This is a genomic window from Paraburkholderia sp. GAS33, assembly GCF_050436645.1.
GTDB lineage: Bacteria > Pseudomonadota > Gammaproteobacteria > Burkholderiales > Burkholderiaceae > Paraburkholderia > Paraburkholderia phenazinium_B.
In genome coordinates this window covers 1-55,913 of the sequence record NZ_JBNDMP010000010.1, presented here as the reverse complement: position 1 = coordinate 55,913, position 55,913 = coordinate 1, and the positions used below count along the sequence as shown (strand labels likewise).

The window sequence follows — 55,913 nt, the reverse complement described above, 5'->3', positions numbered from 1 at the left end:
TCGATCGGTCCGGTGACCGGGTAAGCGGCGACCGGCGTGCCGCAGGCGAGCGCTTCGAGCAGCACGAGGCCGAACGTATCGGTGCGGCTCGGGAACACGAACACGTCAGCCGCGGCGTACACCTTGGCGAGTTCCGCCTGGGTCAGCACGCCCAGGTAGTTCACCGTCGGATAGCGCGACTTCAGTTCGGCGAGCGCCGGGCCTTCGCCGGCCACCCACTTCGAACCCGGCAGATCCAGCTTGAGAAACGCTTCGACGTTCTTCTCGACGGCTACGCGGCCGACGTACAGAAAGATCGGCCGTGCCGTATTCAGCACCTTCGAATCCATCTGATGAAAGATGTCCAGGTCGACGCCGCGCGTCCACAGCACTACGTTCGTGAAGCCGAATTTTTCGAGGTCGGTCTTGACGACCGGCGTCGGCGCCATCACGGCCAGCGACGCCTTGTGGAACCAGTGCAGGAACTTGTAGGTTGCGGCGAGCGGAATGCCGAAGCGGGCCTGCACGTATTCCGGAAAGCGCGTGTGATACGCCGTCGTGAAGGGCAGCTTATGCTTGATCGCGTAAGCTCGCGCAGCCATGCCGAGCGGGCCTTCGGTGGCGATGTGCAACGCGTCCGGAGCGAACCCGTCAATGCGTTCGTGGAGCTTGCGCTTCGGGAACAGCGACAGGCGGATTTCAGGGTACGTCGGACACGGGATCGTCTTGAATTCGAGCGGCGTCAACAGGTCGACACGGTGGCCAAGCGCGGTGAGTTCGCGGGTCGTGTTCTTCAGCGTGCGTACCACGCCGTTGACCTGCGGCTCCCATGCATCGGTGACGATCATGATCTTCATCGGTTTTGGCCCAGTAGAAGTTAAAAGTGATGACGCGGGGGACTGCTAATTGGCCACTAGGCGGTCGCGCGGGCCTTTTGCGGACGCACTTCCGGCGCACGCATCACGGTCCAGTAGATCACCTTGAGTTCACCTTCGAAGGTCTCGACGAGCGCCGACAGGCTTTCGACCCAGTCACCGTCGTTGCAATACAGCACGCCGTCGATATCGCGAATCTCCGCCTTGTGGATGTGTCCGCAGACCACGCCGTCGCAACCGCGGCGACGCGCTTCATCGGTCATCACACGTTCGAACGAGGAGATGAAATTCACCGCGTTCTTCACCTGATGCTTGAGGTACTGCGACAGCGACCAGTACTGGAAGCCGAGACGGCTGCGGATCCGGTTGAACCAGCGGTTCAGCACGAGGATCACCGTGTAGAGCGTGTCGCCGAGATAGGCGAGCCACTTCGCATGCTGGATCACGCCGTCGAACAGGTCGCCATGCACGATCCACAGGCGCTTGCCGGCGAGCGTGGTGTGAAACGCTTCGCCGCGCACGTGGATGTCGCCGAACGCGAGGTCGCAGAACTGGCGCGCGGCTTCGTCGTGATTACCGGGGATGTAGACGACCTGGGTGCCTTTACGGGCTTTACGGAGAATTTTCTGCACGACGTCGTTGTGCGCCTGCGGCCAGTACCAGCCTTTTTTCAACTGCCAGCCGTCGATGATGTCGCCGACCAGGTACAGGTACTCCGAGTCGTTGTGACGCAGAAAGTCGAGCAGATACGACGCCTGGCAACCACTCGAACCCAGATGGATATCGGACAGCCAGATCGTGCGGTAGCGGTGCGGCTCCTCATGGTCATCGTCCTGATGGCCAGGTTGCGGTTCCGAGGAGAGCGGTGGCAGTGGGATCGGCAGGCCGGCACCGAAGGAGGCAGAGTCCGGCCGGAAAGCGACGGGGTCGACGCTCGGGCCAGTCTGGCGGAACAAGGAAGTCGCGGACGTTTTGGGGTCCATGGCTCGCGCGTCGAGTTGCAGTGCCCGTATTGCGCCATCCGCGTGTGACTGTGCCGTGACAGTCACGAGAACTTCTTATTACGCGGAAGGCGTGGCGGCAACGACGATGCGTGTTCCGGCGAGCCGGTCGTGCAGAAACTGGCGGCTCGCGCCTAGGCGCCCGGTGGCGGCCCATAAGACGAACCAGACCGCAGCAATCATCAGCGTATGCGGCAGCGAAAGGCCGAGCAGGGGATGCAGCGCAAGCGGGGGCAGAAACCACAGCCAGGCCAGCAGATAGCGCAGGACGGCCCGTGGCGCGGACAGCGGCGAGCCGTTGGCGGCGACTACGCGCAGCCGCCAGGTTTTCATGGGTAGGGTTTGTCCGCTGTGGGTCCAAAACCACACAAAGTACAGACCGACCACGAAACCGATCCATGCGGCCATGATGTTGTGATGGGTCAGGCCGTTGCGTTGCTGCGTCAATGTGCTGAAAAGATATCCGGCGATGAACACCACACCGAACAGGATGACACCCTCATAGAGCATCGTCGCGAGCCGGCGGCGCACTGACGGCGTGGCCGGTAACGGAGCCGCGGGCGGTAGGGGCGTGGCAAGCGGATCGGACACGTTGGGCGCGGTGGGCACGTTCATATGTGGAAGGCAGGAGCCGAGGCCGGATCGGGCGCGCCGTGCTCAGGAGCCGCCGTTGTAAATCGACGGTGTTTCGCGTGGCATGATCGGCGCCGGAGTCGGCGCGGGCGCCGGCGGGACAAGGCTGCCGGAGGGCGGTAGCGCAGGCGCTACCGGCAGTGCGCCGCCGGTAGCCGACGCGCTGGCCGTGGCCACGACACCGCTCGCGGCCCGTTCGCGGCCGTTGACTAGGCGTTCGATGTCTTTTAGCTCACTTTTGCCGGTGGGCGGAGCGCTCACGACCGTTGGCCGCCGCTTGCGCTCGCTCGCCGCGAGCCGCTCTTTCTGCTCTTCAGGTAACTGCTGATACGCCTTCCAGGCTTTCTGGCGGGCTTCCCGTGGCAGTTCCTTCGAAACCTGATAGTTTTCCCGCGCGACGCGGCGCTGGTCCGGTGTCAGACGGACCCATTCGGTCATACGGTCGTGCAGGCCTTTTTGTTGTTCAGGCGTCAACTTCGAGTAACGTGAGGCGATCTTGATCCATTTTCGCTTACGTTCGACGCTGAAGGTATCCCACACGTCGGCAAACGGCGCCAGGGCGACGTGCTCGGCATCGGAGAGACGCGACCATGACAGCGGGCTGCTGTTGCTGGCCAGTCCCGGAATTTCAACGCCCAATGCCGGGGTAGCAGGCTTGGCGGGCGAACCGCCAGCAGCCGTCGGCGCCGCAACAGTCGAGGCGCTCGGGTAGAAGCGCGGATAAGTGGCGGCAAATGACACGAGGGCCGCAATGGCACACCCGAAAACAACGGCGAGGCCGCGCTTGTAACTCACCCGAAGAGTCTCCCGCTTAGTGCGCGCGCGACAGATACGCGTTGAAGCCGTGATCGAGGTATGCGTTGAGCGGCAGATCGTCACTCAGCATTGCGGCGTCAATATCGGCGAGTTCAGCGGTGCGTTGCTGGTCTTCCCAGTAGGCGATCGCCACGAGGCTGACCACGAGCGCCGCCAGCGGCCAGGCAAGCGCGAAGCGGCGCAGCGGCGAACGGCGGCGGTGCGGGGCTTCGGCCTGCGGCATGCCGGACAGCGCACCGGCAGCGCCGGCGAAGGCGGGCACGAACACGGGCGCGCTCACTGGCTCGGGCTTCTTGCGGGCGAGCGCGGCACGGCGCGCCACGGCGAGCCGGTCAACGGCGGCGGGGGAAATACTGGCGGCGTTTTCGTCGAGCGCGCGGCGTACTTGCCGCGCGAATTCGAGTTCTTTTGTATCGAGAGAGGAGCTCATAGCGTGATTCCTTTGGCCTTGAGCGCTTGTGCCAGCGTATGCGTGGCTCGCGAACAGTGTGTTTTTACACTGCCCTCGGAGCAGCCCATCGCAGCAGCAGTCTCGGCGACATCCATATCTTCCCAATAACGCATGAGAAACGCCTCCCGTTGACGTGCCGGTAATTTTTGGATCTCGTCGTCAATCAACTGTAAGACTTGTTCGCGCTCGAGCTTCTGTTCATTGCTCTCGGCGCCGACGGAGCCCTCTTGTGCTTCGAATGTCTCCAGCGGGTCGAATTCGTCATCCTCGGAGTTCCCGAGCGACGAGAACAGACTGACCCAAGTATTGCGCACTTTCTGCCGACGAAAAAAGTCGTGCATCGCATTCTGCAGAATACGCTGAAACAGCAGCGGAAGTTCAGCTGCTGGTCGGTCGCCGTATTTTTCGGCGAGCTTGATCATCGCGTCTTGCACGATGTCGAGCGAGGCGTCGTCGTCCCGCACGGCGTAGACCGTCTGCTTGAACGCGCGCCTTTCGACGCCCGCCAGAAAATCGGCGAGTTCCTTGTCTGATGCCATCCGTTGGGGGTCGGCGCAGCGAGCGTGCGCGTAATCGATCGAAATTGTCGTAAAACTGGCGGATGCTAACAAACTTTCGCCCCGCTGGGGAAAAACACGAAGCCCTATCGATGCCTGCGACAGCCTTTTGTCCTGTTTTGACCATCCTGGGACGGATGGCGCGGAAATATTTTCTTGACCATCTCGCCGTCAGCAGATATCTTCGACGGTTCGCAACATAAGTGACTTGTCTCATTTGAGGTGTGGCCCAAGAAGCTCACCTGTCAAAGTGGACGCGCCGCTTGAACCCGAGCCACAAGCCCGGCAGAGAGCACCCGATCAATTTTTTGCCGAAAATTCGAAAGGTGATTGTGATGAATATGCCCAGCGCGGAATTCTCCACGTCGGATACGACTCCCCATCGCGAAACTGACTCCTCGATTGGCGCCACCGTGCTCATGCGCGCATTGGCCGACGAAGACGTCGAGTTTGTCTGGGGCTATCCTGGCGGCTCGGTACTCTACATCTACGACGAGCTGTACAAGCAGGACAAATTCCAGCACATCCTCGTGCGCCACGAACAAGCCGCTGTCCATGCCGCAGACGCGTATTCGCGTTCCACGGGCAAGGTCGGCGTGTGTCTCGTGACCTCCGGCCCCGGCGTCACCAATGCGGTGACCGGCATCGCGACCGCCTACATGGATTCGATTCCTCTGGTGGTGATCAGCGGTCAGGTGCCTACAGCCGCCATCGGCCAGGATGCGTTCCAGGAGTGCGATACGGTCGGCATCACGCGTCCGTGCGTGAAGCACAACTTCCTCGTGAAGGACGTGCGCGATCTCGCCGCCGTCGTCAAGAAAGCGTTCTACATCGCCCGTACCGGCCGGCCTGGCCCGGTGCTGATCGACATTCCTAAAGACGTGTCGAAAGCGCCTTGCCAGTACGAACCGCTGAAGAGCGTGTCGCTGCGCTCGTATAACCCGGTGACGAAGGGCCACTCGGGCCAGATTCGCAAGGCCGTGTCCTTGCTGCTCGGCGCGAAGCGTCCGTATATCTACACCGGTGGCGGCATTATCCTGGCGGATGCGTCGCGTGAGCTGAACCAGTTCGCCGATCTGCTCGGCTACCCTGTCACCAACACGTTGATGGGTCTGGGCGGCTATCGCGCGAGCGACAGGAAATTCCTCGGCATGCTCGGCATGCACGGTACCTACGAAGCCAACATGGCCATGCAGAACTGCGACGTTCTGATCGCCATCGGTGCGCGCTTCGACGACCGTGTGATCGGCGACCCGGCGCATTTTTCGTCGGTGCCGCGCAAGATCATCCATATCGACATCGACCCTTCCTCTATCTCCAAGCGCGTCAAGGTCGACATTCCGATCGTGGGCGACGTCAAGGAAGTGCTGAAGGAACTGATCGAGCAGTTGCAGACGGCCGAGCATGGCCCGGACACCGCGGCGCTCGCCTCCTGGTGGAAGGACATCGAAGCCTGGCGCGCCAAAGACTGCCTGAAGTTCGATCGCAAGAGCGACATCATCAAGCCGCAGTACGTGGTGGAAAAGGCGTATGAACTCACCGACGGCAATGCCTTCGTGTGTTCGGACGTCGGCCAGCACCAGATGTGGGCGGCACAGTTTTATCGCTTCAACAAGCCGCGCCGCTGGATCAATTCCGGTGGTCTCGGCACGATGGGCTTCGGCCTGCCGGCTGCGATGGGTGTGAAGATGGCGCATCCGGACGACGACGTGCTCTGCATCACGGGCGAAGGCTCGATCCAGATGTGCATCCAGGAACTCTCGACCTGCAAGCAGTACGAAACGCCGATCAAGATCATTTCGCTGAACAACCGCTATCTGGGCATGGTGCGCCAGTGGCAGCAGATCGAATACAGCAAGCGCTATTCGCATTCGTACATGGATGCGCTGCCGGATTTCGTGAAGCTCGCCGAAGCATACGGCCATGTCGGCATGCGGATTGAGAGGACAGCGGATGTCGAGCCAGCGCTGAAGGAAGCGCTGCGCCTGAAGGATCGCACCGTGTTTCTCGACTTCCAGACCGATCCGACCGAAAACGTCTGGCCGATGGTTCAGGCCGGCAAGGGCATCACTGAGATGCTGCTCGGGGCGGAAGATCTATAACGACGGTTCTGTAGCGCCGGCTTCTTTCTGCGCGCCTCCACAAAAGGCGAGGGCGAACGAAGCGGCGCGAACCGGCTCGCATACGTCGACAAAACATCTGGAAGAAGCGAAATCATGAGACATATTATTTCCGTCCTGCTGGAAAACGAACCGGGCGCGCTCTCGCGCGTGGTCGGCCTCTTTTCCGCACGCGGGTACAACATTGAAACCTTGACGGTGGCCCCGACCGAAGACCATTCGCTGTCGCGCATGACCATCGTTTCCATTGGCTCGGATGACGTGATCGAACAGATCACGAAGCATTTGAACCGCCTGATCGAGGTGGTGAAAGTGGTCGACCTGACCGAGGGCGCCCATATCGAGCGCGAGCTGATGTTGATCAAGGTAAGGGCGGTCGGCAAGGAACGTGAAGAGATGAAGCGGATGTCGGATATTTTCCGCGGCCGCATCATCGACGTCACCGAAAAGACCTATACGATCGAACTGACAGGCGCGAGCAACAAGCTCGATGCCTTCATTGAAGGGCTCGACGCCACCGCGATTCTCGAAACGGTCCGCACGGGCAGCTCGGGGATCGGTCGCGGCGAACGCATTCTGAAGGTTTGACGCCGGCTTGTATCGATCGAGGCCGGGCAGTGCCTGCACCCACCCGGCCATGCAATACATTCGCACTATTTGAACTTCACCGATTTCACTGAATTTAGCCAAGGAACAGACATGAAAGTTTTCTACGACAAAGACGCTGACCTTTCCCTCATCAAGGGCAAGCAAGTCACCATCATCGGCTACGGCTCGCAAGGCCATGCTCACGCGCTGAACCTGAAGGAAAGCGGCGTGAAGATCACGGTCGGTCTGCGCAAGGGCGGCGCATCGTGGAGCAAGGCGGAGAACGCCGGCCTGCAGGTCAAGGAAGTGGCGGAAGCCGTGAAGGGCGCAGACGTCGTCATGATGCTGCTGCCGGACGAGCAGATCGCCGAAGTCTATGCCAAGGAAGTGCACGCCAACATCAAGGAAGGCGCAGCGCTGGCCTTCGCACACGGCTTTAACGTGCATTACGGTCAGGTGATCCCGCGTGCGGATCTGGACGTCATCATGATCGCGCCGAAGGCCCCGGGCCACACGGTGCGCAGCACCTACTCGCAAGGTGGCGGCGTGCCCCACCTGATCGCTGTCGCGCAGAACAAGTCGGGCGCAGCACGTGACATCGCGCTGTCGTACGCAGCAGCGAACGGCGGCGGCCGTGCCGGCGTCATCGAAACGAACTTCCGCGAAGAAACCGAAACCGACCTGTTCGGCGAACAGGCGGTTCTGTGCGGCGGTACGGTCGACCTGATCAAGGCTGGCTTCGAAACCCTGGTGGAAGCGGGCTACGCGCCGGAAATGGCGTACTTCGAATGCCTGCACGAACTGAAGCTGATCGTCGACCTGATCTACGAAGGCGGCATCGCCAACATGAACTACTCGATCTCGAACAACGCCGAATACGGCGAGTACGTGACGGGTCCGAAGATCGTGACGGCTGAAACGAAGAAGGCCATGAAGCAGGTGCTGACCGACATTCAGACGGGCGAGTACGCCAAGAGCTTCATCATCGAAAACAAGGCTGGCGCGCCGACGCTGCAATCGCGTCGCCGTCTGACGGCTGAACACCAGATCGAAACGGTCGGTGCAAAGCTGCGTTCGATGATGCCGTGGATCGCGGCGAACAAGCTGGTCGACCAGTCGAAGAACTAAGCTAGCTGTCGTTCCTGACCGGCGCGGCGCTTTTACGAAAGGCGCCGGTCATGCAAAAAGCCGCCCAAGGGTGCTGAACCCTGGGCGGCTTTTGCTATCCTACGGTTTTACAAAAATACAGAAGCCAATCCATGAATTACCCTCATCCGATCATCGCGCGCGAAGGCTGGCCATTTATTGCCATCGCGGCCGTCGTTGCGTTGTTGATCCAAGCCTTCGCGGGATTCGGCTTTGCCTGGCTGTTCTGGCTGCTGCTCATCTTCGTCGTGCAGTTCTTCCGCGATCCGGCGCGTCCCATTCCCACGCAACCCAATGCCGTGCTGTGCCCGGCCGACGGACGCATCGTGGCGGTCGAAACGACGCACGATCCGTATGCGAACCGTGAAGCGCTGAAAATCAGCGTGTTCATGAACGTGTTCAATGTGCACTCGCAACGCTCCCCGGTGGACGGCGCGATTTCGAAGGTCGAATATTTCCCGGGCGCGTACCTGAATGCCGCGGTGGACAAGGCTTCGACCGAAAACGAACGCAACGCGCTGGTAATCGAAACGGCCAGCGGCCATACCGTGACCTCGGTGCAGATCGCCGGTCTCATCGCTCGCCGTATTCTTTGCTATGTGCGCTCCGGCGAGCCGCTCACGCGCGGTCAACGTTACGGATTTATCCGCTTCGGCTCGCGTGTCGACGTGTATCTGCCGGTGGGCAGCCGTCCGCGGGTGTCGATTGGCGAGAAGGTTTCGGCATCGTCGACCATTCTTGCCGAACTCGAACTATAAAGCGGCACAAGGGAGGTTTTTCCGATGGCCGCATTCAAGCGTCGTCCCCGTAACACGGCTGCACCGCAGCCGCGGCCGTTCCGCCGCAACAAGCCGATGGTGCAGGACGCAGTGCCGATCGACAGCCGCCGCGCAGCGCGCCAGCAGTTTCTGAGAAAGCGCGGCATTTACCTGCTGCCTAATGCGTTCACTACAGCGGCGTTGTTCTGCGGCTTCTTCGCAGTCGTGCAGGCCATGAACGTGCGCTTCGAAGTGGCCGCGATTGCGATTTTCGTCGCCATGGTGCTCGACGGCATGGACGGCCGCGTCGCACGGATGACGCATACGCAAAGCGCCTTCGGCGAACAGTTCGATAGCCTCTCGGACATGGTGTCGTTCGGCGTCGCGCCGGCGCTCGTCATGTACGAATGGGTGCTGAAGGACCTGGGGCGCTGGGGCTGGCTCGCGGCGTTCGTCTACTGTTCGGGCGCAGCGCTGCGTCTGGCGCGGTTCAACACCAACATCGGTGTGGTCGACAAACGCTTCTTTCAGGGCATGCCGAGCCCGGCAGCGGCGGCGCTGATCGCGGGTTTCGTGTGGCTCGCCACCGATAACCGCGTGCCCGTCAAGCTGGTCTGGCTGCCGTGGGTCGCCTTCGTGCTAACCATCTATGCCGGCGTGACGATGGTGTCGAACGCGCCGTTCTACAGCGGCAAGGCGCTCGACGTGCGGCACCGTGTGCCGTTCGGCGTGATCCTGCTGGTGGTGATGGCCTTCGTGCTGGTGTCGTCCGACCCGCCGCTGATGCTGTTTGGACTGTTTGTGCTGTATGGCCTGTCGGGTTATGTGTTCTGGGGCTACCAGGCGTTGCGGGGCAGGGCCAATCCGGCTCGCTCGGTGCAGCGCGAGCGCTGACAGAACTCCGACACTTGCGCTGACGTGCCAAGTGAGCGCGGCTTGGTTGCAAGCCTGCGCGCCCGGTCCAGCGCGGTGCTTTCTGCGTCTTGTTACGATCGAAACGGTGGCCTTCCGGCTGCCGTTTTTCTTTGGCGGACACGCTATGCGGCAGACGCCCCGCCAGGCGCGGACGCCGCCGCAGCATCAGGTTCCGAGCCAATTGCACGATTTTCCGAATGCCGCTATAGTCTACGGATGGTTACCCCACAGTTCTCCTTCCAGTCTCTTCAAGCCGGTGCGCTTCTATGCGTGCTAGCGCTAGCGCGTCTACCGCGCTGATCGTTTTCGCCCTCCGTCTGCCTCGTTCGTTGTTTGGCGTCGCCTGCGGTGGCGCAAACACCCGAATTTCGTTTTCCGACTCCCTATTTGACCGAATCCTCCCAGGAGACCCGAGATGGCAGACAAACTGATCATTTTCGACACGACGTTGCGCGATGGCGAGCAATCGCCCGGTGCGTCGATGACGAAGGAAGAAAAAATCCGCATCGCCAAGCAGTTGGAGCGCATGAAGGTGGACGTCATCGAAGCCGGCTTTGCGGCCAGCTCGAACGGCGACTTCGATGCGATCCAGACGATCGCTTCGATGATCAAGGACAGCACGGTCTGCTCGCTCGCCCGCGCCAACGACAAGGATATTCAGCGCGCTGCCGATGCGCTGAAACCCGCCGATCACTTCCGCATCCACACGTTCATTGCAACGTCGCCGCTGCATATGGAAAAGAAGCTGCGCATGACGCCTGACCAGGTGTTCGAGCAGGCGAAGCTGGCGGTGCGTTTTGCGCGCAAGTTCACCAATGACGTGGAATTCTCGCCGGAAGACGGCAGCCGGTCGGACATGGATTTTCTGTGCCGGGTGCTGGAAGCGGTGATTGCCGAAGGCGCTACCACGATCAATATCGCGGATACGGTGGGTTATGGCGTGCCGGAACTGTACGGCCAGCTCGTCAAGACGCTGCGCGAACGGATTCCGAATTCGGACAAGGCGGTGTTCTCCGTGCATTGTCATAACGACCTCGGCATGGCCGTGGCGAATTCGCTGGCGGGTGTTCAGATTGGCGGCGCGCGTCAGGTGGAATGCACGATCAACGGTCTCGGCGAGCGCGCGGGCAACACCTCGCTCGAAGAAATCGTGATGGCCGTGAAGACCCGCAAGGATTATTTCGGCCTCGAACTCGGCATCGACACGACACAGATCGTGCCGGCCTCGAAGCTGGTGTCGCAGATCACCGGTTTCGTGGTGCAGCCGAACAAGGCCGTGGTCGGCGCGAATGCATTTGCGCACGCGTCGGGCATCCACCAGGACGGCGTGCTGAAAGCGCGCGACACCTACGAAATCATGCGTGCCGAAGATGTGGGCTGGAGCGCGAACAAGATCGTGCTCGGCAAGCTCTCGGGCCGCAATGCGTTCAAGCAGCGTCTGCAGGAACTGGGCGTTTCGCTGGAGAGCGAAGGCGAGTTGAATACGGCATTCGCGCGTTTCAAGGAACTCGCTGATCGCAAGTCGGAGATTTTCGACGAAGACATTATCTCGATCGTCACCGAAGAATCGGCCGAGGCGCAGCAGAAAGAGCACTACCAGTTCCTGTCGCTGTCGCAGCATTCGGAGACGGGTGAGCAGCCGCATGCGCGCATCGTGTTCACCGTCGAAGGCAAGGAAGTGACCGGCGAAGCGCGCGGCAACGGCCCCGTGGATGCCACGCTCAATGCGATCGAAACGGAAGTCGGCAGCGGGTCCGAGCTATTGCTGTATTCGGTGAACGCGATTACGACCGGTACCCAGGCGCAAGGCGAAGTGACCGTGCGACTGTCGAAGAGCGGACGTATCGTGAACGGCGTGGGCACTGATCCGGATATCGTCGCGGCATCTGCGAAAGCCTATATCTCGGCGCTCAACAAACTGTATTCGAACGTCGACAAGCTCAATCCGCAGCGTTCGGAAGGCGTGTAAGGCCGGCGGCGCGACCTGCGCCACGGCTCACAAAAAAGCCCTCGCCGCACAATGGCGAGGGCCTTTTTGCATCTGGCTTGTGGTTCAGGCTTTAGGCCCCTTTGGGTGAGCCACGTGCTCAGAAGAAACTGCGGCGATCCGGATCGTGCAGCGGATCAGGCGATTTCTGCGTGGTCCTCAAGATGCCCTGATCGTCGAAATAGAAGCTGTACATCATGTACCAGACGTTGTCTTCCAGGTAGCGATAGGTCCAGACCTCGCGTTTCATCAACGGGTAGTACGACGTTTCTTCCGGACGACCGAAATTCACCAGCACGTCGCTCTTGGTCCACTTGCCGATGTCGGCCTTGTAGAACTCGTTGGGCTGCAGGACCTGGCGCACGCTGACAATCTTGCCGGAGCCGTCGATATCCGCGGCGGTGGTGGTTTCACCCATCGGCTGGGTGGGCCACATCAGACGTTTGCCGCCGTTGGGCAGATCGTAGACTTCGCGCGGTGGGCCGAGCTTGGCGACGATGGTGGATTCGTCCGCTCCCTGCTGGAATTGCTGCCACGGCTGCACGCAGCCCGCGAGCAGCAGCGCGCCGAGGCTGGCGAGCGCCGCGCGCCGCAGATGCCCGTGCCGCTGCCGTGCCGACCCGATGGTCGAGGCAAACGCGGATGTGAGGCGGGTAAGCATGAATTCCTCCGATAGCATTGGATGGCGGTTTTTATTCTCGATACGCAATATTTTGACACGCCCGCAGTTCCTCGACGTATCAAGGCGGTGAAGCCGCACTGCAGTTATCCCTGCAGTTATCCCGTTAACGAGCGGCCACACTTGCTTATTCCACGCCGTGCGCCCTATGATCCGCGCTTCGGACGATTCAGAGGAGCGCTGCGCATGACGGCGAAGTGGGGGCGCGTCGCAGCGGCGGCGCTGGCGGCGGTAGTGATGACAGCGGCGCAGGCGGCCGCGCAGGTTGCCAATGCGCCGGGGGCACAGTCGAGCCCGGCGCCGGGCGGCACGCCGATCCAGCTCGCGCTGATCGAAGGGATGTCCGGTCCGTTCGCGAACGCCGGGGCCGCGGTCGAGCGCAATCTGCGCTTCGGCGTCGAAACGGTGAATGCGCATGGCGGCGTCAAACTGGCCGACGGCGCGCATCCGCTCGAACTCGTCGTGCTGGACAGCGAGGGCAGTCCCGAGGAGGCGCTGCTGCAGCTGCGCGCGGCCGCGGACCGCCATATCGGCTATATTCTGCAGGGCAACAGTTCGGCGGTGGCGGCGGCGCTGATCGGCGCGATCGACAAGCAGAACAGCCGCGAGCCCGACAACCGTGAGCTGTTTCTCAACTACTCCGCCGACGATCCCGCGCTAACCAACGCGGCTTGCAGTTTCTGGCACTTCCGTTTCGACGCGCACGCGGGTATGCGCATGGATGCGCTCGCCGATGTGATTCAGCGCGACCCGTCGGTCAAGAAGGTCTACCTGCTGAACCAGGACTACAGTTTTGGCCACGATGTCAGCGCGCTCGCCCGTTCATCGCTGGCGGCGAGACGCCCGGATATTGCGATTGTCGGCGACGAATTTCACCCGATTGGCCGCGTGAAGGATTTTGCGCCGTATATCTCCAAGATCCGCGCCAGCGGGGCCGATGCGGTTGTGACGGGTAACTGGGGCAACGATCTGACGCTGCTCGTCAAAGCGGCCCGCGAGCAGGGTCTCGATACCAAGTTCTATACCTTCTACGGCAACAGCCTCGGTGCGCCGGCCGCGCTCGGCGACGCTGGCGTCAAGCGCGTGATCGCGGTGGCCGACTGGCACCCGAACGCGGGCGGTGACGCCTCAGATGCCTGGTACAAGGCCTTCCGCGCCCGCTACCCGGCCGCGCAGGACGACTACCCGGTGTTACGCATGGAACTGCTGGTCGAAATCCTCGCCGCGGCCATGAATAAAGCCGGCAGCGCACAGCCTGAGAAGGTCGCGAAGGCTCTGGAGGGGATGAAGTTCGATAACGGCTTCCACCCGTCGTGGATGCGCGCCGACGATCATCAAATGATCCAGCCCCTTTACGTGATGGAAATGGACAAGGCCGGCACGCCCGGTGTGCGCTTTGACAACGAGGGTTCGGGTTATGGCTTTCGCACGGTGCTGGCGCTGCCGCCCGAGCGCACCGTCCCACCGACCACCTGCCGGATGACGCGGCCATAGGTAGACCGCTGAGCGCGTGCCTGAACTGGCACCCGCACAACCGGTCCGCCACTGGCCTGGATCAGGCCCGGATCCGGCAAGCTCGCGGCCAGAATTTCGCCCATAAGACCGGGCTGGCGGCCTGTACAGGCTGTGCTACAATACGCCCCTCGTTGTAAGCCACGGCACGGCCTTTCTTCCGTGACCGCCTGTTTAGTTCTCAAGGAAAATTTGATATGACCGCAGTTGAAACAAGCAAGAAGTCCGAAGTCGTTGCGCAATTTGCACGCGCTGCTAACGACACCGGCTCCCCCGAAGTTCAGGTCGCTCTGCTGACCACCCGTATCAACGAACTGACCGTTCACTTCAAGGCTCACACGAAAGATCACCACAGCCGCCGCGGTCTGCTGCGCATGGTGAGCCGTCGTCGTAAGCTGCTCGACTACCTGAAGGGTAAGGACGCGGACCGTTACCGCGCACTGATCGAGAAGCTGGGTCTGCGTAAGTAATTGGGCGCGCAGTAAGGCGCTCTCAGCAAGATGCCTGTGTCAGTTTCACTGATACAGGCATTTTGTTTTTGAACGGTGCGCTTCATGTGAGGTGCACCGGTGGTTGTCCGCGGTAGCGTGACGGTTCATGCGGCGGGCAACACTCAACACAGCCGGGCTTCAGGGTAGAGCTTTGTGTCATTCCAGCGGTTCGCGCACGTACTCCGCGTAGGGCGTGGTTCTCTGGAATGGCATAAATAACACTCCTCTTCCCATGTAGCGCCGGTCCTTGCGTTGCCGCGCCGCTTCTGGTCCGCGCGGCATAACGATGGAGTGAAAAAATGACTATGTTCAATAAAATCGTCAAAGAATTTAAGTGGGGGCAACATAATGTTCGCCTCGAAACGGGCGAAATCGCTCGTCAGGCTAGCGGTGCTGTGATTGTCGATGTCGAAGATACCGTTGTGCTCGCAACCGTAGTCGGCGCCAAGACCGCCAAGCCGGGTCAGGACTTCTTTCCCCTGACCGTCGATTACCTCGAAAAGACCTACGCCGCCGGCAAGATCCCGGGTGGCTTTTTCCGTCGTGAAGGCCGTCCTTCGGAGGGCGAAACGCTGATCTCGCGCCTGATCGACCGTCCGCTGCGCCCGCTGTTCCCGGAAGGCTTCTACAACGAAGTTCAGGTCGTGATCCACGTCCTGTCGCTGAACCCGGAAATCCCCGCTGACATCCCCGCGCTGATCGGCGCGTCGGCGGCGCTCGCTGTGTCTGGCCTGCCGTTCAACGGCCCGGTCGGTGCTGCACGCGTGGCCTACATCAACAACGAATACGTGTTGAACCCGACGCGTCCGCAAATGAAGGAATCGGCGCTTGATCTGGTGGTCGCCGGTACGGAACGCGCGGTGCTGATGGTGGAATCGGAAGCGCAGCAATTGAGCGAAGAAGTGATGCTCGGCGCTGTCGTGTTCGGCCATGAGCAAATGCAGATCGCGATCGACGCGATCCATGAACTGGTCCGCGAAGGCGGCAAGCCGGAGTGGGATTGGCAACCGGCCGCGAAGAACGAGCCGCTGATTGCTCGCGTGGCGGAACTGGCGCAAGCCGATCTGCTCGCCGCGTATCAGATCCGCGACAAGCAGGCGCGTTCGACCAAGCTGAAGGAAGTTTACGCAGCGACGTCGGCCAGGCTGGAAGAAGACGCTGCAGCAAGCGGCACGGTTGCAGCCGACAAGGCTACGGTCGGCAACGTGCTGTTCGACATCGAAGCGAAGATCGTCCGCTCGCAGATCCTGAACGGCGAGCCGCGTATTGACGGCCGCGACACGCGTACCGTGCGTCCGATCGAGATCCGCACCGGCGTGCTGCCGCGTACGCACGGCTCGGCGCTGTTCACGCGTGGTGAAACTCAGGCACTCGTGGTGGCAACGCTCGGCACGAAGGGCGACGAGCAGAACATCGACGCGCTCGAAGGCGAATACCGCGAACGCTTTATGCTCCACTACAACATGCCTCCGTTCGCGACCGGCGAAACGGGCCGCGTCGGTTCGCCGAAGCGCCGTGAAATCGGTCACGGCCGTCTGGCCAAGCGCGCGCTGGCTGCATGCCTGCCGAGCGCTGACGAATTCGGCTACTCGATTCGCGTGGTGTCGGAAATCACCGAATCGAACGGTTCGTCGTCGATGGCTTCGGTGTGCGGCGGCTGCCTCGCACTGATGGACGCCGGCGTGCCGATGAAGGCGCACGTTGCCGGCATCGCTATGGGCCTGATCCTCGAAGACAACAAGTTTGCTGTCCTCTCCGACATCCTCGGCGACGAAGATCACCTCGGCGACATGGACTTCAAGGTGGCGGGTACCGAAAACGGCGTAACCGCGCTGCAGATGGACATCAAGATTCAGGGCATCACCAAGGAAATCATGCAGGTCGCCCTCGCGCAAGCGAAGGAAGGCCGTCTGCATATCCTCGGCAAGATGACCTCGGCTGTGTCGGGCGCCAACACGCAACTGTCGGAATTCGCACCGCGCATGATCACCATCAAGATCAATCCGGAAAAGATCCGCGACGTGATCGGCAAGGGTGGTTCGGTGATCCGCGCGCTGACCGAAGAAACCGGCACGACGATCGATATTTCGGACGACGGCATCGTCACCATCGCCAGCACCAGCAGCGAAGGCATGGCCGAAGCGAAGAAGCGTATCGAGAACATCACGCTGGAAGTCGAAGTGGGTCAGGTCTACGAAGGCACCGTGCTCAAGCTGCTCGATTTCGGCGCGATCGTGAACATCCTGCCGGGCAAGGATGGTCTGCTGCACATCTCCGAGATCGCCAACGAGCGCATCAAGGACATCAACGACTATCTGAAAGACGGTCAGCAGGTGAAGGTCAAGGTCATCCAGACGGACGAGAAGGGCCGCGTGCGTCTTTCGGCCAAGGCGTTGCTGAACGACGTCGGGTCGGGTGCACCGCAAGGCGAACCGACTCCGCAGTAATGCAGTAAGGTAGTGGACGGCCGGCAGCGTGAATGCGCGCCGGCCGTTTTTCATGCAGGGTGGATCGCATTGCAAACTGGGCTAAGGTCGGGTTTGCAGTCCAATCCAAACCTTGGAGGTGACGCAGATGAAAGCGATCGAAATTACCGAATTCGGCGCGCCGGACGTCTTGAAGCTCGCCGAGCGGCCTACGCCGCAACCGAAAGCGGGTGAGGTGCTGATCAAGGTCGCGGCCTCGGGCGTAAATCGTCCAGACGTGTTCCAGCGCAAGGGCGGTTATGCGCCGCCGCCGGGGGCGTCGGACCTGCCGGGGTTGGAAGTGGCGGGCGAAATTGTCGGCGGGACGCTCGACGAAAAGCACAACCCGTTCGGTCTGAAGATTGGCGATCGCGTGTGTGCGTTGCTGGCTGGCGGTGGTTACGCCGAATATGCCGCCGCGCCGCTCGCTCAATGTCTGCCGGCGCCCAAGGGGCTCTCGGATATCGAAGCGGCGTCGCTGCCGGAAACCTTCTTTACCGTTTGGAGCAATGTGTTCGAACGCGGGCATCTGGGCGCGGGCGAGGGCGGAGCGAACGAAACGTTGCTGGTGCAGGGCGGTTCGAGCGGCATTGGCGTGACGGCCATCCAGATCGCGCATGCGCTGGGTTTTCGCGTGTTCGCCACCGCGGGGTCCGATGACAAGTGCCGCGCCTGCGAGCAGCTCGGTGCCGAGCGTGGCATCAACTATAAAACTGAGGATTTCGTCGAAGTCCTCAAGTCGCTGACGAACGACCGCGGCGTGGATGTGATCCTCGACATGGTTGCCGGCAGTTACGTGCCGCGCGAACTGACGGCGTTGGCCGACGGCGGGCGGATCGTGTTGATCGCGACGCTGGGTGGCGCGAAAGCGGAGCTGAATTTGCCCGAGATCATGCGCCGCCGCTTGACGGTGACCGGTTCGACGCTGCGTCCGCGTCCGGTGGAGTTCAAGGCGAAGATCGCGGCCCAGCTGAAGGAAAAGGTGTGGCCCCACATCGAGGACGGCCACATCAAGCCCGTGATCTACAAGGTGTTTCCGGCCGCGCAGGCCGCCGAGGCACACGCGTTGATGGAAAGCAGCACGCATGTCGGCAAGATCATGCTGGATTGGACTGCCTGAGCGGTGGCCGAGGCCGTTGGCTGAGCGTGAGAAGGGCGGTTTGCGGGCGCGCAGTTTGACCCGATCCGCCTGCTCACAGTAAAATTGCGTGTTTTGCGTGCGCCGCGTGATTCCGACGGGCGGCCAACGAGGTGCAAACCGGGTCCGCCGCCGCAGCAAGACGAAACGACTAGACGAGACGATGTCGAAACAACGAGCGAAGCTGGTAGTCGGTAACTGGAAGATGCACGGGCGGCTCGCCGAGAACGCGGTTCTGCTCGAAGCTGTCGCGCGAGGCGCCGGAGAACTGCCGGAGAGCGTGCGGGTTGGCGTGTGCGTGCCAGGCCTGTATCTCGCCCAGGCGCAGGCGCTGCTGGACGGTAGCCGCGTCGTGTGGGGCGTGCAGGACGTTTCTGCCTTCACGCAGGGTGCCTACACTGGTGAAGTGGCTGCGCCGATGGCCGTGGATTTCGCTGCGTCGCTGGCGATCGTCGGGCACTCGGAGCGTCGGGCCTATCATCGCGAAAGTTCGGAGCTGGTGGCTGTCAAAGCACAGCGTGTGCTCGAAGCCGGTTTGACCCCTATCGTCTGTGTTGGCGAAACGCTCGAAGAGCGCAATGCGGGCAAGACCGAGCAGGTGGTCGGCACGCAACTGGATGCGGTGCTGGCGAAGTTGTCGCCGCAAGAGGCGGCGCGTATCGTCGTCGCGTACGAGCCCGTCTGGGCGATCGGTAGCGGCAAGAGCGCCACAGCGCAGCAGGCACAGGACGTTCATGCATTTCTGCGTGCGCGTCTCGTAGCGAAAAGTGCCACGGCTGCTGATGTACCACTGTTGTATGGCGGTAGCGTGAAGCCAGGCAATGCGGAAGAGTTGTTCCGTCAGCCGGATATCGACGGTGGCCTGATTGGCGGCGCGTCGTTGAAGGACCAGGATTTCCTGGCAATCTGCAAGGCGGCCGGCGCGGTGAGCGTCACGCAATAAGCAGGTTGCCCGGGTGCAGTAGACCCATTGAGTGCGGCGCACCTTGTGCCGCGCGATTAAATAAAGACTCAGGTGAGTGTGATGCTGGTTTTGAAAACATTGATTATCGTCGTTCAGTTGATGTCGGCGCTTGGGGTCATTGGCCTCGTGTTGCTGCAGCACGGTAAGGGCGCCGATATGGGTGCCGCATTCGGCAGCGGCGCGTCGGGCAGTCTGTTCGGCGCGACGGGTTCGGCGAACTTTCTGTCGCGTACCACGGCAGTGCTCGCAGCGATCTTTTTTGTCAGCACTTTGGCGCTGACGTATCTCGGCTCGTATCACGCCAAGCCTTCTGCAGGCTTGCTTGGCGCGGTAGCGACCGCTCCGGTTGCAGCGTCGTCAGCAGCTGCTCCGGCTGGTTCGTCGGCTGCTCTTCCGGCCGCTCCGTCGTCGGCTCCGGGCCAGGATGTGCCGAAATAAATTTTCGGCAAAAGTGCCTGTGGTGCGTTGAACAAACTGTTTAAACCAGTTACAATTCAAGTCTTGAAGCGATTCGCGGGTTTTATTGGTTTATTTCCCGGATTGCATACAGTGCCGACGTGGTGAAATTGGTAGACACGCTATCTTGAGGGGGTAGTGGCGAAAGCTGTGCGAGTTCGAGTCTCGCCGTCGGCACCAATGTTATCTTAATGCCAGCCGCTTGCTTCGCTTCGGCTGGCATTGTCGCTTCTGGCTTGGTGTTTGCGTTAAGCTTGCAACGTCAAGCACGCCGAAGTGATTTCGTGCTGGGTGTTTGTCTCCCCCAGCTGCACTCAGAACCAACCGATTGAGGACAGTCTTGAACCTCGCAGCCTATTACCCCGTCTTGTTGTTCCTCCTGGTGGGCACTGGTTTAGGCGTAGCACTGGTCAGTATTGGCAAGATCCTCGGTCCCAACAGGCCCGATACCGAGAAGAACGCACCATACGAGTGCGGCTTCGAAGCATTCGAAGATGCGCGCATGAAATTTGATGTGCGCTACTATCTCGTCGCCATTCTCTTCATCATTTTCGACCTTGAAACCGCGTTCCTGTTTCCGTGGGGTGTAGCCCTGCGCGACATCGGCTGGCCCGGCTTCATGGCAATGATGATTTTCCTGCTCGAGTTCCTGCTGGGCTTCGCCTACATCTGGAAGAAGGGCGGTCTTGACTGGGAATGATGGATTAATCGCCGGTTTGCGTGGGCGGCCAAGGCTAGCCGCCCCGTCTGGAGTGGAAAGCACATGAGTATCGAAGGGGTCTTGAAGGAAGGGTTTGTCACCACCACGGCTGACAAGCTGATCAACTGGACGCGCACCGGCTCGTTGTGGCCGATGACGTTCGGTCTTGCGTGTTGCGCGGTCGAGATGATGCATGCGGGTGCTGCCCGTTATGACCTCGACCGTTTCGGCGTCGTGTTTCGTCCGAGTCCGCGTCAGTCGGACGTGATGATCGTCGCCGGCACGCTGTGCAACAAGATGGCGCCCGCTCTGCGCAAGGTCTACGATCAGATGGCCGAGCCGCGCTGGGTGATCTCCATGGGCTCGTGCGCGAACGGCGGCGGCTACTACCACTATTCGTATTCGGTGGTGCGTGGCTGTGACCGGATCGTGCCGGTCGACGTCTATGTGCCGGGTTGTCCGCCGACCGCGGAAGCGCTGGTCTATGGCGTGATCCAGCTACAAGCGAAGATCCGCCGTACCAACACCATCGCACGTCAATAAGGCCAGAGCTCCCCACAATATGGCAAGCAAACTCGAGACCCTGAAAGCGAACCTCGAGGCGGCCTTTAGCGGCCGCCTGCTGAGCGTCACCGAAGCGATCGGCGAGCTCACGATTGTCGTGAGTGCCAAAGAATATCAAGATATAGCGACGCGTCTCCGCGACGATTCGTCGCTGCGCTTCGAGCAACTGGTCGACCTGTGTGGCGTCGACTACCAGACCTACGGCGACGGTGCGTACGACGGTCCGCGTTTCGCGGCGGTGCTGCATTTGTTGTCGGTGACGAACAACTGGCGTCTGCGCGTGCGCGTGTTCGCGCAGGACGACGATGTGCCGCTGATCCCGTCCGTGGTCGATATCTGGAGTTCTGCCAACTGGTACGAGCGTGAAGCGTTCGACCTGTACGGTATCGTCTTCGAAGGTCACCCGGACCTGCGCCGTATCCTGACCGACTATGGTTTCATCGGTCACCCGTTCCGCAAGGATTTCCCGATTTCCGGCTACGTCGAAATGCGTTACGACCCGGAAGAGAAGCGCGTCGTCTATCAGCCTGTGACGATCGAGCCGCGGGAAATCACGCCGCGCGTGATCCGCGAGGATCGCTATGGCGGTCTGAAACACTAAGAGAACGCCATGGCAGAGATCAAAAACTACACGCTCAACTTCGGCCCGCAGCACCCGGCCGCGCACGGTGTGCTGCGCCTCGTGCTCGAACTCGACGGCGAAGTGATCCAGCGCGCCGACCCGCACATCGGCCTTCTGCACCGCGCCACTGAAAAGCTCGCGGAAACCAAGACGTTCATCCAGTCCGTGCCGTACATGGACCGTCTCGACTACGTGTCGATGATGGTCAACGAGCATGGCTACGTGATGGCGATCGAAAAGCTGCTGGGCATCGACGTGCCCGTGCGTGCAAAGTACATCCGCGTGCTGTTCGACGAAATCACACGCGTGCTGAACCACCTGATGTGGATCGGCTCGCACGCGCTCGACGTTGGCGCGATGGCCGTGTTTCTGTACGCGTTCCGCGAACGCGAAGACCTGATGGACGTGTACGAAGCGGTGTCCGGCGCCCGGATGCACGCGGCGTACTACCGTCCGGGTGGCGTGTACCGTGATCTGCCGGAAGCCATGCCGCAGTACAAGGCATCGAAGATTCGCAATGCGAAGGCTTTGTCGAGGATGAACGAGACCCGCCAGGGTTCGTTGCTCGACTTTATCGACGACTTCTTTACCCGTTTCCCGCATTGTGTCGACGAATACGAAACGCTGCTCACCGACAACCGGATCTGGAAGCAACGTCTGGTCGGTATTGGCGTGGTCAGCCCGGAACGTGCTCTGCAACTGGGCATGACGGGTGCCATGCTGCGCGGTTCGGGTATCGAGTGGGATTTGCGCAAGAAGCAACCGTATGAAGTCTATGACAAGCTGGACTTCGATATTCCAGTTGGCGTGAACGGCGATTGTTACGACCGCTACCTGGTACGCGTCGAAGAAATGCGTCAATCAACTCGAATCGCGAAACAGTGCATTGAATGGTTGCGGAAGAATCCGGGCCCCGTAATGATCGACAATCACAAGATTGCGCCGCCGTCGCGCGTCGGCATGAAGTCGAACATGGAAGAGCTGATTCACCATTTCAAGCTCTTCACGGAAGGCTTCCATGTGCCCGAAGGCGAAGCGTATGCCGCTGTCGAACATCCGAAGGGCGAGTTCGGCATCTATCTGATCTCGGATGGCGCGAACAAGCCGTATCGCCTGAAGATTCGCGCGCCGGGTTATGCGCATCTGTCCGCGCTCGACGAAATGGCGCGCGGTCACATGATCGCCGACGCCGTGACGATCATCGGCACGCAAGACATCGTGTTTGGCGAAATCGATCGTTAAGAGCGATTTTCATCGTGGCGTGTGCGTCGAAGTTGCAGCAGGCGCACGTCAAGCAAAGGAACGCCGGGTCTGTCGCAACAGGTAGCACGCGACAGGTTTTCGTTCGGTAGGAATTGAAAGAGTCGTGTCTGAAAATGATCTCAGCTGAAGGCCTGAAAGAAATCGATCGCGCGTTGACGAAGTATCCCGCCGATCAGAAACAGTCCGCCGTGATGTCGGCGTTGGCCGTTGCTCAGGAAGAGCATGGCTGGCTGTCGCCCGAACTCATGCAGTTCGTCGCGGACTATCTTGGCATGCCGGCGGTCGCCGTGCAGGAGGTCGCGACCTTCTACACGATGTACGAGACGTCGCCGGTCGGCAAGTACAAGATCACGCTCTGCACGAACCTGCCGTGCCAGCTCGGTCCGGATGGCGGCTCGGAAAGTGCCGCCGAATATCTGAAGCAGAAACTCGGCATCGACTTCGGCGAAACCACGGCAGACGGCAAGTTCACCTTGAAAGAAGGCGAGTGCATGGGCTCGTGCGGCGATGCACCGGTGATGCTGGTGAACAACCATCGCATGTGCAGCTTCATGAGCCGCGCGAAGATCGATCAGCTGCTCGAGGAGCTCTCGAAATGACGTCTCTCCACGATCGTCACATCAAACCGCTGATTCTCGCCGGCCTGAACGGCGACAACTGGCATCTCGAAGACTATGTGTCGCGCGGCGGATACGTCCAGCTGCGCCGTATTCTGGAAGAGAAGATTCCGCCCGAGCAGGTGATTGCCGAAGTCAAGGCGTCGGGTCTGCGCGGTCGCGGCGGTGCTGGGTTTCCGACTGGCCTGAAGTGGAGCTTCATGCCGCGTCAGTTTCCGGGACAGAAGTACCTCGTCTGCAATTCGGACGAAGGCGAACCGGGCACGTTCAAGGACCGCGACATCCTGCGCTGGAACCCGCATGCGCTGATCGAAGGCATGGCCATCGGTGCGTACGCGATGGGCATCACGGTGGGCTACAACTATATCCACGGTGAAATCTTCGCTGAGTATCGACGCTTCGAAGAAGCGCTGGAAGAAGCGCGCCGCGCCGGTTACCTCGGCGACAATATCATGGGCTCGGGCTTCTCGTTCCAGTTGCACGCGCACCACGGTTACGGCGCGTATATCTGCGGCGAAGAAACTGCGCTGCTCGAGTCGCTGGAAGGCAAGAAAGGTCAGCCGCGCTTCAAGCCGCCATTCCCGGCGAGCTTCGGCGTGTACGGCAAGCCGACCACGATCAACAACACTGAAACGTTCGCAGCCGTGCCGTTCCTGCTGACAGTCGGTCCGCAGACTTACCTCGAACTCGGCAAGCCGAATAACGGCGGCACCAAGATTTTCTCGGTGTCGGGCGACGTCGAACTGCCGGGCAATTACGAAGTGCCGCTCGGCACGCCGTTCGCGAAGCTGCTGGAACTCGCGGGCGGCATGCGTGGCGGCAAGAAGATCAAGGCCGTGATTCCGGGCGGCTCATCCGCACCGGTTATCCCGGGCGAGATGATGATGAATACCGACATGGACTATGACTCGATCGCCAAGGCGGGGTCGATGCTCGGTTCAGGCGCGGTCATCGTGATGGACGAGACCCGCTGCATGGTCCGTTCGCTGCTGCGTCTGTCGTACTTCTATTACGAAGAGTCCTGCGGTCAGTGCACGCCGTGCCGCGAAGGTACGGGCTGGCTGTATCGCGTCGTGCATCGTATCGAGCACGGCCTCGGCCGCCAGGAAGATCTGGATCTGCTGAACTCAGTGGCCGAAAACATCATGGGCCGCACGATTTGCGCGCTCGGCGATGCAGCGGCCATGCCGGTGCGCGGCATGCTCAAGCACTACTGGGACGAATTCGAATATCACGTCGCCCACAAGCATTGCCTCGTGGACGGTCATGCCGGCGCAGCAACGGCTTCGGAAACGGTGGCCGCCTAAGGCGGGTCACCGGAAGCGTCAACCGCGGGGGTCATCGCCAAGTGGCGGTGAACGGGCGAACGATTGAGCGGTAACAGGTTAAGGAAGATTGACCATCATGGTTGAACTTGAAATAGACGGCAAGAAGGTAGAGGTGCCCGAAGGCAGCATGGTCATCCAGGCTGCGCATAAGGTCGACACGTACATTCCTCACTTCTGCTATCACAAGAAGCTGTCGATTGCGGCCAACTGCCGGATGTGTCTGGTCGATGTCGAGAAGATGCCGAAGGCCGTGCCTGCATGCGCCACGCCGGTGTCGGCGGGCATGATCGTGCGCACGAAGTCCGACAAGGCCGTGAAGGGTCAGCAAGCTGTGATGGAATTCCTGCTGATCAACCACCCGCTCGATTGCCCGATCTGCGACCAGGGCGGCGAATGCCAGTTGCAGGATCTGGCGGTGGGTTACGGCAAGTCCGCCTCGCGCTACAGCGAAGAAAAGCGCGTGGTGTTTCACAAGAACGTCGGCCCGCTGATCTCGATGGAAGAAATGACGCGTTGCATTCACTGCACGCGTTGTGTCCGCTTCGGCCAGGAAGTGGCCGGCGTGATGGAACTTGGCATGCTGGGCCGCGGTGAGCACTCGGAAATCACCTCGTTCGTCGGCAAGACGGTCGACTCCGAACTGTCGGGCAACATGATCGATCTGTGCCCGGTTGGCGCACTCACCAGCAAGCCGTTCCGCTACAGCGCCCGCACGTGGGAACTGTCGCGCCGCAAGTCGGTGAGCCCGCACGATTCCGTCGGCGCGAACCTCGTGGTGCAGGTCAAGAACAACCGCGTGATGCGCGTGCTGCCGTTCGAGAACGAAGCCATCAACGAATGCTGGATCTCGGACAAGGACCGTTTCTCGTACGAAGGCCTGAACAGCCCGGAACGCCTCACGCAGCCGATGCTCAAGCAAGGCGGCAAGTGGGTCGAGACCGACTGGCAGACCGCGCTCGAGTACGTCGTCAAGGGCCTGAAGGGCATCAAGGACGACCACGGCGCAGAAGCTCTCGCTGCATTGGCCAGCCCGCATAGCACCGTCGAAGAACTGTTCCTCGTCAAGCAACTCGCGCAAGCGGTCGGCACGCCTAATGTCGACTTCCGGCTGCGTCAGTCGGATTTCTCGGCGCCTGTGAATGGCACGCCGTGGCTCGGCACGAAGATCGCCGATCTGTCGAACGTCGACGCGGCGATCGTCATCGGCTCGGATCTGCGTCGCGATCACCCGCTGTTTGCTGCGCGTCTGCGCCAGGCCGCCAAGAACGGTGCGGCGCTGACGCTCGTGCAAGCCACGAACGACGATGCGCTGATTCCGCAAGCCCAACGCGTGGTGGCTGCACCGTCCGCATGGCTCGATGAAATCGCCGGCATCGCTGCCGCGGTTTCGGAAGCGCGCGGCGTCGCGCTGCCGGAAGCATTTTCAGGCACGCAAGCGAACGATGCGCACAAGCAGGTTGCAACGTCGCTCGCAGCGGGCGAGTTGCGTCTCGTGCTGCTCGGCAACGGCGCGGTCCGTCATCCGGACTTCGCCCGTATCCACGCCGCGGCTCAATGGATTGCAGACACCACTGGCGCCAAGCTCGGTTTCCTCACGGAAGCGGCCAACACGGTTGGCGCTCACCTCGTCGGCGCGCTGCCGGGCGCGGGTGGCCTGAACGCTCGCGAAGTGTTCGAACAGCCGCGCAAGGGTTACGTGCTGCTCAACGTCGAACCGGAGTTCGACACGGTCAATCCGGCGCAGGCACTGGCCGCGCTGAACCAGGCTGAAATGGTCGTCGTGCTTTCGCCGTTCCAGACCGGCGCCGAATACGCCGACGTGCTGCTGCCGATCTCCCCGTTCACGGAAACGGCCGGTACGTTCGTCAGCGCTGAAGGCACGGTACAAAGCTTCAACGGCGTAGTGCGCCCGCTTGGCGACACGCGTCCGGCATGGAAGGTGTTGCGCGTGCTGGGCAGCCTGCTCGGCGTGCCGGGTTTCGAATTTGACACATCGGAAGAAGTACGCGCAGCGGCACTCGGCGACGCCGATCTGAGCGCGCGCCTGTCGAACAAGACGGGTGTTGCGATCGCACGCGGTGCAGCGCCGAAGGCGGCTGAAGGCGCCTTTGAGCGCATCGCCGATGTGCCGATCTACCACGCCGATCCGTTGGTGCGTCGTGCGGAATCGCTGCATCTGACGGCAGCCGCACGCGCGGCGAACTCGGTCGGTTTGCCGGCTGCGCTGTTCGACAAGCTGGGTTTGAAAGACGGCGACGCAGTGCGCGTACGCCAGGGTGAGCACTCGGTGCAATTACCGGCCGTGCGCGATGCAAATCTTGCGGAGACAGTCGTCCGCGTATCGGCGGCCACGCCTGCCGGTGCAGCGCTGGGCAGCCTGTTCGGTGAACTGCTGGTGGAGAAGGCGTAAATGTTCGAATCGATCAACTCGGGCGGCACTCAACTTCTCGGTGCGGCATGGCCCACGGTGTGGGCACTGGTGCGCATCCTGGTGGTAGCCGTCGTGATCCTGCTGTGCGTGGCTTACCTGATCCTCTGGGAACGTAAGCTGATCGGCTGGATGCACGTGCGTCTCGGTCCGAACCGCGTGGGCCCGGCAGGTTTGCTGCAGCCGATCGCCGACGTTCTCAAACTGCTGCTGAAAGAAGTGATTCAGCCGGCCCAAGCGAGCCGCTGGACTTATCTGATCGCGCCGATCATGGTGGTGGTGCCGGCCTTCGCGGTCTGGGCGGTGATTCCGTTCCAGGCGGGCGCGGTGCTCGGCGACATCAACGCGGGTCTGCTGTATGCGATGGCGATTTCGTCGATCGGCGTGTACGGCGTGATTCTCGCCGGCTGGGCGTCGAACTCGAAGTACGCATTCCTCGGTGCGATGCGCGCCGCGGCGCAGATGGTCTCGTACGAAATCTCGATGGGCTTCGCGCTCGTCGTCGTGCTGATGACTTCGGGCAGCCTGAACCTGTCGGACATCGTCGGGTCGCAGGAACGCGGTATGTTCGCGAGCTACGGCCTGAACTTCCTGTCTTGGAACTGGTTGCCGCTGCTGCCGATGTTCGTCGTCTACTTCATCTCGGGCATCGCCGAAACGAACCGCCACCCGTTCGACGTGGTGGAAGGCGAGTCGGAAATCGTCGCAGGTCACATGATCGACTACTCGGGGATGGCGTTCGCGCTGTTCTTCCTCGCCGAGTACATCAACATGATCGTGATCTCGGCGCTGGCATCGACCCTGTTCCTGGGCGGCTGGAGTGCCCCGTTCGGCTTCCTGTCGTTTATTCCGGGCATTTTCTGGCTGGTCCTGAAAGTGTTCTTGCTGTTGTCGGTATTCATCTGGGCACGCGCCACGTTCCCGCGCTACCGTTATGACCAGATCATGCGTCTGGGCTGGAAAGTGTTCATTCCGGTCTGCGTGGTGTGGCTGATCGTAGTCGGCTTCTGGATCATGTCGCCGTTGAATATCTGGAAATAAAGGGCGGATGAACCTATGACCGCAATCCAAAACTTCTTCAAGACCTTCTTCCTCACGGAATTGCTCAAAGGTCTCGCGCTGACCGGACGTTATACGTTCCAGCGCAAGATCACGGTGCAGTTCCCGGAAGAGAAGACCCCGATTTCGCCGCGTTTTCGCGGTCTGCACGCACTGCGCCGGTATGAGAACGGCGAAGAGCGCTGCATCGCCTGCAAGCTCTGTGAAGCGGTGTGCCCGGCGCTCGCCATCACGATCGAATCGGAAACGCGCGCGGACAACACCCGTCGCACGACGCGTTACGACATTGACCTGACCAAATGCATCTTCTGCGGTTTCTGCGAAGAAAGCTGTCCGGTCGATTCGATCGTGGAAACGCACATTCTCGAGTATCACGGCGAGAAGCGCGGTGACCTGTATTTCACGAAGGACATGTTGCTGGCCGTGGGCGACCGCTACGAAGCGGAGATCGCGGCAAACAAGGCAGCGGATGCGCCGTATCGTTGATTGACTGAAACGCTTTTGTTTGACGTATCACGTTGTACCGGCCTGCAGTCAGGCCGTAGGCTGCTGCTTGACCGCTGTAGCATGGCGCGCTTGTGCCAAAGAACAACGCCTGACGATGGCCTAACGATGAACCGGTAATCATGGAATTCACGACCGTACTGTTCTACATCTTCGCTCTGCTCCTGGTGGTGTCCGGGCTGAAGGTGATCACCTCGCGCAACCCGGTGGCGTCCGCGCTGTTCCTGGTGCTCGCGTTCTTCAACGCGGCGGCCATCTGGATGCTTCTGCAGGCAGAGTTTCTCGCGATCCTGCTGGTGCTCGTGTATGTCGGCGCGGTGATGGTGCTGTTCCTGTTCGTGGTGATGATGCTGGACATCAACCTCGACGTGCTGCGCCGCGACTTCAAACGCTTCGTGCCGGTGGCGACTGTCGTGGGGGCGATCATCGTGATCGAAACCGCGCTGATCCTGTGGCACGGCTTTGGCGCCACGGTCACGCCGCTGCGCGATACGACGGTGGCGGCTGGCAGCGCAATGGCTGACTGGTCGAATACGCGCCTGATCGGTAAAGTCATCTACACCGACTACATCTTCGCGTTCGAAGTCGCCGGTCTGGTACTGCTGGTGGCGATTATCGCCGCGATCGCACTGACCACGCGTCACGCGAAGGACAGCAAGCGCCAGCGCGTGAGCGATCAGGTCAAGGTGCGGGCGCAAGACCGCGTGCGGGTGGTGAAGATGCCGTCGGAAAAGACCGCAGCCACTATCGCAGCAGAAGACGCGGCAGCCGCTGCGGCCGCCGCAGCCACGGCTGCTGCAACGGCCACGGCCGCAGCCAAGAATAGCTGAGAGGAGACAGGAGAAAAATTATGCTGACCCTTGCTCATTACCTGGTGCTCGGCGCGATCCTGTTTGCGATCAGCGTCGTAGGCATCTTCCTGAACCGCCGCAACGTCATCATTATCCTGATGGCGATCGAGCTGATGCTGCTGGCGGTGAACACCAATTTCGTCGCGTTTTCGCATTACCTCGGCGACGTCCATGGCCAGATCTTCGTCTTCTTCGTGCTGACGGTTGCAGCGGCTGAAGCGGCGATCGGGCTGGCGATTCTGGTGACCCTGTTCCGTAGTCTCGACACGATCAATGTCGAGGATCTCGATCAGCTCAAAGGTTAATCTCGAGGCAAGACTGTTATGTCAACCACACTCAACGAAAACCTGTTGCTGGCGGTACCGCTTGCACCGCTGGCCGGCTCTCTGATTGCCGGGCTGTTCGGCAAGGCGGTGGGGCGCGCAGGGGCCCACACGGTCACGATCCTCGGCGTTGCGATCGCCTTCGTGCTTTCGGCCATCGTCTTCTTCGACGTAATGAACGGCGCGAGCTTCAACGCGACGATCTACGAGTGGATGTCGGTCGGCAAGCTGAAGTTCGAAGTCGGTTTCCTCGTCGATTCGCTCACGGCGATGATGATGTGTGTCGTGACCTTCGTGTCGCTGATGGTGCACATCTACACGATCGGCTACATGGCCGACGACGACGGCTACCAGCGCTTCTTCTCGTACATCGCGCTGTTCACGTTCTCGATGCTGATGCTCGTGATGAGCAACAACCTGCTGCAGCTGTTCTTTGGCTGGGAAGCGGTGGGTCTGGTGTCGTACCTGCTGATCGGCTTCTACTTCACGCGTGAAAGCGCGATCTACGCGAACATGAAAGCGTTTATCGTGAACCGCGTGGGCGACTTCGGTTTTCTGTTGGGCATTGGCCTGCTGCTGGCGTTTGGCGGCTCGCTGAACTACGGCGACATCTTCGCGAAGAGCCATGAGCTCGCGTCGCTGACGTTCCCGGGCACCAGCTGGGGCCTGTTGACGGTTGCCTGTATTTGCCTCTTCATCGGCGCAATGGGTAAGTCGGCGCAGTTCCCGCTGCACGTCTGGCTGCCGGATTCCATGGAAGGCCCGACGCCGATCTCTGCACTGATTCACGCGGCAACCATGGTGACGGCCGGTATCTTCATGGTCACGCGCATGTCGCCGCTGTTCGAACTGTCGGATACGGCGTTGTCGTTCGTGACGGTCATCGGCGCGATCACTGCGCTGTTCATGGGCTTCCTCGGGATTGTCCAGAACGACATCAAGCGTGTGGTGGCTTACTCCACGCTGTCGCAGCTCGGTTACATGACGGTGGCACTGGGCGTCTCGGCGTATCCGGTCGCCATGTTCCACCTGATGACGCACGCGTTCTTCAAGGCGCTGCTGTTCCTCGGCGCGGGTTCGGTGATCATCGGCATGCACCACGATCAGGACATGCGCAACATGGGCGGCCTGCGCAAGTACATGCCGATCACGTGGATCACGTCGCTGATCGGTTCGCTGGCGCTGATCGGCACGCCGTTCTTCTCGGGCTTCTACTCGAAAGACTCGATCATCGACGCAGTGAAGCTGTCGCATCTGCCGGGTTCGGGTTTCGCGTACTTCGCGGTGGTGGCGAGCGTGTTCGTCACGGCGCTGTACTCGTTCCGTATGTACTTCCTGGTGTTCCACGGTGAAGAGCGCTTCCGCAAGCCGAAGCATCCGGATTCGCCGATGGGTATCGAAGCCGCCGCTCACGCTGCGCACGGTCATGACGACCATGGTCACGGGCACGATGCGCACGGGCACGGCCACGACGATCACGGCCACGCGCACGAGCCGCATGAAAGCCCGTGGGTGGTATGGGTGCCGCTGGTGCTGCTGGCCATTCCGTCGGTCATCATCGGTGCGATCGCGGTCGGCCCGCTCCTGTTCGGCGATTTCTTCGCGCACGGCGTGGTGTTCGACAAGGTCATCTACATCGGCGCGAACCATCCCGCGGTGTCCGAGATGGCGGAAGAATTCCAGGGCTGGGTGCTGATGGGCCTGCACTCGGTGTCGGGGCTGCCGGTCTGGCTGGCGCTCGCGGGTGTGGTCGTGTCGTGGTTCCTGTACCTGAAGCGTCCGGATCTGCCGCCGGTTATCCGCCGCGCGTTTGGCCCGATCTATACGCTGCTCGATAACAAGTACTATCTCGACAAGATTAACGAAGTCGTGTTTGCACGCGGCGCCGTGGCGATCGGCCGGGGCCTTTGGAAAGAAGGCGACGTGGTGGTCATCGACGGTATCGTCAATGGCAGCGCGCGCTTTATCGGCTGGTTTGCCGGAGTGATCCGCTTCCTCCAGTCGGGCTACATCTACCATTACGCGTTTGCCATGATCATCGGCATGCTGGGGCTCCTGACCCTGTTTGTAACGCTTGGCGGCAAATAAGAGAAGGCGAGGGGACACCACACAATGCACACGTATCCGATTTTAAGTATCGCGATCTGGTTGCCGATCCTGTTCGGCCTCCTGGTCCTTGCTATCGGCTCTGACAAGAATCCTGGTCCGGCGCGCTGGCTCGCGCTGGTTGGTTCGGTTCTCAGCTTCATCGTCACGATTCCGCTGTTCACCAGCTTCGATTCGAGCACGGCGGATCTGCAGTTCGTTGAAAATGTGCATTGGATCGAGCGCTTCAACATTACCTATCACCTTGGGGTGGACGGCATCTCGATGTGGTTCGTGGTGCTGACCGCCTTGATCACCGTGATCGTCGTGATTGCCGGGTGGCAGGTCATTACGAAGAACGTGGGCCAGTATTTCGCCTCGTTCCTGATCTTGTCCGGCATCATGGTCGGCGTGTTCAGCGCAGCGGACGGGATGCTGTTTTACGTGTTCTTCGAAGCAACGCTGATCCCGATGTACATCATCATCGGCGTGTGGGGCGGACCGAACCGCGTGTATGCGGCGTTCAAGTTCTTCCTGTACACGCTGATGGGTTCGCTGCTGATGCTGGTCGCGCTGCTCTATCTGTACACGCAGACGGGCACCTTCGATCTGGCGACGTGGCAGACCACGAAGATCGCCATGACGCCGCAGATATTGCTGTTCATAGCGTTCTTCCTTGCCTTCGCGGTGAAGGTGCCGATGTGGCCGGTCCACACGTGGTTGCCTGACGCCCACGTGGAAGCGCCGACGGGCGGCTCGGTCGTGCTGGCCGCTATCATGCTGAAGCTGGGAGCGTACGGTTTCCTGCGCTTCTCGCTGCCGGTCACGCCGGACGCCAGCCACTTCCTGGCCCCAGTCGTCATCACGCTGTCGCTGATTGCGGTTATCTACATTGGTCTGGTTGCGATGGTGCAGGCGGACATGAAGAAGCTGGTGGCGTATTCGTCGATTGCGCACATGGGCTTCGTCACGCTCGGCTTTTTCATCTTCAATCAGCTCGGCGCGGAAGGCGCGATCGTGCAGATGATCTCGCACGGTTTCGTCTCGGGCGCGATGTTCCTGTGTATCGGCGTGCTGTATGACCGCCTGCACTCGCGCCAGATTGCCGATTACGGCGGTGTCGTCAACGTGATGCCGAAGTTCGCGGCGCTGGTGATGCTGTTTTCGATGGCCAATTGCGGCCTGCCGGGCACTTCCGGGTTCGTCGGCGAGTTTATGGTGATTCTGGCTGCGGTCCAGTATAACTTCTGGATTGCAGGCGGCGCCGCAGTCACGCTGATTCTCGGCGCGGCCTACACGCTTTGGATGTACAAGCGCGTGTATTTTGGCGCGGTGGCGAACGACCACGTGAAGAAGCTGCTCGATATCAACAATCGCGAGTTCTTCATGCTGATCGTGCTGGCCGTATTGACGCTGTTCATGGGCCTGTATCCGAAGCCCTTTACCGATGTGATGCACGTATCCGTGGAAAACCTCCTCTCCCACGTTGCGCAGTCGAAACTGCCGTTGCCACAGTAACGCAGAGCGGAGGAATTTAAACACCATGCAAAACGCACCTATGACTGCCCTGTTGCCCGACGGCCTGTTGATGCTCGCCGTAGTTCTCGCGTGGCTCAACGACACGTTCTTCGGCCAGGCGGCGCGACGGACCACGTACTTCATCGCCCTGTTCTCGACGCTGATTGCGGGCATCTGGTTCGGCGTGAACGCTTTCGACCCGCACGTGTATTACTTCTTCGGGCACATGTACGTGGTCGACGCCTTCGGCAGCGTGATGAAGGCGGTGGTGTCGCTCGGTTACACGGTGTCGATCATCTACTCGCGCAGGTATCTTGAAGACCGCGAACTGTACCGCGGCGACTTCTTCCTGCTGGGCATGTTCTCGCTGCTCGGCCAGCTGGTAATGATCTCGGGCAACAACTTCCTGACGCTGTACCTCGGTCTGGAACTGATGTCGCTGTCGCTGTATGCGGTGATCGCGCTGCGCCGCGATGCTGCGCAGTCGAACGAAGCGGCGATGAAGTACTACGTGCTGGGTGCACTGGCATCCGGTTTCCTGCTGTATGGCATCTCGATGCTGTACGGCGCAACCGGTTCGCTGGATATCAACGAAGTGTTCAAGGCCGTGGCTTCCGGCCGTATCAACGACGTGGTGCTGCTGTTCGGCGTGATCTTCGTGGTGGCCGGCGTGGCGTTCAAGATGGGCGCGGTGCCGTTCCACATGTGGGTGCCTGACGTGTATCAGGGCGCACCGACCGCCATGACGCTGCTGACGGGCGGAGGACCGAAGGTGGCCGCCTTCGCGTGGGGCCTGCGCTTCCTCGTGATGGGTCTGCTGCCGCTGGCGGTCGACTGGCAGGAAATGCTGGTGATCCTCGCGGCGCTGTCGCTGATCGTGGGGAATATCACCGGTATCGTCCAGCGCAACATCAAGCGGATGCTCGCCTACTCGGCCATCTCGAACATGGGCTTCGTGCTGCTGGGCCTGCTGGCTGGTGTGGTGGACGGCAAGACGAGCGGGGCGGCAAGCGCATACGGCTCGGCGATGTTCTATAGCATTGTCTACCTGGTGACGACGCTCGGCACATTCGGCATCGTCATGCTGCTGGCGCGCCGCGACTTCGAAGCCGAGACGCTCGACGACTTCAAGGGTCTCAATCAGCGCAGTCCGGTGTTCGCGTTCGTGATGATGATCATGATGTTCTCGCTCGCGGGTGTTCCGCCGGCAGTCGGCTTCTACGCGAAGCTCGCCGTGCTGCAAGCGACGATGAACGCCGGTCTGACGTGGCTCGCCGTGCTGGCCGTGATCACCTCGCTGTTTGGCGCGTTCTACTACCTGCGTATCGTCAAGCTGATGTACTTCGACGATCCGCTCGACACCACGCCGATCCAGGCCGATACCTGCAACCGCGCGTTGCTGGCGCTCAACGGTTTGGCTGTGCTCGTGCTCGGCATCGTGCCGGATCCGCTGCTGAAGGTTTGCCTGCAAGCGATCACCCATACCCTGACGTTCTGATGTCGGCTGCTGGCTGGTTCATTGTGTTGTTGGCGCTCGCGGGCGCCAACCTGCCGTTCGTGAATCAACGCCTCTTCGCCTTCGTGCCGCTCAAGGCGGCAAGGAAGAGCGCCTGGCTGCGGATCGGCGAGCTGATCGTGCTTTATTTTGTCGTGGGCGCGTTCGGCTTTATGCTCGAAGCGCGGGCGGGTAACCGCTTCGAGCAGGGCTGGCAGTTCTACGCGATCACCTTCAGTCTGTTTCTGGTGTTTGCGTTCCCCGGCTTCACCTTCCAGTATCTCGTCAAACGGCGCTGACGGCATGAGCCGTCGCGCACCACGCTGTCCTGAGGTCGCACATGGCTGAACTTCCCGATCACGACGCTACGCTTACCGAGACCTGTCTTGAGAGCAAGACTCTCCATCAAGGTCCATTCCTGACTCTGAAGTGCGACACCGTCCGTTTGCCGGACGGCAAGAGCGCGACTCGCGAGTACGTCAAACATCCGGGCGCCGTGATGGTGATCCCGCTGTTCGACGATGGCCGCGTGCTGATGGAATGCCAGTATCGCTATCCGATCGGCAAGGTGATGCACGAGTATCCGGCCGGCAAACTGGATCCGAGCGAAGGCTCGCTTGCTTGCGCGAAGCGTGAGCTGCAGGAAGAGACCGGCTACACGGCGCGCGAATACGTCTACCTGGCGCGCATCCATCCGATCATTTCGTACTCGACCGAATTTATCGATATCTTCCTCGCACGCGGCCTGACTGCCGGCGATCGCAAGCTCGACGAGGGAGAGTTCCTCGAACTCTTCACGGCGACGGTGCCTGAGGTGTTGGAGTGGGTGCGGACCGGCAAGATCACCGACGTCAAGACGATTATCGGTACGTTCTGGCTGGAGAAGGTGTTGTCGGGCACGTGGGTTTCGCCGGAGCCTGAACCTGACTGACCGGCGATTACATGGGTTGACCGCGTGCGGCCGCTTCGAGCGGCGCGGCGCGGCGCGAGGCGAGCACCCACGAGTCACGAGATCAAATAAACGGCAGCCCACAAGGCTGCCGTTGTTGTTGGTAGCCCCGTTGGCAGACCCGCTGGCAGCCCCGTTTTATGGCGTGTCGGCGGGCATTGGCGCAAAGCGTTAGAATCGCGCACGCACACTCGATTACTCCCGGGCACGGAAATGTGTCAAAGCCGAGTGCCGAAGTCGCCCAAGCAAAATTTACGAACGACCGTTCACAAATTTCTATTTTGCGCTAAACTCATACGCAAGCCCTGATTCCACATGAAGGTCCTCGATCTACAGTGCCCGCATGGCCATCGGTTTGAAGGCTGGTTTGCCTCCGCCGAAGACTTTGAGTCGCAGTTGTCCCGCAAGCTTGTCGAATGTCCTATTTGCGGTGCGACCGAAGTGAGCCGTTTGCCGTCGGCGCCCCGGCTGAATCTGTCGGGTGCGAGCGCGGCGGCGCAAGCCCCTGCGGGCACGGAAGAGCAGCAGGCGCGTGTAATGCGCGCGCTGCGCGAGGTACTGGAAAAGACTGAGAACGTGGGTGACCGCTTCGCCGAGGAAGCACGGCGCATTCACTACAACGAAGCGCCTGCACGCAGCATTCGCGGTGTTACGACACCGGAAGATGCAAAAGCCCTGGTTGAAGAAGGCATTGAAGTGATGTCGCTGCCGATCCCGGCCGCTCTGAAGGAACCGTTGCAATAGCGCAGCGGCTCCCTGGCGGTGGGACAGCCGCGGCCAGGAGACACTGCGCATGAATCTGGATTATTCCCCCGCTGACGACGCGTTCCGCGCCGACATCCGCGCCTGGCTCGAAGCGAATTTGCCTCACGAGCTAAGCGACAAAGTACTCAATCACAAGCGTCTGAATCGCGAAGACTTCGCGAACTGGCACAAGCTGCTCGGCACGCGCGGCTGGTCGGTGATCGCCTGGCCGACCGAATACGGCGGCCCGGGGTGGAATGCTACACAACGGCACATCTGGGACGAAGAGTGCGCCCGTATCGGCGCGCCCTCGGTGTTGCCGTTCGGTGTGTCGATGGTCGCGCCCGTTTTGATGAAATACGGCAGCGAGGCGCAAAAGCGTCACTACTTGCCACGGATTCTGGACGGCTCGGACTGGTGGTGCCAAGGCTACTCGGAACCCGGTTCGGGCTCGGACCTCGCTTCGCTGCGCACGCGCGCCGAGCGGGTTGGCGATCACTACGTCGTGAACGGTCAGAAGACGTGGACCACGCTCGGCCAGCACGCCGACATGATGTTTTGCCTCGTGCGTACCGACAGCGGCGCGAAAAAGCAGGAGGGCATCTCGTTCCTGCTGATCGATATGAAGACGCCGGGCATCACGGTGCGCCCGATCATCACGCTCGACGAAGATCATGAAGTCAACGAAGTGTTCTTCGAAGACGTGAAGGTGCCGGTCGAGAATCTGGTCGGCGACGAAAATCGCGGTTGGACCTACGCTAAATATCTGCTGGGCCATGAGCGTACGGGGATTGCGCGCGTCGGTCAGTCGAAGCGCGAACTTGTGTTCCTGAAGCGCCTCGCGCTCGACCAGAAGAAGAACGGCAAGCCGCTTCTGCTCGACCCGGTGTTCGCCGCAAAAGTCGCGAGCCTGGAAATCGAATTGATGGCGCTTGAAGTCACGGTGCAACGCGTCGTTGCCAATGAAGCAGGCGGGCGCGGGCCGGGACCGGAAGCGTCGATGCTGAAGATCAAGGGCACTGAGGTCCAGCAGGGCCTCACCGAGCTGATGTTTGAAGCCATCGGCCCACTGGCCGCGCCGTTCGACGTGTCGTTCCTCGAAGGCGAACGCGCCCACAGCATTGCCGGCGACGATGACGCCGCGCCGCTGGCCGCGTACTACTTCAACTTCCGCAAGACGTCGATCTACGGCGGCTCGAACGAAATTCAAAAGAACATCATCGCGCAGATGATTCTCGGACTCTGAGGAGCGGCGCATGGACTTCAATTTTACCGACGAACAACAGCAATTCGCCGATGCACTGCGCCGTTATCTCGACAAGAACTACGGCTTCGAAGCGCGTCAGGCTATTGTTTATTCGGACGCGGGCGCATCGGATACGCATTGGGCGGCGTTCACGGAACTTGGCTTGACGGCATTGCCGGTGCCGGAAGATCAGGGCGGCTTCAATGGCAGTCCTGTCGATATGCTGGTCGTGATGCAGGAGCTGGGCCGCGCCCTGGTGGTCGAGCCGTATTGGGCGACGGCCGTGGGCATCGAGGCATTGCGCGTTGCAAGTTCGGCGCAGGGCGAAGATGCCGCGCTGCTCGAACGCGCGGCGCAAGGTGAGATCAAGCTCGCGGTCGCCTTTCACGAGCCGCATGCCCGCTATGATCTGTTCGCCGTCGATTCCACGGCGACGCAGCAAGGCGAGCATTACGCGCTGAGTGGCAAGAAATCGGTCGTGCTGCATGGCGCTCAGGCGGATCACTGGATCGTGCCTGCACGCCTGAACGGCGAGATCGCTCTGTTCGTGGTCGCACGCGAGGCAGCCGGTACGCAGGTCACGGATTACCGCACCATCGACGGGCAACGCGCTGCTTCGTTGTCGTTCGAAAGCACGGCCGCGCGTCGCCTCAGTGGTCAGCATGCCGGAGCGGCGGCGCTCGAGCAGATCGCCGACTACGGCACCGTGCTGTTGTGCGCGGAAGCGGTGGGCGCGCTCGATGCGCTAAACCGCGCCACGGTTGAATACACGAAAACGCGTCAGCAGTTCGGCCAGCCAATCGCACGTTTTCAGGCGTTGCAGCACCGCATGGTCGAGATGCTGATTCACGCGGAGCAGGCGCGCTCGGTGACCTATCTGGCGGCGGGACGTTACGCCAGCACCGATGCCGATGAACGGCGCCGTGCCGTCTCGGCAGCGAAGGTTAGGGTGGGGCAGGCGGCGCGTTTCGTCGGCCAGCAGGCGGTGCAGTTGCACGGCGGCATGGGGGTGACGAACGAAGTGGCGGCGGCCCATCTGTTCAAGCGCCTCGCGATTATCGAAACCACGCTGGGCGACGTCGATCATCATCTTGCGCGGTTCGCCGCGCTACCTGGTTTTGCCACCGCCGAAGTTTGAGGGGGTTGGCCGGTCCTAACGAGTGAGGTGTCACCATGGGATTGAGTTTCGAAGATATGGAAGTCGGTAAGGTCATCGAATGCGGCGAACACACGTTCACGCGTGAGGAGATCGTAGAGTTTGCCGAAAAGTTCGATCCGCAGCCGTTTCACATCGACGACGACGCGGCTGCCGCGTCGCCCTTCGGCGGATTGATCGCGAGCGGCTGGCATACCTGCTCGGTGATGATGGGACTGCTGGTGCGCAACGCGTTTGCCGGGTCCACGTCGATGGGCTCGCCCGGCATCGATGAAATCCGTTGGCTCAAGCCGGTGCGCGTCGGCGACACGATCCGCATGACGAATCTGGTTCTGGACAAACGTGTTTCGTCGAGCAAGCCGGACCGCGGCCTCGTCTCCACCGAATGGCAGGGTATCAACCAGCACGGCGAGACGGTGATCACCGTGCGCTCAAAGGGGCTGTTCGGTTTGCGTCATCCGGGAGCGGCCGCATGAAGCGAGATTCGGTAGGACTCGATGCGCAGGCGCTGCGTTCGCTAGTGGGTGGCGAGCCGCTCGTCAGCGAATGGCTGACAGTCGATCAGGCAAGCGTGAACGGCTTTGCCACAGCCACCGGCGATCACCAATGGATTCACGTCGATCCTGAGCGGGCGCGGCGCGAATCTCCGTTCGGCGGGCCGATTGCGCATGGCTTTCTGACCTTGTCGCTGATCCCTGCTTTGCTTCAAAAGACCGTCGTGCTCAAGCAGCGCATGGGCGTCAACTATGGTCTGAACCGCGTGCGTTTCACTGCGCCGGTGCCTGTCGACTCGCAGGTGCGCGGGCGTTTTACCGTAGCAAGCGTGGACGACGTGGATGACGCCGGAGTGCAGGTCGTGTGGAACGTGACACTGGAGCGCCAGGGCAATGAACGGCCGGTGTGCGTGGCGGAATTCATCACACGGCATTACTTCTAGCGCTGGCTGGACGAGTGACGGCTTTTAGCGGCACGCAACGAGCCGTCGAGGTGTGACGTGTGCGTATGACGGCGTGGCCGCGCCGCCTGCGCGTTGCAGAAGACGAAAGGGCGTGAGCGGCTCTATGCCGCTCACGCCCTCTCCAAATCTCTGCATCAAATCACGAACGCGTGATCGGCATCTCCACGCGCGACGCAGCGTCGACATCCATATGACGTGCCAGTTCGAGCTTCGCGATGGCGTTGCGATGCACTTCATCCGGACCGTCGGCAAAGCGCAGCGTACGCGCTGAAGTGTAGGCATAGGCGAGCGGGAAGTCGTCGCTGAGTCCGCCCGCGCCATGCGCCTGAATGGCCCAGTCGATCACCTGGCACGCCATATTCGGCGCCACGACCTTGATCATCGCGATCTCACCACGCGCGCCCTTGTTGCCGACCGTGTCCATCATGTATGCGGTCTTGAGCGTCAGCAGCCGCGCCTGTTCGATCATGCAGCGAGCCTCGGCGATGCGCTCCTGCGTGACGCCTTGCGCCGCGACCGGCTTGCCGAACGCGACGCGCTGCAGCGAGCGCTTCGCCATCAACTCGAGCGCGCGTTCCGCAAGGCCAATGAGCCGCATACAGTGGTGGATGCGTCCCGGTCCTAGCCGGCCTTGCGCGATCTCGAAGCCGCGTCCTTCGCCGAGCAGCATGTTCGACGCCGGAACGCGCACGTTCTCAAGCGTGATCTCCATGTGGCCATGCGGCGCATCGTCATAGCCGAACACCGTCAACGGACGATGCACCGTGACGCCGGTTGCGTCGGCAGGAACGAGGATCATCGATTGCTGCTGATGGCGTGGCGCTTCCGGATCCGTCTTGCCCATCACGATATACACCTTGCAGCGCGGATCTCCCGCGCCCGACGACCACCACTTGTGACCGTTGATCACATAATCGTCGCCATCGCGCGTGATGCTCGTCTGGATGTTGGTGGCATCGGACGATGCCACTTCTGGTTCCGTCATCAGGAACGCTGAGCGGATCTGACCTTGCAACAGCGGTTCGAGCCACTGGCGCTTGTTGTCCGGGCTGCCGTAGCGCTCGATGGTTTCCATGTTGCCAGTGTCAGGCGCGTTGCAATTGAACACCTCCGGCGCCCAGGGCACGCGACCCATAATCTCGCATAGCGGCGCGTATTCGAGGTTGGTCAGACCCGCGCCGCGTTCCGAGTTGGGCAGGAACAGATTCCACAAACCGGCGTCGCGTGCTTTCTGCTTCAGTTGTTCGATCAGTTCGGTCGGCAACCAGGCGTTGCCGTTGGCGCGGTTGCGTCCAATTTCCTCAGCGAAGGCCCGCTCGTTCGGGTAAATGTGTTCGTCGAAGAAGGCGAGCAGTTTCTCGCGCAGTGCCTGAACCTTCGGGGTGTAATCGAAATTCATGTAAGACCTCGCGGATGACGGGGGTTTCGGTTAGCGCACTTTCTGTGCGTAGCGCCAGGCGAGCTCCGCCATGGGCTTTGCGCGCCGGCCTGCGTCGAGCGCTTGCGCGCTCGCCGCGGTGCCGTCGACGACGCGTTTCATAATGCCTTGCAGGATCGCGGCAATCCGGAACATGTTGTAGGCCAGATAGAAATTCCAGTCGCCGTGAATCTCGAAGCCGGTACGCTCGCAATAGCGTTGCACGTACTGCGCTTCGTCGGGGATGCCAAGCGCGGCCCAGTCGAGCCCCGCGATGCCGCGGAACTGCGCTGGGTCGACGTGCCATGCCATGCAGTGATAGGCGAAATCGGCGAGCGGGTCGCCGAGCGTCGACAGTTCCCAGTCGAGCACGGCGAGCACACGCGGCTCGTGCGGATGGAAGATCAGATTGTCGAGCCGGTAGTCGCCATGCACGATCGAGACGCGCGCACCGGTCTCCTCCGGCATATGCTGCGGCAGCCATTCGATCAGGCGGGTCATGGCTTCGATCGGCTCGGTTTCGGAGGCGATGTATTGCTTGCTCCAGCGGCCTATCTGTCGTGCGAAGTAGTTGCCGGGCTTGCCGTAATCGGCGAGCCCGATTGCGGCGACATCGACGCTATGCAATGCCGAGATCACGCGGTTCATCTCGTCGTAGATGGCGCTGCGCTCAGCGGGCGTCATGCCTGGTAGCGACTGATCCCACAGCACGCGGCCTTCGACGAACTCCATCACATAGAATGCTCGGCCGATCACGCTTTCGTCCTCGCACAGCGCGAGCATCTGCGCGACCGGCACGTCGGTGCCGGCGAGCGCATGCATGACGCGGTACTCGCGTTCCACCGCGTGCGCGGACGGCAGCAGTTTCGCCGAGGGCCCGGGTTTCGCGCGCATGACGTAGGTGCGCGACGGCGTGATCAGCTTGAAGGTGGGATTCGACTGGCCGCCGGCGAACTGTTCGACCGTCAACGGCGCGGCGAAGCCGTCGACATGCTGCGCGAGCCATGCAGCGAGCGCGTCGTTGTCGAAGCGTTGCCGCTCGTTCACTGGACGCGTTCCCTCGAATGCTGAGTAATCGGACTTGTGTTCAGGTTCGCCCGTCTTCGTGGCTTCGCCCATTGTCTCCTCCAGTAGAGTGTTCGCTACGCTTCGCGCCTGTATTGGATGAACTGGGCGTAGAGCATTTCCATGGTCGTATTCCGCACGTCGCGATGCAGCGGCGACGGCGGCGAGTAGTTGAGCATGCGCACCACCCAGTCGCGCGGCGTGGCGCCGACGTCCAGTGCATTGATGCAGCCGGTGGCTTGCGACAGATGGCCGAAGAACGTGCGGCCGCCCGCGGTGATGGCGTGCGACAGGATGGCGCGATTGACGCCGCCGTGCAGGACCAGCAGCACGGTGTCCCACGAGGTGTCGTCGCGCAGTGCTGCAACTGCCGGCAGCACGCGGTCGAACAGTTCGCCGATCGTCTCGCCACCCAGAAAACGCGTGCTCTCGGGGACAACGCCGTCGAACACGCCGAGGAATGCGGCTTCGATATCGGCCGCCGGAATGTTGCTCAGCCTGTCGCCGCGAATTTCCTGCAGTGCGGGCTCGATTTCGAGTTCGATGTGCTGATGAGTTTCGGCGAGCACGCGTTGAGCGGTTTCGATGGTGCGCGGCAAGCCGCTGACGATCACCCGGTCGAAGCGAATCTGTTGCGCGGCGAAGGCATGGCCAGCCGCGCTGGCCTGGTCGCGACCGCTCGCATTCAACGGCACCGTTTCAGGATCGATCGCGCGCCCGGTGGCGTCGAAGTAGGTCACGTCGCCGTGACGCATCAGGTAAATGCGGCGCCGCTTCGGCAGTTGATAGTCAGGCATGACGGGCTCGCTGGTTCACTGGCTTATCCGCGGGGTCAGGGGGCTCATTTGTACTTCGGGGCGCGCTTTTCGAGGAACGCGGTGATGCCTTCGAGCGCGTCGCCGTGGTGCAGCGAAGCGACGAAGTTGTCGCGTTCGGCTATCAGATGTTCGGCGAGGGGTTGCGCACCCGCGGCAGCGATCAGCGTCTTGATGCGCGCCGTGGCGTTGGGCGAAATCTTGCCGAGATCCTCGGCCCAGGCGATGGCGGTATCGCGCACCGCGCCGGGCTTGGCGATCCGGTTGACCACGCCGAGTTCGTGCAGGCGTGCCGCGCCAATCGGCTTTCCTTCAAGCAGGACTTCGGTCGCGAGCTGGCGGGGCAGGGCCTGCGCGAGGAACCATGAACCGCCGCCATCCGGTGTAAGACCGACTCGCGCGTAGGACATGACGAATTTGGCATCGTCGGCGGCGACGAGCAGATCGCAGGCGAGCGCGAGCGAGAAGCCGGCGCCGGCTGCTGCACCCTCGACCGCTGCGATCACCGGCTTCGACGAAGCGCGCAGCGCGCCAATCCATTCGCCCAGCATGTCGATGCTTTGCGCCGGCACAGAAGGGTCTTTCGCGCGATTTTCGAGCAGCCGGTTCAGATTGCCGCCGGCGCAAAAGAACTGATCGGCACCGGTCAGGACCACGGCGCGCACGGATGGGTCACGCTCGGCGCTATCGAGCGCTTCGATGCCCGCGGCGTACATGTCGGGATGCAACGCGTTACGTGCTCCGGGGCTGGAGAGCGTCAGGACGAGCGTCGATTCGCTTTCGGCCGGTCGCGAGGTCAGCAGTTCGGCGCTCATGACCGGTTCTCCGCTTTGACAGGGTTGGCTGCATCGGATGCATCAGCTGTGTCGGCTGCATCGCCTTGCGTCAGCGAGAGGCCGAGTTGCGCACGCCGCGCGAGCCATGGCGACGGACGGTAGCGCGGATCGCCCAGCACGCTGAACATATTGCGCAGAATCGTGAGGATGGTTTTCGCGCCGAGTGCGTCGCCAAGTGCGAGCGGGCCACGCGGATAGCCCAGTCCGAGCGTCACGGCGAGGTCGATGTCTTCGGGCGTGGCGATCTGCTTTTGCGCAATCTCGCAGCCGATATTGACGATCGTCGCCACCACGCGTTGCGCGACGAAACCGGTCGAATCGCGAATCACGGTGACGGGGACACCGTCTGCAGCGAGCAATGCATGCGCTGTATCGCGCGCGGCGCGCGTTGTTGCCGGCGTGGTCATCAACGTGCGGCGTTGTGCGGCGACGAGCGGGAATAGCGCGTCTACGGCAACGACGCGGCTTGCGTCCAGACCTTCTTCGACTGCGGCCGTGGTCGCGTCGTAACCAAACGGCGTGACGACGATAAGCGAGTCTGCAGCAGGCGCGTCGCCTTCATCGAGCGTCACGCCGGCCTTCGCTACGAGTTCCAGCACCGCCTTACGTGCTTCGGGGTGACGCTTGCTGACCCACACGCGTTTAGGCAATTGCGTCGGCGCGGGCGTTTCGGCGGGCACCTGCTGCTTGCCGTCGTCGTAGCGATAAAAACCTTCGCCGGTCTTGCGGCCGATCAGGCCACCCGCGAGTCGAGTGCCGGTGATCGGAGATGGCGTGAAACGCGGCTCTTCATAGAACTGGTGATATATAGACTCCATCACCGGATGCGAGACGTCGAGCGCAGTCAGATCGAGCAGTTCGAACGGTCCGAGGCGGAAGCCCGCCTGCTCGCGCATGATGCGATCGATCTCGACGAAGCCCGCGACGCCTTCGCCCGCCACCCGCAGGCCTTCGGTATTCATCCCGCGGCCGGCGTGATTAACGATGAAGCCCGGCATATCCTTCGCGCGCACCGGCGTGTGGCCCATGCGGCGCGCGAGGTCCATCAGCGCATCGCCGGCTGCGGGATCGCTGCGCAGGCCGTCGATCACTTCGACGACTTTCATCAGCGGCACCGGGTTGAAGAAGTGATAGCCGACCACGCGCGACGGGTCGGTGCAGCCGGCGGCAATCGCGGTGATCGACAGTGACGACGTATTCGATGCCAGCACACAGCGGCCGCTGACGACGGTTTCGAGTTCGCGAAAGAGCGTGCGCTTGACGTCGAGTTTTTCGACGATCGCTTCGACCACCAGATCGCAATCCGCCAGATCGCCGATGGTTTGCGCACCGGAGACGTTGGCAAGAGCCGCTGCCGAGCGCGCTTCGTCAAGCTTGCCCTTAGCGGTGAGCTTGGCGAAGGTGTCGGCGAGATAATCGAGCGCCGCGCTCACGGCGGCCGGGTTGGTGTCGTACAGACGCACCTTCAGGTCTGCGAGGGCGGCGATCTGCGCGATGCCGCGCCCCATTGCGCCGGTTCCAACAATGCCGATAGTCTCGATGGCGTAATTGCGAGAGGTCATTGGGTTGCTCGACTCCATGGTTATTTTAGAATAGCACGCTCGTGCAATTTACTGGATGATTGATTCACAGGCCGCTAGCGCAATTCCATTGAGCGGCTTAGACCACCTGTCAGACGGAGACACCCGATGATCAAACTGTGCGGCTTTGCACTGTCCAACTACTACAACAAAGTCAAATTCGTGCTGCTTGAACACGAGATTCCATTCGAGGAAAGCTTCGTGATGACGAGCCAGGACGAGTCGCTGCTGGTGCATTCGCCGCTCGGCAAGGTGCCGTTTATCCAGACCGAGCAGGGCGATCTGTGCGAGTCGCAGGCCATCATCGAGTATCTGCACGCGTGCTTTCCCGAGAAAGGAATTTTCTCCGCGGACCCGTGGGAAGCGGCGAAAGAGCGCGAACTGATTACGTTCATCGACCTGCATCTGGAACTCGTGGCGCGCGATCTCTACAAGGAGGCCTTCTTCGGCGGCACGTTGACCGAGGCGACCAAAGGGCGCGTGGAAAAGCGGCTGGCGCGTCACGTTGCCGGGTTCAAGCGGCTCGCGACGTTCGCGCCGTTCCTGCGCGGGAAGAAATTCAGTGTGGCCGATGCCGTGGGCTTTGTGAATCTGCCGCTTGTCGGCATGGCAACGAAGAATATCTACGGACGCGACTTTCTGCTCGAAGCCGGTATCGACTGGAAGGCCTATGTGAAGGCCATCGGCGAACGGCCGGCGGCGCAACGCGTGACGGCGGATCGCAAGGCTTATATCGCGGCAACTACGAAGCAGTGAGCGGCTCGAAGCGCGATCTGCGTGCATCAGCGGCAGCGGCGCGCATGCGCGCGCCGCAACCCCATGCGATGGCGAAGAACGCGGGTTCGTTCGCGGCATCGCGGGCGTCATGCTAGAGACGCGCCAGCCGCTCGAGCGCGGTAGCGAGCGTGCTTTCCTGCTTCGCGAAGCAGAAGCGTACGACGCCCGATTCATGCGACTCGTGATAGAACGCCGACACCGGAATGGCCGCGACACCAATCTCGCTGGTTAGCCATTGTGCGAACTCGGCTTCGGGCAGATCGCTGATCGCCGAATAGTCGACGCACTGGAAGTAGGTACCGGTGCAGGGCAGCAGCTTGAAGCGTGAGTTCGCGAGGCCGGCGCGGAAGAAATCGCGTTTCTTCTGATAGAAAGCCGGCAGGTCCAGATACGGCGCCGGGTCGCGCATGTATTCGGCGAGGCCGACCTGCATCGGCGTGTTGACGGTGAATACATTGAACTGGTGGACCTTGCGGAATTCAGCGGTCAGCGCTGCTGGCGCGGCTACGTAGCCGACTTTCCAGCCCGTCACGTGATAGGTCTTGCCGAAGCTCGACACCACGAAGCTGCGTTGCGCGAGCTCCGGATAGCGCGAAACACTCTCGTGCGGCGCGCCGTCATACACCATGTGCTCGTAGACCTCGTCGGAGAGGATCAGCACGTTGGTGCCGCGTACGATTTCTTCGAGCTTGAGCATGTCTTCGGCACGCCAGACCGTACCGGTCGGATTGTGCGGCGTGTTGATCAACAGGAGCCGCGTTTTTGGCGTGATCGCGGCGGCGAGCTTGTCGAACGGGATCTTGTACTCGGGCGCGTCCAGCGTCACGAATACCGGCTTGCCGCCGGCGAGTTCGATGGACGGCAGGTAGCTGTCATAGGTCGGCTCGACCACGATCACTTCGTCGCCGGGATGCACTGCGCACAGAATCGCGGTCAGCAACGCCTGGGTGGCGCCCGCCGTGACGGTGATCTCGGTGTTCGCGTCGTAGCGGCGCCCGTACAGGTTGGCGAGCTTGTCGGAGATGGCCTGGCGCAGCGGTGCGGCGCCTGCCATCGGCGGGTACTGGTTGTGCCCGTCGCGCATGGCTTTGGCCACCGCGTCGACGATACGCGGATCGCAATCGAAGTCCGGAAAACCCTGACCGAGGTTGACGGCCCCTTTTTCCGCGGCGAGCGCGCTCATCACGGTAAATATCGTGGTGCCGACGCTTGGCAGACGGGACGGAAACGACGGAATCATCGGCGTGTCGTGCGGTGAATTCATGGCGCTGTCGGTGTTTATGCGGTGGTTTTGAAGACGGGCGAACTTCGATTGTAGGGAATTGGGGCGCGCCGCGTGCGTCAGGCCGGCGCGGGCTCGTCGGCCTGCAGCGCGCAGGCGGCGACGAACGGCGCCGGCTGGGCGATCTGGAAACCGAAGTCGCGGGCGATGCGGCGCGCGAGTTTCAGCACCGCGCGGTCCTTCGACACCAGCCAGTCGGCTTTTGCGGCATGGGCGAGTTCGAGGAACTTCTGGTCGTCGCGGTCTTTGCACTTTGGCAGCGGGCGCGGGGTTTCAGCGGGCGTAGCCGTCTGTGCGGGTTCCGGTTCGGGCGCTACCTCGACGAGTTGAGTCAGGCGCGTCACGGTGGCGAGGGCGGCCGCCTTGTCGATCTCGCGCTTCGCGAACTGCGGGTAGTCGAGCACGTAAGTGAGTTCGGCCAGGCAGCGGGCGTCGATCAACGCTTCGAGCGCGCCGCTCTCGAGGGCGGCGCGGATAGGGCGCGTATGCGGATCGTCGAACACGAGGATGTCGATCCAGACATTCGAATCGAGGACCACGCGCAGGGCGGGTGCGGCAGGGGAGGCGGGCATTCGTTACAATCTGGCTTTCGTCATTAACGCCAGGCACGGTGTGCCTGCAAGCCTCTATGATAATCGTTCTGTCGCCGGCGAAATCGCTCGACTACGAAACCCCTCCGCACGTCAAAAAGCATACGATCCCCGATTTTGTCGATGACGCTGCCGAATTGATCGGTGGGTTGCGTCATCTGTCGCCGCAACAGATCTCCACGCTGATGAGCATTTCCGATCCGCTGGCCCAGCTCAACTTCCAGCGCTATGCCGAATGGTCGCCGAAGTTCGACACCCGCAATGCCAAGCAGGCGGTGCTCGCGTTCAACGGTGACGTCTACGAAGGATTCGACGCGAAGACGTTGTCGTCAGCGGATCTGGACTTTGCACAAAAGCACGTACGCGTGTTATCTGGGCTTTATGGGCTGCTGCGGCCGCTCGATCTGCTGCAGCCTTACCGGCTCGAGATGGGGACGCGCTTTGTCAACGCGCGCGGCAAAGATCTGTACGCGTTCTGGGGCGAGCGCATTACGCAGGCCCTGAATGCGCAACTGAAGAAGAACGCGCGCGCGGCACGGGTGCTGGTCAACTGCGCTTCGGGCGAGTACTTCAAGTCGGTCAAGCCGAAGCTGCTCGAAGCGCCGGTGATCACGCCGGTGTTCGAAGACTGGAAGGGCGGCCGCTTCAAGATCATCAGCTTTCATGCGAAGCGCGCCCGCGGCCTGATGGCGCGCTATGCGGTCGAGAACCGTCTCGACGCGCCGGAGCAACTGAAGGGCTTCGATGCCGAGGGTTATACGTTCGACGCGGACGCATCGAACGATTCGACTTACGTATTCCGCCGCCGTATTGCCGAATGAGACCGGGCGAGCCTCCAGGTGAGCGGCCCGATGAGCGCTCATACTGAGCAGGAACGCGGACCGCACCGACTGCAACGGGTACATCACCCGGGAAAAAGATCATGACACTTTCTATTACTAGCAACTTCGACGCAGGCGCGATCGAAGTTCTGTCCTGCGAGCAGGCCGACAACATCCGTCTGCGCGTGAGGCCCGACAGCCGCGCCGACTTCGCGCAGTGGTTCTACTTCCGCTTGTCCGGCGCACAGGGCGAGCGCTGCGTGATGACCTTCGAGAATGCCGCCGACTGCGCCTTCCCCGAAGGCTGGCGCAACTATCAGGCGGCGGCGAGCTACGACCGCGTGAACTGGTTCCGCGTGCCGACCTCGTACGACGGCCGCGTGCTGACGATCGACCACACGCCCGACTTCGACCGTATCTACTACGCGTACTTCGAGCCGTATGGCGAAGAGCGTCATTCGGAGTTTCTCGGCGCCGTGCAACAGATGCCGCAGGCGACGTTGACCGAACTGGGCGTGACGGTCGAAGGCCGGCCGATGTCCTTGCTCACACTCGGCACGCCGCAAACCGGTGATGTGCCGAAAAAGAAAATCTGGATCATCGCGCGTCAGCATCCTGGCGAAACGATGGCCGAATGGTTCGTCGAAGGGATGGTCAAGCGCCTCGCCGGCTGGGGCGATTGGGCGGGCGATCCGGTCGCGCGCAAGCTCTACGACCATGCGGTGTTTTACATCGTGCCGAACATGAATCCGGATGGCAGCGTGCATGGCAATCTGCGGACCAATGCGGCCGGCGCGAATCTGAACCGGGAGTGGATGGAGCCCGATGCGGCCCGCAGCCCTGAAGTGCTGGTGGTGCGCGACGCCATTCATGCGACCGGTTGCGATCTGTTCTTCGACATTCATGGCGATGAAGCGCTGCCGTATGTGTTCGTGGCGGGTTCAGAGATGTTGCCGGGCTTCACCGAGCGGCAGGGACAGGAGCAGAAGGCTTTTATCGAGGCGTTCAAGCACGCGAGTCCGGACTTCCAGGACAAGTACGGCTACGCGGCGAGCAAGTATCGTGAAGATGCGCTGAAGCTGGCGTCGAAGTACATCGGCAAGGAGTTCGGTTGCCTGTCGCTGACGCTGGAGATGCCGTTCAAGGACAACGCGAATCTGCCGGATGAGCGGGTGGGCTGGAATGGCGAGCGCAGTGCGTCGTTGGGCGCCGCGATGCTGCAGGCAATCTTGCGGCACGTGGAGACGTTTGCTTAGGGCGGTTGCTGGAGGCGCGCTTACCTAAGCGCTAGCGCGCCATTGCGTCGGGTTCGCCGCAGCTTTCCTGCTGCGGCACTTGCTAGTGGTGGCTTTTCTTCGAACTCTTGCCGGACGATTTCTTCGTCGACTTGCCGCCCGTCGAGTGCTTGCCCTTACCGCCTTTGTGTTTGCCGGATGACGGCTCGGCGCGCGGTTTAGGCATGGGCACTGGATCGTTCCAGCTAAACGCGAGCATCTGGCTGCCCAGATAACCGCAGCGGAACTTCAGGTCGGAGGGGTCGCCACCGCCATCGTTGCGTACGCCGAGTCCTTCGACGGTGACGATGCTGTCGACCTTGACATGCTGCTTGCCTTCGTCGAACGAATCATTCCACGGCGTGACCGCGGAATGAGCGCTATCGAAGGAGCTCGGCGGGAATTCAACGTGATCGAAAACGGTCGAGGTGCTGGCGACAAAACTGCCATGCGCTGCACAGTCAGCCACGAGCGGGTCGGCGTGCATATCATTGACGAATTTCTGGACGAGTTCGTTGTGCTGTTCGAGTTGGTCGGCGAATGCGGGAGCGATGCACATGAGCGAGAGACTTGCTGCATATGTCGCTAACCGGCCGGCCACCCGCAGCAATCGGCGCGGTACGTTGGTGCGATCCATCTAGTTCGGTAGGCGCTATTGAGACATCAGGCACGTAAGATGCCTGACGGCAGGGAGGAGTTCAATCCTGACACAAAATTTTTGACTTGTCGTGGTAGCCGTTCTCCAATCGTACTTGGGAGACGACGGATTATTACTGTCGATTGCCACCGGTAGCAGCAGATTGATGCTGATGCGCCGCGGGACCTTCTTCTTCGAAGAGATGCCGTGGCCCGGCGTGATGTTGTGCGTCAGATGCGCGGGCCGCCGAGCCGGTAGCGGCGTACGTCGTACGTGGTGACCCAGGCAGGCCGATACACTGCGATCAACGCAGTGGACATGCCGGTGAACCATGCTTCGCCGGTCGCCAGCAGGAAGATGCTGAACGCGTAGCCGACCGGTATGACGGTCATCGAGCCGCCGGAGACCGCGATATGGACGCCCACCGCGGCACTCGCGGTTAGAGCAACGGCGATAGCGGGCGAGACGAAGCCTTGCCCAAAGATGAACATGAACAGGTTGCGCGGCAGCCAGGCAATGCAAGCCCGCTGCAGCAACGCCGAGATACCGACCGGCAATGCACCGTAGACGATAAAAGTGAGCGCGATGCCTTGCCACGGTGCATCGAACACGACCGCCGCGAGCCCGGTGACCGCAGCCATGGCGATGAGTGCCAGTGCCCAGTCGAACAGCGTGACGACGAGCGTCGCGCCGAGCAGATGCATCACGGTGCCGTCGTCGAGCCATGCATTGCTCGCCCAAAGTACCGAGACGGCAACGATGATCGCCAGCCAGACGTGTTGCAGGGTGCCGTCTTGTAGCCGTTTGAACGGATTTTTCCACAGCGCGAGCGCGAGCAGCAGCGCGGTGGCGACCCAGCCACCGACAGCGACCCATAGCGGAAGCGGTGTGTAGAGGAAACCCATACATCTCATATTACTCGTTGGACGGAAAAAGGTGTGAGCGGATTCCGTGCCAGCCGGGAGAAGACACGGCTTGCCTGGCTCAGATCAAACTTCTTAAGCGCCCTGCCGGTGGGCGTCAGGTCGATTCGTCGGGCTCGGGATCGCCAAATGGAACGACGGCTTCGGCGGCCATTGGCAGGGTGTCCGTGGTGTCGTTGGCCGGCAACGGGTAAGTGAACTGCGCCGGCCTGCGGCGGCGCAGCGGGACCACCCCGGGCTCGCCCATTACCGGCCGCGCGGGGCCGTTCTGGTCGCTGCGCAGCACTTCGAGTTGGGCGGATAGCCAGCCGTTGTAGAGCGCCACGGCGGCGGCCCGGTTGGGAGCGCCAAGCTGCTGGAAGATGCTGGACAGATGGATCTTGACGGTGCCTTCGCTGATACCGAGTGTGCGGGCGATCATCTTGTTGGTGCTGCCCATGTGCACGCAACGCATGATCTGCTCCTGGCGCGGCGACAGGCCGCTCGCCAGCCGGGTGCGCTTCGGCGGCGGCTTGATGTTGACGACCTCGGGTTCGCGAGGGCCGGGTTCCGCTTGCGGTGGTGGCGGCAGTGACAGTGCCCCGGCCGGAACATAGTGACCGCCGAGCAGCACGATCTCGAGCGCACGCACGATCAGGCGCGGGTCGGTGTCGCGCAGCACCACGCCAAGCACGCCTTTGTCCAGCAGGCTGCGCACACATCTGGGCGACGTATCGTGGGTCAGCACCGCGATTCTCAGGCCGGCGTGCTCCGCCAACACCCGGCGTACTTCGGCGACGGACATCCAGTCCTGCCAGTCGATCAGTAGCAGATCGGGCGGTTGCCGCCGCAACGCCCGGTCAGCCTGGCGCCAGTCCTGTGCTTCGTTAAAACGCGCCTGACGGTCGATTTGCCGCAACAGAGCCTTGAGCCCGTCACGTCGTTCCGCGTCGGAGTTGAGAACCAAGAATCGCATGCCATGCCTCCAGATGAATCGTTCGTGGTGGCGCGATGCTCGCTCGCGGCAGAGGAAGCCGGTTGCATTGCGATGCGCCACCAGCGCCATGATGACAAATTCCTTGCTTCTTGACGGCCTGGCCAGAAGACATAGGATGATTGTCATGGCCGGTGCTGGTGTCCTGAAAAAAGCGAACGGCCCGATCAGCGCAAGCCGATCGGGCCGTTTCATTGTGGCAGGCGGTTTGGCCGCGCCAGCCTGGTGCCGCCTGCGCGGTCACCGCTGGTCGCGTCAGTGGAAATGCGGTTGCGCGGGTTCTGCGTCTTCCGGCATTTCGGCGTGTACGATTTCGCCGAGCGGGTCCGCGTAGAGCGGCACTCCGCAGTCGTCGCAATATTCAGGCTCGAAACGGCCCGCGTGACGCCGGATGTCCGTTACGCCGGTTTCCTTCAGCAGTGCGACGATTTCTTCGAGCGGGCCGTTGTCGGCCGCCGTTTCTTGCGGCTCCTCGTCGATGCCCGGCTCGCCGTTTTCACGGCCGTACAACGGCCACACGACGCCGTAGATCACGTCATTGCTGCCGCGGCGGGTGAAGCCGACGCGATATTCGTCGATCCGACGCTCGCCGAAGCCCGCGACCACCGCTCGCAAATCGGCTGGCGCCGCGCTGATGGTGTCGAACAGATAGCGCACGGCGGTGCGCACGGTATGCGGACGCACGCGTTCGTCTGCGTCGCGGCAAGCCGAATAGTAGGCGTCCGGCAACAAACACTCGAATTCGCAACCCGGAAGCGCCAGCGACAGATTGGCACCCCCTTGCGTAGCCCATTGCTCGAGACATTGACCGCGCTCGATGCGGTTGCCGTGCTCCTCTTCCTGCCAGCGAAACACCGGCGCGCCGACGGGCGCCGCGACCACAGCCAGCAGAAAGCGCGGATCGGCCAGGATCGGCGAGGTCTCGGGCAGTTCGCCGAAATTGATTTTTACAGCGCCTGCGCCCATCGCCGCTTGCGTGAGTTGCTGCGCGATGCGCCACGTTTCGACGTGATGGCGGGGCAACTGATCGATGCTGTACAGGAATGGCGCCAGGGCCACGCGTGTGCCGGCGGCAAGTACGTGCGCCTGCAGATGGGCGCGCAGCGCGTCCGCCGAGTCGTTCTTCAGCGGACCCGACGGGATGGCATAGCGGGTCCAGGCCAGCACCGGTGCGGCGATCAGCAACGCTTCGTACGTTATGCCCTCGTGCTCGATGATGAACGATTCGCTATGGGTCTCCGCCATGTCGGCGAGCGCACCGTATGCATCCGGATGATTCTGCTGGAGATGGTCGAGCGCGGCGTCCAGCGTTGTCTGGTTGGCGTTGCGAACGATCTTGGTTAGCAGCGCATCGAGCTTCGCTTCCCAGAAGCGGTCTTCGGTGCGGCTGCCCGACGCGAATAGCGCGAGCGAAAGACCGACCAGCTTGTCGGCATCAGGGGGGAGACGTTTGGCGATTCGCGAGCGCATAAATCCAGGAATGGGGGGCACAGAACCGTTTATTCTAGTCTTTTCTGTGCCGTCCTATCATTTGTATGTCACCCATGGCGGATCGCGCCGCGTGCGGCCCGGCGCAGGCGTGGTCGCGGAGGACTGGAGCAACCTGTCTTAGGCCATCCGGCGGGTTGACCGGGACGTCCTGGTTGACGCAAGGTAGAGGTCGTTAAGCGGTGGACTTCCATACCGACCGCCTTCGGCGTCGCGCCTACGAGTGCGCGCCCGAGTGGCGTTGTGGTCTGACACAACGAGGGGATTCAAAGTGAAATCGGACCAACTGATCGAGCGGCTCGCCGCTGTGTTTGCATTGATCGTACTGGTAGGCGGTTCGTTACTTGTGCTGGCGCCATTCACGACTGCATTGCTGTGGGGCGCCATTCTTAGCTATAGCTCCTGGGGGTTGTACCGCAAGCTGACGGCGGTCGTCGGAGGTCGACGCAAGCTGTCGGCGTTACTGATTGTTCTCATTATCCTGGTGGTAGTTCTGGGTCCGTTCGTCTACGCGGGATTTGCTTTCGGCGCCCACGTACACGAGATCATCGCTCTGGTGCACAAGCTGTTCGACGACGGCTTACCTGATCTGCCGGACTGGGTGGTGCGGATACCGTTGGTCGGTCCTAATATCGAGGCCTTCTGGGCGCATCTGACAAGCGGCAATTCCGAGTTGATTGCGCAGATGCGAACCCTTGCCGCGCCTGCGGGTAGATGGATTCTGGCTGCTGCGATTGCGGTGACGCATGGGTTGGGGCTACTGGCGCTCAGTATTGTGCTGGCGTTCTTTTTCTACGCCGGCGGTGAGGGTGCGGCAGCATGGTTGAACGCCGGCATGCGCCGCATTGCTGGCGAGCGGGCGGATTATCTGCTGGCGCTGGCGGGTAGCACGGTGCGAGGCGTTGTCTACGGCATTCTCGGTACGGCGCTGGTGCAGGGGGTACTAGCCGGATTCGGCTGCTGGATCGCCGGTGTGCCGGCGCCCGCGTTGCTTGGGTTGGCAACCTTCTTTCTGTCCGTCATTCCGGGCGGTCCGGTCATAGTCTGGTTGCCGGCCGCAATCTGGCTTTACCACGGTGGCGCGACCGGCTGGGCGATCTTTCTCGTTATCTGGGGAGTCGTCGCGGTGGGTATGTCGGACAACGTCATCAAGCCTATCCTGATTGGCAAGAGCAGCGATATGCCGTTGATTCTGGTGATGCTGGGGATTCTAGGTGGTGCGTTTGCGTTCGGCTTCCTGGGCGTGTTTATTGGGCCCACGTTGCTAGCCGTCGCATACACCGTGCTGCATGACTGGACGATCGGCTCTTCGACTGCGCGCACCTTGGCTCCTAAGGCAGGGCCGGCAGCGATTGAGGAAGCGCAGCCGGTTCAAAAGGCCCCGTGAAATAAATTCCTGATAGCGCTTGCAAGCCATGTGCTGTGTCGCTAGAATCTCGTTCTTTCGCGCTTCGGACAGCGGAGCGCGGGGAGCGGGAGAGCCAGCAGTGGCAA

The 55,913-nt window shown here is 61.5% G+C and carries 55 protein-coding genes and 1 tRNA gene (1 of these 56 running past the window's edge); 38 read left to right on the top strand and 18 right to left on the bottom strand.

Going from position 1 to position 55,913, the window contains the following annotated elements:
- The 6 genes from P3T24_RS27035 to P3T24_RS27010 form a co-directional block, all read right to left on the bottom strand.
- Positions 1–836: the 5' portion of a glycosyltransferase family 4 protein gene (locus P3T24_RS27035; RefSeq protein ID WP_074265327.1), read on the bottom strand. It extends 196 nt beyond the left edge of the window; the window shows 836 of its 1,032 coding nt (coding positions 1–836); it begins with the start codon at positions 834–836; its stop codon lies beyond the left edge, outside the window.
- A gap of 56 nt (positions 837–892) precedes the next feature.
- Complete coding sequence (locus tag P3T24_RS27030; protein WP_074265326.1) at positions 893–1,837, bottom strand: UDP-2,3-diacylglucosamine diphosphatase; 945 nt, start codon at positions 1,835–1,837, stop codon at positions 893–895.
- A gap of 78 nt (positions 1,838–1,915) precedes the next feature.
- Complete coding sequence (locus P3T24_RS27025) at positions 1,916–2,446, bottom strand: RDD family protein (protein WP_429439782.1); 531 nt, start codon at positions 2,444–2,446, stop codon at positions 1,916–1,918.
- Between the two features lie 66 nt (positions 2,447–2,512).
- Positions 2,513–3,283, bottom strand: coding sequence for a DUF3106 domain-containing protein (locus tag P3T24_RS27020; protein WP_429408862.1), 771 nt, complete (start codon positions 3,281–3,283; stop codon positions 2,513–2,515).
- A 16-nt stretch (positions 3,284–3,299) separates the two neighbouring features.
- Positions 3,300–3,734, bottom strand: coding sequence for a DUF3619 family protein (locus P3T24_RS27015; RefSeq protein ID WP_074265324.1), 435 nt, complete (start codon positions 3,732–3,734; stop codon positions 3,300–3,302).
- Positions 3,731–4,294 (bottom strand): RNA polymerase sigma factor, encoded by a 564-nt coding sequence (locus tag P3T24_RS27010; RefSeq protein WP_074265323.1) that lies wholly within the window; start codon positions 4,292–4,294, stop codon positions 3,731–3,733. Before P3T24_RS27010 ends, P3T24_RS27015 begins: the two co-directional genes overlap by 4 nt.
- Positions 4,295–4,647: 353 nt before the next feature.
- Here P3T24_RS27010 and P3T24_RS27005 point away from each other — a divergent pair, with 353 nt between their 5' ends.
- The 6 genes from P3T24_RS27005 (at position 4,648) to P3T24_RS26980 (ending at position 11,808) form a co-directional block, all read left to right on the top strand.
- Positions 4,648–6,414 (top strand): acetolactate synthase 3 catalytic subunit, encoded by a 1,767-nt coding sequence (locus P3T24_RS27005; RefSeq protein ID WP_074265322.1) that lies wholly within the window; start codon positions 4,648–4,650, stop codon positions 6,412–6,414.
- Between the two features lie 114 nt (positions 6,415–6,528).
- Positions 6,529–7,020 carry an acetolactate synthase small subunit gene (gene ilvN / locus P3T24_RS27000; protein ID WP_074265321.1) on the top strand — a complete coding sequence of 164 codons (492 nt, stop codon included), beginning with the start codon at positions 6,529–6,531 and terminating at the stop codon, positions 7,018–7,020.
- Positions 7,021–7,131: 111 nt separating this feature from the next.
- A complete protein-coding gene (gene ilvC / locus P3T24_RS26995; protein ID WP_074265320.1) occupies positions 7,132–8,148 on the top strand; it encodes a ketol-acid reductoisomerase in 1,017 nt (338 codons plus the stop codon).
- Positions 8,149–8,279: 131 nt separating this feature from the next.
- Entirely contained in the window at positions 8,280–8,924 is a 645-nt protein-coding gene (locus P3T24_RS26990; RefSeq protein ID WP_074265319.1) for a phosphatidylserine decarboxylase, read from the top strand.
- A gap of 24 nt (positions 8,925–8,948) precedes the next feature.
- The gene (gene pssA / locus P3T24_RS26985) at positions 8,949–9,818 is read left to right on the top strand and encodes a CDP-diacylglycerol--serine O-phosphatidyltransferase (RefSeq protein ID WP_074265318.1); all 870 of its coding nucleotides are present in this window, start codon (positions 8,949–8,951) and stop codon (positions 9,816–9,818) included.
- 436 nt (positions 9,819–10,254) lie between these two features.
- Complete coding sequence (locus P3T24_RS26980) at positions 10,255–11,808, top strand: 2-isopropylmalate synthase (RefSeq protein WP_074265317.1); 1,554 nt, start codon at positions 10,255–10,257, stop codon at positions 11,806–11,808.
- A gap of 118 nt (positions 11,809–11,926) precedes the next feature.
- Here the strand turns inward: P3T24_RS26980 and P3T24_RS26975 are convergent, their stop codons facing one another.
- Positions 11,927–12,487, bottom strand: a complete 561-nt coding sequence (locus tag P3T24_RS26975) for a hypothetical protein (protein ID WP_174567516.1) — start codon at positions 12,485–12,487, stop codon at positions 11,927–11,929.
- 204 nt (positions 12,488–12,691) lie between these two features.
- Here P3T24_RS26975 and P3T24_RS26970 point away from each other — a divergent pair, with 204 nt between their 5' ends.
- From P3T24_RS26970 to P3T24_RS26835, 28 genes are all read left to right on the top strand, one after another.
- The gene (locus P3T24_RS26970; protein WP_429439460.1) at positions 12,692–13,999 is read left to right on the top strand and encodes a branched-chain amino acid ABC transporter substrate-binding protein; all 1,308 of its coding nucleotides are present in this window, start codon (positions 12,692–12,694) and stop codon (positions 13,997–13,999) included.
- Positions 14,000–14,214: 215 nt separating this feature from the next.
- Positions 14,215–14,487, top strand: coding sequence for a 30S ribosomal protein S15 (gene rpsO, locus P3T24_RS26965; protein WP_074265315.1), 273 nt, complete (start codon positions 14,215–14,217; stop codon positions 14,485–14,487).
- 320 nt (positions 14,488–14,807) lie between these two features.
- A complete protein-coding gene (pnp, locus tag P3T24_RS26960) occupies positions 14,808–16,955 on the top strand; it encodes a polyribonucleotide nucleotidyltransferase (RefSeq protein ID WP_429439458.1) in 2,148 nt (715 codons plus the stop codon).
- A 127-nt stretch (positions 16,956–17,082) separates the two neighbouring features.
- Entirely contained in the window at positions 17,083–18,093 is a 1,011-nt protein-coding gene (locus tag P3T24_RS26955; RefSeq protein WP_429286219.1) for an NAD(P)H-quinone oxidoreductase, read from the top strand.
- Between the two features lie 181 nt (positions 18,094–18,274).
- Positions 18,275–19,054 carry a triose-phosphate isomerase gene (gene tpiA / locus P3T24_RS26950; protein WP_429439455.1) on the top strand — a complete coding sequence of 260 codons (780 nt, stop codon included), beginning with the start codon at positions 18,275–18,277 and terminating at the stop codon, positions 19,052–19,054.
- Positions 19,055–19,135: 81 nt separating this feature from the next.
- On the top strand, positions 19,136–19,513 hold the full coding sequence (gene secG, locus P3T24_RS26945) for a preprotein translocase subunit SecG (protein ID WP_074265312.1): 378 nt from the start codon (positions 19,136–19,138) through the stop codon (positions 19,511–19,513).
- 113 nt (positions 19,514–19,626) lie between these two features.
- A tRNA-Leu gene (locus P3T24_RS26940) sits at positions 19,627–19,711 on the top strand.
- 160 nt (positions 19,712–19,871) lie between these two features.
- Positions 19,872–20,231 carry an NADH-quinone oxidoreductase subunit A gene (locus P3T24_RS26935; protein WP_074265311.1) on the top strand — a complete coding sequence of 120 codons (360 nt, stop codon included), beginning with the start codon at positions 19,872–19,874 and terminating at the stop codon, positions 20,229–20,231.
- A gap of 63 nt (positions 20,232–20,294) precedes the next feature.
- Positions 20,295–20,774 carry a NuoB/complex I 20 kDa subunit family protein gene (locus P3T24_RS26930; protein ID WP_006052903.1) on the top strand — a complete coding sequence of 160 codons (480 nt, stop codon included), beginning with the start codon at positions 20,295–20,297 and terminating at the stop codon, positions 20,772–20,774.
- Positions 20,775–20,793: 19 nt separating this feature from the next.
- The gene (locus P3T24_RS26925; RefSeq protein ID WP_429286218.1) at positions 20,794–21,396 is read left to right on the top strand and encodes an NADH-quinone oxidoreductase subunit C; all 603 of its coding nucleotides are present in this window, start codon (positions 20,794–20,796) and stop codon (positions 21,394–21,396) included.
- A 9-nt stretch (positions 21,397–21,405) separates the two neighbouring features.
- Positions 21,406–22,659, top strand: a complete 1,254-nt coding sequence (locus P3T24_RS26920) for an NADH-quinone oxidoreductase subunit D (RefSeq protein WP_144155787.1) — start codon at positions 21,406–21,408, stop codon at positions 22,657–22,659.
- Between the two features lie 134 nt (positions 22,660–22,793).
- The gene (gene nuoE, locus P3T24_RS26915) at positions 22,794–23,279 is read left to right on the top strand and encodes an NADH-quinone oxidoreductase subunit NuoE (RefSeq protein WP_074265308.1); all 486 of its coding nucleotides are present in this window, start codon (positions 22,794–22,796) and stop codon (positions 23,277–23,279) included.
- Complete coding sequence (gene nuoF / locus P3T24_RS26910) at positions 23,276–24,604, top strand: NADH-quinone oxidoreductase subunit NuoF (protein ID WP_074265307.1); 1,329 nt, start codon at positions 23,276–23,278, stop codon at positions 24,602–24,604. The genes nuoE and nuoF overlap by 4 nt, the downstream gene beginning before the upstream one ends.
- 97 nt (positions 24,605–24,701) lie before the next feature.
- Positions 24,702–27,035, top strand: a complete 2,334-nt coding sequence (gene nuoG, locus P3T24_RS26905; protein ID WP_429439452.1) for an NADH-quinone oxidoreductase subunit NuoG — start codon at positions 24,702–24,704, stop codon at positions 27,033–27,035.
- On the top strand, positions 27,036–28,094 hold the full coding sequence (nuoH, locus tag P3T24_RS26900; protein ID WP_074265305.1) for an NADH-quinone oxidoreductase subunit NuoH: 1,059 nt from the start codon (positions 27,036–27,038) through the stop codon (positions 28,092–28,094).
- A 15-nt stretch (positions 28,095–28,109) separates the two neighbouring features.
- On the top strand, positions 28,110–28,598 hold the full coding sequence (gene nuoI, locus P3T24_RS26895; protein WP_012401389.1) for an NADH-quinone oxidoreductase subunit NuoI: 489 nt from the start codon (positions 28,110–28,112) through the stop codon (positions 28,596–28,598).
- 140 nt (positions 28,599–28,738) lie between these two features.
- A complete protein-coding gene (locus tag P3T24_RS26890) occupies positions 28,739–29,446 on the top strand; it encodes an NADH-quinone oxidoreductase subunit J (protein ID WP_429286215.1) in 708 nt (235 codons plus the stop codon).
- Between the two features lie 20 nt (positions 29,447–29,466).
- On the top strand, positions 29,467–29,772 hold the full coding sequence (gene nuoK, locus P3T24_RS26885) for an NADH-quinone oxidoreductase subunit NuoK (protein ID WP_013339863.1): 306 nt from the start codon (positions 29,467–29,469) through the stop codon (positions 29,770–29,772).
- An 18-nt stretch (positions 29,773–29,790) separates the two neighbouring features.
- Entirely contained in the window at positions 29,791–31,878 is a 2,088-nt protein-coding gene (gene nuoL, locus P3T24_RS26880) for an NADH-quinone oxidoreductase subunit L (protein WP_074265303.1), read from the top strand.
- Positions 31,879–31,902: 24 nt separating this feature from the next.
- A complete protein-coding gene (locus tag P3T24_RS26875) occupies positions 31,903–33,393 on the top strand; it encodes an NADH-quinone oxidoreductase subunit M (protein WP_429286213.1) in 1,491 nt (496 codons plus the stop codon).
- 25 nt (positions 33,394–33,418) lie between these two features.
- Positions 33,419–34,891 carry an NADH-quinone oxidoreductase subunit NuoN gene (gene nuoN / locus P3T24_RS26870; RefSeq protein ID WP_074265301.1) on the top strand — a complete coding sequence of 491 codons (1,473 nt, stop codon included), beginning with the start codon at positions 33,419–33,421 and terminating at the stop codon, positions 34,889–34,891.
- Positions 34,891–35,187 (top strand): DUF2818 family protein, encoded by a 297-nt coding sequence (locus tag P3T24_RS26865; RefSeq protein ID WP_074265300.1) that lies wholly within the window; start codon positions 34,891–34,893, stop codon positions 35,185–35,187. The genes nuoN and P3T24_RS26865 overlap by 1 nt, the downstream gene beginning before the upstream one ends.
- A gap of 41 nt (positions 35,188–35,228) precedes the next feature.
- Entirely contained in the window at positions 35,229–35,819 is a 591-nt protein-coding gene (locus tag P3T24_RS26860; RefSeq protein WP_074265299.1) for an NUDIX domain-containing protein, read from the top strand.
- 333 nt (positions 35,820–36,152) lie between these two features.
- On the top strand, positions 36,153–36,581 hold the full coding sequence (locus P3T24_RS26855; RefSeq protein WP_074265298.1) for a DUF1178 family protein: 429 nt from the start codon (positions 36,153–36,155) through the stop codon (positions 36,579–36,581).
- 49 nt (positions 36,582–36,630) lie between these two features.
- Positions 36,631–37,827 (top strand): acyl-CoA dehydrogenase family protein, encoded by a 1,197-nt coding sequence (locus P3T24_RS26850; RefSeq protein ID WP_429286211.1) that lies wholly within the window; start codon positions 36,631–36,633, stop codon positions 37,825–37,827.
- Positions 37,828–37,837: 10 nt separating this feature from the next.
- Entirely contained in the window at positions 37,838–38,965 is a 1,128-nt protein-coding gene (locus tag P3T24_RS26845) for an acyl-CoA dehydrogenase family protein (RefSeq protein WP_429439449.1), read from the top strand.
- A 35-nt stretch (positions 38,966–39,000) separates the two neighbouring features.
- Positions 39,001–39,459: a MaoC family dehydratase gene (locus tag P3T24_RS26840; RefSeq protein WP_074265295.1), complete on the top strand. Its 459-nt coding sequence runs from the start codon at positions 39,001–39,003 to the stop codon at positions 39,457–39,459.
- Positions 39,456–39,920, top strand: a complete 465-nt coding sequence (locus P3T24_RS26835) for a MaoC family dehydratase (RefSeq protein ID WP_429439446.1) — start codon at positions 39,456–39,458, stop codon at positions 39,918–39,920. Before P3T24_RS26840 ends, P3T24_RS26835 begins: the two co-directional genes overlap by 4 nt.
- A gap of 160 nt (positions 39,921–40,080) precedes the next feature.
- Here the strand turns inward: P3T24_RS26835 and P3T24_RS26830 are convergent, their stop codons facing one another.
- The 5 genes from P3T24_RS26830 to P3T24_RS26810 are packed head-to-tail and all read right to left on the bottom strand — an operon-like array spanning position 40,081 to position 45,636.
- Positions 40,081–41,340 carry an acyl-CoA dehydrogenase family protein gene (locus P3T24_RS26830; RefSeq protein WP_074265293.1) on the bottom strand — a complete coding sequence of 420 codons (1,260 nt, stop codon included), beginning with the start codon at positions 41,338–41,340 and terminating at the stop codon, positions 40,081–40,083.
- Between the two features lie 30 nt (positions 41,341–41,370).
- Positions 41,371–42,477 carry a phosphotransferase gene (locus tag P3T24_RS26825; protein WP_429439443.1) on the bottom strand — a complete coding sequence of 369 codons (1,107 nt, stop codon included), beginning with the start codon at positions 42,475–42,477 and terminating at the stop codon, positions 41,371–41,373.
- Positions 42,478–42,500: 23 nt separating this feature from the next.
- Positions 42,501–43,220 (bottom strand): histidine phosphatase family protein, encoded by a 720-nt coding sequence (locus tag P3T24_RS26820; protein WP_074265291.1) that lies wholly within the window; start codon positions 43,218–43,220, stop codon positions 42,501–42,503.
- Between the two features lie 44 nt (positions 43,221–43,264).
- A complete protein-coding gene (locus tag P3T24_RS26815; RefSeq protein WP_429439440.1) occupies positions 43,265–44,053 on the bottom strand; it encodes an oxepin-CoA hydrolase, alternative type in 789 nt (262 codons plus the stop codon).
- The gene (locus tag P3T24_RS26810; RefSeq protein WP_429439437.1) at positions 44,050–45,636 is read right to left on the bottom strand and encodes a 3-hydroxyacyl-CoA dehydrogenase; all 1,587 of its coding nucleotides are present in this window, start codon (positions 45,634–45,636) and stop codon (positions 44,050–44,052) included. The genes P3T24_RS26815 and P3T24_RS26810 overlap by 4 nt, the downstream gene beginning before the upstream one ends.
- A gap of 126 nt (positions 45,637–45,762) precedes the next feature.
- On the opposite strand from P3T24_RS26810, the gene P3T24_RS26805 reads away from it, so the two are divergent.
- The gene (locus tag P3T24_RS26805) at positions 45,763–46,410 is read left to right on the top strand and encodes a glutathione S-transferase (RefSeq protein ID WP_429439434.1); all 648 of its coding nucleotides are present in this window, start codon (positions 45,763–45,765) and stop codon (positions 46,408–46,410) included.
- A 112-nt stretch (positions 46,411–46,522) separates the two neighbouring features.
- Here P3T24_RS26805 and P3T24_RS26800 read toward each other — a convergent pair whose 3' ends face one another.
- Entirely contained in the window at positions 46,523–47,695 is a 1,173-nt protein-coding gene (locus tag P3T24_RS26800) for a pyridoxal phosphate-dependent aminotransferase (protein ID WP_429439431.1), read from the bottom strand.
- A gap of 77 nt (positions 47,696–47,772) precedes the next feature.
- The gene (locus P3T24_RS26795; RefSeq protein ID WP_429439428.1) at positions 47,773–48,285 is read right to left on the bottom strand and encodes a putative toxin-antitoxin system toxin component, PIN family; all 513 of its coding nucleotides are present in this window, start codon (positions 48,283–48,285) and stop codon (positions 47,773–47,775) included.
- 56 nt (positions 48,286–48,341) lie between these two features.
- Between P3T24_RS26795 and yaaA the strand changes: the two genes are divergently transcribed.
- Complete coding sequence (gene yaaA, locus P3T24_RS26790) at positions 48,342–49,124, top strand: peroxide stress protein YaaA (RefSeq protein ID WP_074265285.1); 783 nt, start codon at positions 48,342–48,344, stop codon at positions 49,122–49,124.
- Positions 49,125–49,225: 101 nt separating this feature from the next.
- Positions 49,226–50,380, top strand: coding sequence for a M14 family metallopeptidase (locus P3T24_RS26785; RefSeq protein WP_429439426.1), 1,155 nt, complete (start codon positions 49,226–49,228; stop codon positions 50,378–50,380).
- Positions 50,381–50,462: 82 nt separating this feature from the next.
- Here the strand turns inward: P3T24_RS26785 and P3T24_RS26780 are convergent, their stop codons facing one another.
- From P3T24_RS26780 to P3T24_RS26765, 4 genes are all read right to left on the bottom strand, one after another.
- A complete protein-coding gene (locus P3T24_RS26780) occupies positions 50,463–51,035 on the bottom strand; it encodes a BspC domain-containing protein (RefSeq protein ID WP_074265283.1) in 573 nt (190 codons plus the stop codon).
- A gap of 230 nt (positions 51,036–51,265) precedes the next feature.
- A complete protein-coding gene (locus P3T24_RS26775; protein WP_074265282.1) occupies positions 51,266–51,940 on the bottom strand; it encodes an energy-coupling factor ABC transporter permease in 675 nt (224 codons plus the stop codon).
- A gap of 115 nt (positions 51,941–52,055) precedes the next feature.
- A complete protein-coding gene (locus P3T24_RS26770; RefSeq protein WP_074266144.1) occupies positions 52,056–52,913 on the bottom strand; it encodes a LuxR C-terminal-related transcriptional regulator in 858 nt (285 codons plus the stop codon).
- A 273-nt stretch (positions 52,914–53,186) separates the two neighbouring features.
- Positions 53,187–54,401 (bottom strand): DUF2863 family protein, encoded by a 1,215-nt coding sequence (locus P3T24_RS26765; RefSeq protein ID WP_429439423.1) that lies wholly within the window; start codon positions 54,399–54,401, stop codon positions 53,187–53,189.
- 289 nt (positions 54,402–54,690) lie between these two features.
- Between P3T24_RS26765 and P3T24_RS26760 the strand changes: the two genes are divergently transcribed.
- Complete coding sequence (locus P3T24_RS26760) at positions 54,691–55,806, top strand: AI-2E family transporter (RefSeq protein ID WP_429439421.1); 1,116 nt, start codon at positions 54,691–54,693, stop codon at positions 55,804–55,806.
- Positions 55,807–55,913: the final 107 nt, after the last annotated feature.

What these genes read in the sequence shown, in the direction of transcription:
- P3T24_RS26770 (WP_074266144.1), bottom strand. Translation starts at nt 52,913, where the DNA reads ATGCGATTCTTGGTTCTCAACTCCGACGCGGAACGACGTGACGGGCTC.
- P3T24_RS26990 (WP_074265319.1), top strand. Translation starts at nt 8,280, where the DNA reads ATGAATTACCCTCATCCGATCATCGCGCGCGAAGGCTGGCCATTTATT.
- nuoL (WP_074265303.1), top strand. Translation starts at nt 29,791, where the DNA reads ATGTCAACCACACTCAACGAAAACCTGTTGCTGGCGGTACCGCTTGCA.
- P3T24_RS26970 (WP_429439460.1), top strand. Translation starts at nt 12,692, where the DNA reads ATGACGGCGAAGTGGGGGCGCGTCGCAGCGGCGGCGCTGGCGGCGGTA.
- nuoF (WP_074265307.1), top strand. Translation starts at nt 23,276, where the DNA reads ATGACGTCTCTCCACGATCGTCACATCAAACCGCTGATTCTCGCCGGC.
- P3T24_RS26810 (WP_429439437.1), bottom strand. Translation starts at nt 45,636, where the DNA reads ATGACCTCTCGCAATTACGCCATCGAGACTATCGGCATTGTTGGAACC.
- P3T24_RS26925 (WP_429286218.1), top strand. Translation starts at nt 20,794, where the DNA reads ATGGCAAGCAAACTCGAGACCCTGAAAGCGAACCTCGAGGCGGCCTTT.
- secG (WP_074265312.1), top strand. Translation starts at nt 19,136, where the DNA reads ATGCTGGTTTTGAAAACATTGATTATCGTCGTTCAGTTGATGTCGGCG.
- P3T24_RS26975 (WP_174567516.1), bottom strand. Translation starts at nt 12,487, where the DNA reads ATGCTTACCCGCCTCACATCCGCGTTTGCCTCGACCATCGGGTCGGCA.
- P3T24_RS26815 (WP_429439440.1), bottom strand. Translation starts at nt 44,053, where the DNA reads ATGAGCGCCGAACTGCTGACCTCGCGACCGGCCGAAAGCGAATCGACG.
- P3T24_RS26920 (WP_144155787.1), top strand. Translation starts at nt 21,406, where the DNA reads ATGGCAGAGATCAAAAACTACACGCTCAACTTCGGCCCGCAGCACCCG.
- P3T24_RS26930 (WP_006052903.1), top strand. Translation starts at nt 20,295, where the DNA reads ATGAGTATCGAAGGGGTCTTGAAGGAAGGGTTTGTCACCACCACGGCT.
- P3T24_RS26800 (WP_429439431.1), bottom strand. Translation starts at nt 47,695, where the DNA reads ATGAATTCACCGCACGACACGCCGATGATTCCGTCGTTTCCGTCCCGT.
- P3T24_RS26890 (WP_429286215.1), top strand. Translation starts at nt 28,739, where the DNA reads ATGGAATTCACGACCGTACTGTTCTACATCTTCGCTCTGCTCCTGGTG.
- nuoH (WP_074265305.1), top strand. Translation starts at nt 27,036, where the DNA reads ATGTTCGAATCGATCAACTCGGGCGGCACTCAACTTCTCGGTGCGGCA.
- P3T24_RS26830 (WP_074265293.1), bottom strand. Translation starts at nt 41,340, where the DNA reads ATGAATTTCGATTACACCCCGAAGGTTCAGGCACTGCGCGAGAAACTG.
- P3T24_RS27005 (WP_074265322.1), top strand. Translation starts at nt 4,648, where the DNA reads ATGAATATGCCCAGCGCGGAATTCTCCACGTCGGATACGACTCCCCAT.
- P3T24_RS26840 (WP_074265295.1), top strand. Translation starts at nt 39,001, where the DNA reads ATGGGATTGAGTTTCGAAGATATGGAAGTCGGTAAGGTCATCGAATGC.
- P3T24_RS26980 (WP_074265317.1), top strand. Translation starts at nt 10,255, where the DNA reads ATGGCAGACAAACTGATCATTTTCGACACGACGTTGCGCGATGGCGAG.
- P3T24_RS26865 (WP_074265300.1), top strand. Translation starts at nt 34,891, where the DNA reads ATGTCGGCTGCTGGCTGGTTCATTGTGTTGTTGGCGCTCGCGGGCGCC.
- P3T24_RS26825 (WP_429439443.1), bottom strand. Translation starts at nt 42,477, where the DNA reads ATGGGCGAAGCCACGAAGACGGGCGAACCTGAACACAAGTCCGATTAC.
- P3T24_RS26765 (WP_429439423.1), bottom strand. Translation starts at nt 54,401, where the DNA reads ATGCGCTCGCGAATCGCCAAACGTCTCCCCCCTGATGCCGACAAGCTG.
- nuoK (WP_013339863.1), top strand. Translation starts at nt 29,467, where the DNA reads ATGCTGACCCTTGCTCATTACCTGGTGCTCGGCGCGATCCTGTTTGCG.
- tpiA (WP_429439455.1), top strand. Translation starts at nt 18,275, where the DNA reads ATGTCGAAACAACGAGCGAAGCTGGTAGTCGGTAACTGGAAGATGCAC.
- P3T24_RS26780 (WP_074265283.1), bottom strand. Translation starts at nt 51,035, where the DNA reads ATGGATCGCACCAACGTACCGCGCCGATTGCTGCGGGTGGCCGGCCGG.
- nuoE (WP_074265308.1), top strand. Translation starts at nt 22,794, where the DNA reads ATGATCTCAGCTGAAGGCCTGAAAGAAATCGATCGCGCGTTGACGAAG.
- P3T24_RS26955 (WP_429286219.1), top strand. Translation starts at nt 17,083, where the DNA reads ATGAAAGCGATCGAAATTACCGAATTCGGCGCGCCGGACGTCTTGAAG.
- pnp (WP_429439458.1), top strand. Translation starts at nt 14,808, where the DNA reads ATGACTATGTTCAATAAAATCGTCAAAGAATTTAAGTGGGGGCAACAT.
- P3T24_RS26855 (WP_074265298.1), top strand. Translation starts at nt 36,153, where the DNA reads ATGAAGGTCCTCGATCTACAGTGCCCGCATGGCCATCGGTTTGAAGGC.
- P3T24_RS26860 (WP_074265299.1), top strand. Translation starts at nt 35,229, where the DNA reads ATGGCTGAACTTCCCGATCACGACGCTACGCTTACCGAGACCTGTCTT.
- nuoG (WP_429439452.1), top strand. Translation starts at nt 24,702, where the DNA reads ATGGTTGAACTTGAAATAGACGGCAAGAAGGTAGAGGTGCCCGAAGGC.
- rpsO (WP_074265315.1), top strand. Translation starts at nt 14,215, where the DNA reads ATGACCGCAGTTGAAACAAGCAAGAAGTCCGAAGTCGTTGCGCAATTT.
- P3T24_RS26785 (WP_429439426.1), top strand. Translation starts at nt 49,226, where the DNA reads ATGACACTTTCTATTACTAGCAACTTCGACGCAGGCGCGATCGAAGTT.
- pssA (WP_074265318.1), top strand. Translation starts at nt 8,949, where the DNA reads ATGGCCGCATTCAAGCGTCGTCCCCGTAACACGGCTGCACCGCAGCCG.
- P3T24_RS26775 (WP_074265282.1), bottom strand. Translation starts at nt 51,940, where the DNA reads ATGGGTTTCCTCTACACACCGCTTCCGCTATGGGTCGCTGTCGGTGGC.
- P3T24_RS26875 (WP_429286213.1), top strand. Translation starts at nt 31,903, where the DNA reads ATGCACACGTATCCGATTTTAAGTATCGCGATCTGGTTGCCGATCCTG.
- P3T24_RS26805 (WP_429439434.1), top strand. Translation starts at nt 45,763, where the DNA reads ATGATCAAACTGTGCGGCTTTGCACTGTCCAACTACTACAACAAAGTC.
- nuoI (WP_012401389.1), top strand. Translation starts at nt 28,110, where the DNA reads ATGACCGCAATCCAAAACTTCTTCAAGACCTTCTTCCTCACGGAATTG.
- ilvC (WP_074265320.1), top strand. Translation starts at nt 7,132, where the DNA reads ATGAAAGTTTTCTACGACAAAGACGCTGACCTTTCCCTCATCAAGGGC.
- P3T24_RS27030 (WP_074265326.1), bottom strand. Translation starts at nt 1,837, where the DNA reads ATGGACCCCAAAACGTCCGCGACTTCCTTGTTCCGCCAGACTGGCCCG.
- ilvN (WP_074265321.1), top strand. Translation starts at nt 6,529, where the DNA reads ATGAGACATATTATTTCCGTCCTGCTGGAAAACGAACCGGGCGCGCTC.
- P3T24_RS26850 (WP_429286211.1), top strand. Translation starts at nt 36,631, where the DNA reads ATGAATCTGGATTATTCCCCCGCTGACGACGCGTTCCGCGCCGACATC.
- P3T24_RS26835 (WP_429439446.1), top strand. Translation starts at nt 39,456, where the DNA reads ATGAAGCGAGATTCGGTAGGACTCGATGCGCAGGCGCTGCGTTCGCTA.
- P3T24_RS27010 (WP_074265323.1), bottom strand. Translation starts at nt 4,294, where the DNA reads ATGGCATCAGACAAGGAACTCGCCGATTTTCTGGCGGGCGTCGAAAGG.
- nuoN (WP_074265301.1), top strand. Translation starts at nt 33,419, where the DNA reads ATGCAAAACGCACCTATGACTGCCCTGTTGCCCGACGGCCTGTTGATG.
- yaaA (WP_074265285.1), top strand. Translation starts at nt 48,342, where the DNA reads ATGATAATCGTTCTGTCGCCGGCGAAATCGCTCGACTACGAAACCCCT.
- P3T24_RS26795 (WP_429439428.1), bottom strand. Translation starts at nt 48,285, where the DNA reads ATGCCCGCCTCCCCTGCCGCACCCGCCCTGCGCGTGGTCCTCGATTCG.
- P3T24_RS26820 (WP_074265291.1), bottom strand. Translation starts at nt 43,220, where the DNA reads ATGCCTGACTATCAACTGCCGAAGCGGCGCCGCATTTACCTGATGCGT.
- P3T24_RS26845 (WP_429439449.1), top strand. Translation starts at nt 37,838, where the DNA reads ATGGACTTCAATTTTACCGACGAACAACAGCAATTCGCCGATGCACTG.
- P3T24_RS27015 (WP_074265324.1), bottom strand. Translation starts at nt 3,734, where the DNA reads ATGAGCTCCTCTCTCGATACAAAAGAACTCGAATTCGCGCGGCAAGTA.